This is a genomic window from Streptomyces sp. NPDC020681 (assembly GCF_044334895.1).
Classification (GTDB): domain Bacteria; phylum Actinomycetota; class Actinomycetes; order Streptomycetales; family Streptomycetaceae; genus Streptomyces.
Genome location: NZ_JBIRTX010000005.1, coordinates 1 through 54,674, shown reverse-complemented (window position 1 = coordinate 54,674; position 54,674 = coordinate 1). Strand labels below are relative to the sequence as shown.

Genomic DNA, 54,674 nt, shown 5'->3' with positions numbered 1-54,674 from the left:
GAGGGCGAGGAAGCGGTCGCCGTCATGGACCGGATGAGCAACCGTTACGTCGGCAGCGACTTCCCCGTACGCAGGGCGATCGTGTCACTCATCGAGCCCGAGCACGTGCGCTTCCAGGAACTGCCTTTCCAACACCCGTCGAAGCCCTGAGCCCGCCCGGCGCAGCGCCTCGTGCCGGGCAGTGCCGTGCCGCCGGCCGAGGCGCAGAGGCCGAGACCATCAGGTCAGCGCCGATCGCACGGACGCTAGTCACCAACCGCGACTCGCCTACACGAATATCAGGCGGTCGCTGGCTCTCGCAGCCGCCGGACGCGCAGTACGGCAGTCAGCATGGGGAGGGCGAACTCGCCGTCGGCGGTCTCAGGTCTGCTCGCAAGGAATGCGCGGATCCGGCCGAGCGCGGCCTCACGTTCCTGTTCCGGCATGACCAGGACCCCCGCGCGCGTCGCGATGGTCGCGACGAGAGAGTCGGCGGTGCGGCGCTGCCCGTGCGGGAATTCAGCCTGCTCCGGCGAGCCGAACCGGGCGGCAACGCCAGTCTTTGGAAGGTGCATGTCTGCCGTCTCGGCACGCCAGCTGGTGGGCGTGTCACGCGGGCCGATGGCCGCGCTCCCGCTGACCCGCGCGAGCCCGGCAACCCACTCGACCCGGTCGTCCATGACGTTCCACAGGCCGGCCAGGATGCCGCCGGGTGCGAGGACCCTGGCGATCTCGGGTCCCGCGACGGACATGTCGAACCAGTGCATGGCATTGCCGGCCAGCACGGCATCGACGGACGCGTCCGGCAGCGGTATCGCCTCGGCGCTACCCGGCAGGGCACGGACAGCCGGCAGTGAGCGGCGCAGCTCGGTCAGCATCGACGGGTCGGGCTCGACCGCGATGACTTCGGCACCCAGCGCGATCAGCGTGGCGGTCAGCTTGCCGGTTCCGGCACCGAGGTCGAGCACTCGCGGGCCGGACGCGGGCTCGAGTGCCCAGCGCACCGCGGCCTCCGCGTAGTCCGGACGGTGCTCGGCGTATGAGACCGCCGCTGCGCCGAACGACGAGGCGTGAAGTAGCCGTTCGTCCTGATCCACGCGGACACCTTAACTGTGACCAAACCGCGCTGCTACCCGCCTGCGCCACACATCGTCGCCGCGACGCCGTGTCCTTCAGACCATCGAAGGCCAGCGTTGGGGAAGTTGGAAAAGGCCCAGTGCGCGGGCGCAGAATCCTGCTGAGAGGGCCGGCCGGGGCTACTGTGTAGCCCTGACAAATCGTCACGAAAGGATCAGGCTGTGGCCTCTCGACTCAACCCGTACATCAGCTTCGACGGTGACGCCAAGAAAGCCCTGGAGTTCTACAAGGACGCCCTCGGCGGCACCCTGACGGTCAACACCTTCGGCGATTTCGGCTCCGAGGCCCCGCCCGGGTACGCCGACAAGATCATGCATGGCCAGCTTGAGACCCCGAGCGGCTTTACGCTCATGGGCGCCGACAACCCTCCAGGCATGGAGCGCACGGCCGGCAACAACTTCGCCGTCAGTCTGAGCGGCGACGACGCCGACGAGCTGCGTGGCTACTGGGAGAAGCTGTCCGACGGCGGCAATGTGTCGGTCCCGATGGAAAAGCAGATGTGGGGCGACGTGTTCGGCATGTGTACGGACAAGTTCGGGATCACGTGGATGGTCAACATCACGGAGGCCGGGGCCTGACCTCCCGGCACCCTCCTCAAGGGCCCTCTCCACCCGTGCCGACTACGCGAAGCGCCTCGTGTTGGAGGGGTGGAGAGGGAGGGCCCGGAGGAGCGTCGCCGTGCCGGTTTCGGCTGGCGGAGCGGTCCTTGGGGTCCGCCATGCTGTTGCTCGCGTGATCACTACGCCGTGAGCGGCGAAAGCTCCAGTCGCTCGACGTGGCCAAGCGGCCGAAGTCTCCTCCGCGGCCGCAGTCTCCGCGGCCCCGGTGATCTCTTCTCCCCGGCTGCGTTGAATGCGGCGGCGGGCTGTCGCGGACGGCGACGCGCCTTACTCCTGCCCCGCCTCATGCGTCGCGGATCGGGCCAGCTCAGTGATGAGGTGCTCAACCGCGACAGCGGCGACGGTGCCGCTGTCGGCGACTTCGGGCACGACGTCGCAGGCGGAGCGGCGCAGTTCGAGCCATCCGAGGAAGGCGGCGTACGCAGTGACTGCCTGACGCCGGGCTGTCGCCGGAGGCAGGCCGAGCTCGGTGTAGAGGTCGGTGAGGTAGGCGATCCGCCGTTCCGTGACCCGCCGCAGGACCGGGGCGACGGCGGGGTGATCGGCATGGGCGACGATCGCGGGCTCCAGGCCGTTGATGTTTTCCTGGCCCAGCGCGGTGGTGAACAGGGCTGCCAGCCGCTCCCGCGGATCGGCGATGTCGCTCAACTCCGAGATCAGGGCTGCGGTGTCGTCCTGCTCCCAGATTTCCAGCGCGGCCGTCAGCAGTGCGTCGCGATCCTTGAAGTGCCAGTAAAAACTGCCGCGGGTTGTTCCCAGCTCGCCGGCGAGTGCGTTGACCGATACCGCGGCGACTCCGCCGCGTGCCATTGCGCGCAGCGCCACGGTCGACCAGTCCTGGGGTGTGAGGTGCCTTCTAACCATCTCCGTACAGTACTGTATGGTCATTCCCATACAGGGCTGTACGGAGCGACTGGGGGAGCAGTATGACGCTGACGAAACTTGCCGGTGGGACGGCCGCGGTCGGACTCGCGGCGGTCGGGGCACTGCACGGGATCTGGACCTTCTCGCCCTGGCCACTGGTCAGCCGTGCCGACTTCGCCCGTACGGTCGTTGGGGTCGCAGAAGCAGACTTGCCCACAGCGGAGTTGACGGCCGCAGTCGCGGCGGCGCTCGGGGCAGCGTCCTATGTGGTCGCAGCCCAGGCCGACTTGTTCCCGCAGGTGCGGCCACGTCGGTTGGTGCGCCTGAGCGTATGGGGTGTCTCGGGTGTGCTGCTTCTGCGAGGTGCGGCTGGTCTGGCCACCTCGGCCCTGACCAGCCGACCGACCGATTTCACCCGGTGGGACCTGGCGCTGTATTCCCCGCTGTGTCTGGCGCTCGGCGGGCTGACGGCATACGTCGCTGCCTCCACTCGTGCCCCACGCCACCAAGACCGGCGCCACGTCATCGGGAAACTCGCGGACCGTAAGAATCAAGGACGCTGACAATGACACGATGGATTCCCCGACTTGTGATCGGGCTGACCGCAGTGCACTTTGCGGTCGCGCTGATCGCCTCCAGCACCTTCGGTGATGTGGCCCGCGACGGATTCTGGAACGCCGTCCCTGGAGAACCGCAGCGCGAGTACGAGATGTGGTTCTTCCTCGCGGGGTTCGGTCTCCTCGCCTTGGGCACACTCAGCCAACGCATCGTTCGTGACACCGGCAGGCTCCCGGCACAACTGGGCTGGTATTTGCTGGCTATCGGTGTGCCGCTGCAGATTCTCTACCCCGTCTCCGGTGCACCCGGGCTGATCGTGCTCGGGGTGCTGGCCCTGATCGCGGCCCGGCAGGGCAGTGTGGGGGAGAGCCGTCGGACGTGACTTGGAAGGTGTTCATGGTGGCGTTGGCGTTCACCGCTGCGGGCTGGGTCGTCGCAGCAGCGCTGACGCTTCCCACGGTTTCGCCGCCTACGCATCCGCCTGCCAGCGACGCCCGTGCTGAACGAAGCCGCCGGCGCCCATTCAAATGGCGGCCGATGACTTCGGCAGTCTACCAACTGCCGTCGTACGCACCTGAGTTCAACCCTGTTGAGGGGGTGTGGTCGCTCCTGAAGAGGTTTCCCTGGTCAATCTCACCAAGCACAGCCTCGAACAGCTCACCGCGTTGGTGAAGACCCGGCTCAAACAGATGCAGTACCGACCCGGTCTCATCGACGGCCTCATCACCAAGACCGGGCTCGACCTTCAACCCGCCGTAACCCAGCCATTGAAGTTCTCTAGAGGCCCGTCCCGGACATGATCTCCCTCTGACATCACTGTGCCTGACGACATGAGTGGGCCGCCCAGTCCTCAGGGCCGCGATGAAGGCGGTCGCCGGTAAGCGGGATCACTTCTTGACGCGCGAAGTCCGATAGAGCTCGGCGGTGAGGTCGGCTAGCTCCGGCGGAGACGTGTCCGCGAGTTCGGTGGCGGCCACAGTGCTGTGGTCGGCCCAGACGCAGACCACGTGCGGTGTCCTCGTCACGGTGCCCTTGTACACGTTCTTGAATGTGTACAGGTTCTTCCGGCACATCATCACGGCGCCCTCGAAGCCCTCCAGGTCGAACGTCCTGGGGCCGCCGACCCACTTCGTGTAGCCGAAGCTGAAAGGGAACTGCTCGTTCTTCTCGATCGAGCGGAACATGCGGGCGACCGCTTGGTCGGGGTCGGGAATCCGGCCCTGGAGTCCTCTGAAGACCAGGTAGCGGGCACCTTCCGAGTCAGGGTCGCCCAGCACGTAGTCGGCGCCCGTGCCGGTCGCTTTCTCGACGATCCTGTTGGCGTCATTCGGTTCGATACCGATACCCCAGACCTCCGTCTTGGCCGCATAGCAGTCCGCGTCGGACGGCTGACCCGCGCAGTCCACGATCCCGACATAGGTGTTCCCGTATCTGCGGTGCTCCTTGTACTCGCCAACCAACCGCGGCGGGGCAAGCTTGTACGCCGCGGTGTCGGCTCCCTCGGAGGCCGCCGTACAGCCCGAGCCCGCGAGTACGAGGAGCGCCCCCACGCCCACCGCGATCAGGGCTGTTTGCAGTCGTCTGGTACGCACGGGCTGTGTTCCTCCATCGTCGGTTCAGGCGGTTCGACCACCGTGAGCCGCAGAAGGTTGCCCTGAGGCACCCGGCGTACGTACAAGCGCAGCGACCTGTCTGACGCGGCCGATGGCCGTCAACCACCGGTGACCACACCACGGTCGATCTTTCGACGGCCGCATCACCAAGACCGGGCTTGACCTTCAACCGCCGTAACCCCAGCCATTGAAGATCTCTGGCTCGTGTTGCGAGAAAAATCAACGGGCGCAAAAGATGCCTGCCGTGGAAACCAGGGAACTGCCCGTGATGGTCACGGCTGGCAATAATCCGTTGGCCTGTGGCAGGGATGCCACTCCTTCCGGTCGTGATCTCCGCTTAGCGTTTCACGGGAGCACGCGTCCAAGCGTTCCCAAATACGGAGGAGGTGCCAGGAGACATGCAGATGAAGTGGCGGGCCTTCTCCACCAGTCGGCGGACAACGCGCGGCCGCTAGAAGTCGGCATGCGTGATGACAGCCGGCGTCCCGATACGCGGAGATCTGTATCTCACCTCTCCTCAGAGCCTCTTATAAGCCGTGGCGTTTTCCCGGTGAAGGTGTCGCTAGTGCCACCGGGAGACGAGATGGCAGCCAGTTCGTCTTCAGAGGCGTCCTCGGCACAGGCCGGACATCAAGCACCGAAAGGAAAGCCTTCCATGCACGCACAGATCGTCCTGTTCGATGGTTTCGATCCACTCGATGCCATCGCCCCTTTCGAGGTGCTGTACGCCGGCGGCGTCGCCTCCGACGGCGCGGTGAGCGTGGAGTTGGTATCCGCGGAGGGCCCGCGCGAAGTGGTCAGCGGCACCGGGGGCCTGGCCTTGCGCGCGACAGCCGCCCTCGACCCGGGACGCGCCGGTCTCGTCCTGGTCCCCGGAGCGTCGGGCCGCATCGGCGAACCCGGTGAGGTTCCCGACGCGGACGAGGAAGAGGACGCGGAGGCCGGCGATGGACGGCGGGACGAGTTCATCCCCGTACTGCTCGGCCGCACCTTGGACACCGATCTGCCGAAGCTGTTGCGAGCGGCGATGGAAAATCCGGAGGTGACGGTCAGCACGGTGTGCGGCGGCTCGCTCGTCCTCGCCATGGCCGGCCTGCTGGAGGGCCGCCATGCCACCACCCACCACCTGGGCCTGGACATGCTGGACGCCACCGGCGTGCACGCGGTGAACGCCCGTGTCGTCGACGACGGCGACCTCATCACCGGCAGCAGCGTCACCTCCGGACTCGACCTCGCCCTGTATCTGCTGGAACGTGAGGTGGGCCCCCAGATTGCTCACGCCGTCGAAGAACTCTTCGGCCATGAGCGCCGCGGCACTGTCTGGCGCAATCAGGGCCCGACAGCCGCCGCCTTTTGACCGCCCTCGCCGTGCCCAGCGTCAATCCCTTCCATGCCAACTCGCCAGGAAGAGCAGCACTATGCCCGTTGAAGGTATCTGGGACCTGACCATGTCCACGCCCATCGGCAAGATCAAGGCCGTGGCCACCCTCCGACGGGAGGACGGTGTCCTGACCGGCACCGCCCACGGGTCGGGAGAGGAAGTACCGCTCAGCGACGTTGTCCTCGACGGCGACCGGCTCACGTGGAAGCAGGCCATCACCAAGCCCCTGCGGCTGAACCTGGCCTTTGCCGTGACGATCGACGGCGACACGCTGACGGGAACTTCCAAGGCCGGACGCCTTCCGGCCTCGAAGGTCACCGGCGAGCGCCGCATCGCTGAAGTGGGCGCTGACAACTGACCGTGACGAAACGGCACTCGCCGTCACTCGACCCGGAAACCGCCAGCACCCTCGCCGGCTGTGAATGGATCAAGAAGGGTGGCCGCGCCACCCGTCAAGCGTCGAAGTGGCGGCGAGAGGCCTCGATGTGACCGAGGTACTGGTGGGTCCAGTCGCACAGTCCGTCGATCGTCACCCGCAAGGCCCGGCCCGGCTCAGTGAGGGTGTACTCGACCCGCGGCGGCACGACGGGGTGCACCGTCCGCTCGATCAGACCGTAGCGCTCCAGCATGCGCAGGTTCTGGGTGAGCATCTTGTGACTGATGCCCTCGATCTCGTTCCGCAGCTCGCTGAAACGCAGCGTGCGTTCCCCAAGGGCCTCGATGATCAGGAGCGCCCACTTGTTGGCGACGTCCGAGAAGATCTCCCGTGCCAGAGAGTCCGCGCGCCTCAGGTCCGCAGCCTCGGGCGAGCCGCTGAACTGCTTGGTCACCATTAGGTTCCCCAGTCACCGAAAAGTGCGTTCTTCCATGTCAGCGACCACTCTCCTACGGTTCCTGAGTAACCGCAAGAGACCGAGAACGTCTTGGCTCGGCGGAAGTGAGCCCATGGGCTCTCATGACAAGGAGGCGGGCAGCATGGCCATCACCCTGGTAAACCCCAGTGGACTGCCGGAGATCGATGTCTACCGACAGGTGTCGATCGCGACCGGATCGAAGCTGGTCTTCATCGCCGGGCAGGTCGCCTGGGATGCCGACGGGGTCACGGTCGGCGAAGGTGACCTCGCCGCTCAGGTCGAGCGGTGCTACCTCAACGTCGGCACCGCACTGGCCGCAGCCGGTGGTTCCTTCGACGACGTGGCGAAGCTGATCGTCTACGTCGTCGACTGGACCCCGGACAAGATGCCCCTGTTGCTGGAGGGGCTTGCTCGGGCGGCCGCGAAGCTGGGGGTCACGCCGATGGCGCCGGGCACGCTGATCGGCGTGGCGGCATTGGACGTACCCGACCATCTGGTGGAGATCGAAGCCACCGCGGTCATCGACTGAACATGTCTGCTTCGTCCCGAGGTTGTTCCTGACCTCGAGCCTCGAACGCCTGAGCATTGGTGATGCACGGCCGCATGGTCAGGCGCTGCAGTGGTCAGGCGTTGTACTCGTCGGGGAGACGCATGGCGGGTCCGCCGACCTGCAGGCCGAGTGGGACGGCGCGTCCCTTCGGCTCTTCCCACGCCTCCTGGCGGCCGAGTGCGGTGAGGTCGAGGTAGTGGTAGCCGTTGTGGAACTCTTCGATGCCACGGCCGAACGTGGAGTAGGTGTGGAAGACCTCGTCGCCGACGCGCAGGAATGCGCTGATGCCCGGATAGTCGCCGCGCATGGCCTCCGACCACGGCATTCCGGTCTCGGCGAGCTCGGATTCGGTGCGGTGGAAGATCTGCACCGGTGCGATCCGGTCGTCGACGGTCGCGTGGAAGTCGTAGTTGAAGTCGCTGCCGGTCGAGGAGTACCAGGGGAATGTCCACCCCATCCGCTCGCGGTACGCGGCGAGTTTCGCGTACGGCGCCCGTGTCACCGCGGCCAGCGTCGTGTTGCGCACATGCAGCTGCCTCAGGCCGCCGATCCCGTCGGCCGCGGAGGAGCAGCTGGGGCATCCGGTGGCGCAGGGGTGCTCGGCGCCGGCGGCGTCGATGTCGAAGGTCCACATGAAGTGGTGGATCACCAGTTGCGGCCGTCCCTCGAACAGGTCGAGCAGGCTCACCGTCCCGTTCGGGCCTTCGAAGGTGTACGGCTTGTCGATGCGGACCATCGGCAGCCGCCTCCGGTCGGCGTTGACCCGGTCGCGGGCGCGAGTGAGCTCCTTCTCCTTGGCCAACAGCTCCTTGCGGGCAGCGAGCCACTCCTCGCGCGAAACCACCTCGGGCAGATTCGCCATCGTCGTCATCTTGGTTCTCCCAGCTGCTCTCGTTGTGCCATCAGGCGAAGCGGGGCACGCCTCCAGATTGCGCCGCGCTCGGGCCTGCCGGCCTCACCGCGCCACGCCACGCCACGTCGCGCCGGCGAGCGGTAGCCCCGAACTCCGCCGACGCTGTGTCATCGCAGCCGCCGGCTGGTCTTCTGGTGCTTGTCGGGCTCGGCTGTGCCTTCAGCCTCGCGCAGGCCGGGTGTGGTCTCGATTGCGGCCTCGCTCCATCTGCCGTAGCGGTCGGCGAGGACCGCGGCCGACATCCCGTGGAGCAGGATGCTGAGGCCAATGGTGACCGCGACGACCCTGCCCAGCAGCGTGACCCCGGGCACATGCTCCTCCACCACGAGCATTCCCAGTGCCACGGACGCCAGGCCGCGGGGCCCGAACCAGCCGATGTAGGCCACGGTGGGTGGCCGAAGTCTGCTCAGGGCCAGCGCCATGGCCACCGGCACCATCCGGATCACCGTCAAGCTGAGGACCGCGTAGGTGACGATCCGCCAGTCCAGGTGCTCCAGCGCTGGGCCGAGGAGTACCGCGCCGAAGACCAGGAAACTCAACTGCGCCAACAGACCGCCGAGGTACTCGGCCAGCTCGGCAGGTGGCTCGTGCGCCTCGTCCTGCTGGCCTGACGGGTTTTTCCGCAGCTGGACGGCGAACGCGAAGCCGGCCACCCACGCGGCGATGAACCCGCTTCCCTCCGTGGCATCGGCCAAGGTGAATGCGCCGAAGGCGATGGCCAGGACGAAGACCTGGTGCCATTCGCGTGTGATCCACCCTCTGCGGCGAGACCACTGCAGTGACCGTCCGCCCAACCCTCCGACGGCCAGGCCGATAGCGGTGCTGAGTACCAGTGCCCGCCAGAACACGCCTCCCAGGCCTTCCTCTGACGTGGCCGTGCCGGGCAGGGCCGCGAGGAAGAGGACGAAGAACGGCAGCACCATGCCGTCGTTCAGGCCGCTTTCCACATTGAGTCCCTGGCGGACGACTGGCGGGACGCGAGGGTTGGCGATTGCGGCCTTGCCGAGTGCCGCGTCGGTGGGGGCGAGAATCGCGCCGACCAGAGCGAACTCCCACAGCGTCAGGCCCGGTAGCAAGGGCCATGCCAACAGCCACCCCGCCCCGATGGTCAACACCAGGCCGATGGCCAGCAGGCGAAGCGGAAGGAAGCCGCCGGTGCGCAGGTCCCGTCGGCGTACGGTCATCGCATCGGTGAACAGAACCAGGGTCAGCGCGGCCTCGACCAGCAGCAGCACCGAGCCGGCGTCGTGTTCCATGTCGAGGACGTCGAGCGCCGCCGGTCCGATGAGCACACCCAGGCCGGTGAACACCATGGGCGCCGACACCGGCGTCGTGGAGAGCCGCCGTGAGAACAGCGCATAGCCGGCGGTGACGGTTGCCACCGCGGCAGCGGTCCAGGCACTGCCACCGCTCATGACGCCTCCGTTGTCACGTCGCCGCACACACCCCGCGACGATGGCAGTCGGTGCCCGGCTCAGCGCGTGACATGACTGCCCATCATGATGACGGCTTGTTGAGCGGCCATTGTGGCCCGGCGCCAGGGCCGGGGACGGCATTGACACGGCACCAGTCCGCCGACGCCGAAGCAGTTCTCGTGGTCCACGGGGGGTGGCGGGCAATGTCGGATGTGCTCAGAGCCATCTCAGCTCCCACAGGCGCCAGATCCCGTTGCCCTCGGCCAGGTGGTGACCGCCGATGACAGTGGCGCGGGTTACCACATGGTTCTTCTTCTGCCACAGAGGGACCAGCGGTACATCCCGTGCGACTGTCTGTTGAATTGACCGGAACTCCGCGATGGTCTTCCCGCGGTCGGTGTGTCGCTGTGTGTTCTGGATCGCACCGTCGACCTCAGCCGAGGCGTATCCGTTGTGAAGGGTGTTGCCCGTCCCCACCAACGGCTGCACGAAGTTGTCCGGGTCGGAGAAGTCGGGCATCCATGCTGTGATGAAGGCGTCGAACTCGCCACGTTGGCACCGTTGTTGATAGGTATTCCAGTCAGCTTCCTCGACGAGCTCGACTTGGAACAGGCGGTTCGTCTCCAGTTGCTGCTTCAGTTCTCTTGCCTCCAAGGCGGCGGTGCCGGTCTGATGTCCCAGAGTGACGGGCACTGGAGTGGTGATGCCGGCGGAACGAAGGCGCTGTGCCGCGTACCGGGAATCCATCTCTGGGTACTCATCGAAGAATGCGGTGCCGTGACCGGTGACGCCTTGGGGGATGAGTGAGTACAGCGGCGTCACCGTGTGGCTGAACACCTCGCCTGCCAGTCGTCCGCGGTCGACGAGGGCGGCGACGGCTCGGCGGGCCGCGACGTCTGTCAAGGGATTCCGTGCGGAGCGCAGGTTCATCACGAAATAGCGCGCGTACGCGCTCTCCCCGATGGAGAGGCGCACGTCCGGGTCGCGGGGGTCGATCTGCGCGAGGGCTGCGGACGGCAGTCCGCTGTAGGCGACGTCGATGGTTTTTGCTTTCCAGGCCCTCTCGACGTCCTGTGGCGTCGGGTAGTAGCGGATGTGTACCGGTATGCCTTTCCTCGTCGCGGCCCCCTTGTATCTGGGGTTCGGTTCGAGGTCGATCACCTTCCCCTTTCGGTGGGAGGAGACCACATAAGGGCCAGATCCGACGATGCTGTCGTTCTCTCGGAGCTTGTGGAAGGGAAACTCGGCCGGATCAACGATCGAACCCGCTCCGGTGGCGATCTTGTAAGGCCATGTGGCATCTGCTGTGCCGAGGTGAAACGTCACGAGGGAATCGCTGGCTTGCACTGAGCGCAGATTCGCGAACAGCGGAGCGGGCCCCAGGGGGTGACGTATACGCAGGATGCGATCGAAGGAATGCTGCACCGCTATGGCGGATACCGGATGTCCGTTGGAGAACACCACGTCGTCGCGGAGTTCGCACCGATAAGTTTTGAGTGCAGAGTCAGTGAATCCGCATTTCTTGGCCGCGTCAGGTCTAGGGATGGGCGACCCTGCGTCGAAGGTGAGCAGGCTCTGGTACACGTTGTTGTACACAGCCAAGGATCCGCTGTCGTACGCGCCGGCAGGGTCGAAGTGGGTCAAGCCGTTGGCCGTCCCGATGACGATCGGCTCTTGCGCGTCCTTGGCCGACAGTAATTCGCAACTCCCGATCAGCAGTAACGCGACGGCCCCCGCTGCGATGCCCAGGCGGTTCGGCTTCATGAGTATCGTTCTCCTCTCCTGAGCCATGCACTCGTCGATGTCGTCGGCACTGTCGTTGCCGGACGCGTTCTTCAGGCGGTGGACGGTGCCGTCGGAGCCAGTCAGGTTCTGGTGGCGGAGGCGCCGCCGTACGGAGAGCTCGCCTTGCCGGCCGCGTACGTCAGCATCGGCCTGACCTGGTTCCAGAAGGTGTTCTGGCAGGAGTACGCCGGGTGGAAGCCCGCGCAGGCGCCGCTGCTCGGCCCGATCTCCCAGGTGAAGGAGGGGACTCCGAGCTGGTCGTAGGCCCAGTCGTCGTGGCCGCCGCTGGCGTCGTAGAGGATCTCGCCGGGCTGGCCGTACTGCCACCCGCCGGCCAGCCGCGCCATCTCCTTGCCCATGGCCCGCAGCGCGGCGTCGTTGCCGCTCCCGGTGTCCCCGTCGAAGCCCCAGGGGAACAGCACCATGTTCGCGTAGCTGTGCAGGGTGACGAACATGCCCTGGGTGCCGGCCGCGGCCGCCGCCGAGTCTCCCGTGGCGCGGGTGTCGGGGAACAGCTTGCGGTAGAGGGCCTGGAGCGCCTTGTTCTCGGTCTCGGAGTCCGCGGACCGGCCTTTGTAGACCGGGTCGCACGGTTGGGAGCTGGTGCTCGCGCCGCCCCAGTGGCTGCTGTTGTTGCGGTTCAGGTCGATGCCGCTGCCGGTGCTCGGCCCCTCCGCGCAGGTGGTCGTGGAATGGGTGTGGTTGGCGTTCTTGCGGTGCCACTGCTGGCCCGAGGGGCCGCCCGTGAAGCCCTGCTGGACCATGTCCACGCCGTCGGGATTGCCGATCGGGACCACCCAGATCTCGCGGGTGTCGAGAATCTTGGTAGCCGTCGCGTCGGAGCCGTAGCCGTCGGTCAGGTAGTCGATCCACCGGTAGGCCATCTCACCCGTGGTCAGTTCCCGGGCGTGGACCTGCGCCTGGAGCAGGAAGCGCGGCTTGGTCGAGTTGGGGGTCAGCCGGCAGCTACCGCTCTGCTTCACGGTGAGGCAGATTGCCTTGAGGTCGTAACCGCCCGGCCTGCCGGTGGACTTGCGCCAGGAGTCGCCGATGTCGACGACGGTGGCGAGTGACGCGTGGTCGGCGGCTACTTGGTCGAGGTGGGCGTACTGGGCGTTCACGGTGCGGTAGCCGCCGTTGTACGTCTCCTCGGCGACGGCCTCGGTGAGCGCGGGAGCCTGACCGCTGCGCTTGGGGGCCTGCCCGCCGGCGGGCGTCAGTTTCTGCTCCACGCTCGGGTGCAGGCCGGCGGCCTTGAGTTGCAGGGCCGTCGCCGCGTCGCCGAGCACGAACAGGTCGTCGCCGTCGCGGTCCTCGATGAGATCGAAGCCGGCGAGCCTGCTCTGCGGCAGCTGGGCGGCGCCGGGAATGCGGTAGACGTACGCGCGGTCGTCGGTGACCGCGCTCCGGTCGGCCGGCGCGGCGATGCCGTAACCGGTGCCGGCCGCGATGGCTGCCGCGGTGGCGGCCGTGACGAGCCAGTGGACGAACTTCACTTGCACAGGAACCTCATTCGGCGTGGGGGATGACGGGCGCTCCGGTGGGAGGGGCCGTCCGGCCGGGGTCGCGGACGGACGACCCCTCGCGGGATCAGAGCGTCACGACCGGCCGATGAAGCCGATGTGGAGAAGGCTGTTGGGCGAGCCGGCGCCGAGGCCGGTCAGCTCGCCCTGGGTGGCGTTGCTCTTGAGGGCGGACTGCACCTGAGCGGGGGTGGCGGACGGGTTGGCCGTCAGGTAGAGCGCAGCGGCGCCCGACACGTGCGGGGCGGCCATCGAGGTGCCGTTCATCGTCGCTGAGGCGGTGTTGCTCGTGATGCCCGCCGAGACGATCGCGGAGCCGGGCGCGAAGATGTCGATGCAGGAGCCGATGTTGGAGAAGTCCGACCTGGTGTCGGACCGTGTGGTGGAGCCGACGGTGATCGCCTCGGGCACCTTGGCGGGGATGATGTTGCAGGCGTTGTAGCCGTAGTCGTTGCCGGCTGCGGCGACGTTGACGATGCCCGCGGCGACGGAGTTCTTCACGGCCGTCGCGACGGCCGAACTGCCGGACTTGAAGCTCATGTTGGTGACGGCGGGCTTCACGGCGTTGCGGGTGACCCAGTCGATGCCGGCCGCGATGGCCGTGGCGGTCGTGTTCCCGGCGCAATTGAAGACCTTGACCCCCACCAGCTTGACGCCCTTGGCGACACCGTAGGACGTGCCACCGACCGTGCCGGCCACGTGGGTGCCATGCCCATGACAGTCCGTGTTGTTGCTGTCGACGGTGTTCGTGCCCCAGGACGCGCGTCCGCCGAAGTCGTTGTGCGAGGTGCGGATGCCGGTGTCGATGACGTACGCGGTGACGCCCGCGCCGGTGTTGGGCGCCGTGTAGGCGCTGTCGAGTGGCAGGCTCCGCTGGTCCACGCGGTCCAGACCCCAGGAGGAGACCGCCTCCAGCGAGGCTGTGGTGTCCTGCTCGACATGGGCGACGGCCGGGTCCGCCGCGAGCCGCTTGGCCTGCTTTTCGGTCATCATGACCGAGAAGCCCTTGAGCGCGGAGCTGTAGGTGTGCTTGACCTTGCCGCCGTAGCGCTTCGAGAGCGCGGCCTTCCGGTCCTCGACACCCTTCGCCGTCGTCCCGTCCTTGAGGACGACGAGGTAACTGTCCTTGACGGTGTTGCGCGCTCCGGCTCCCAGGATGCTTCCCTCGGCGGCGTTCGCCGTGCTCGGCACGGCCGCCAGCGCTGTGGCGGCCAGACCGGCGGCGAGCGCCGTCCCGAGTATCTTCCGTGCAGGCAGTGCGGTTCTCTGGTGCATCGATGCTCCTTGTCCATGCAGGCCGTCCGGTGGCCGGGTGGCCTGCCCGTGGGGGTTGACGGCATGGGGAACGCCGCCGCGCGACGGTGAGGGTCGAACTACCGCGGCGGGCCCTGGACAAGGATTGGGCCGCGTTCAACTGCCTGTAAATCGCTGTGCGTTTCCGGTTCCGGACAATGTCCTGTTCAGCGGGGACGGGTGGGATGAAACGGGAGAGACGTCGCAAGTTCCGCGAACCAGCGGTTTCCTGCGCGTCGTCACGGGATCTTGACGATCACCGGATCGCCACCTACAGTCCCCACGCTGACGCCCCCACCGTCGGCGTGGGAGGTACACGTGTTCCTGCTGGAGCCCGTCGGTCTCGGCCGGCTCGAGAACGACGCCTACCTCGCCCTGCTCGACCTGAAGCGGGCCACGGCGGAGGAACTCGCGGGGAGTATCGGCTGCTCCCCGGCCGAATTGCGCCCCGCCGTCCGCCGTCTCCTCGACCACGGGCTCGTCCAGCAGCTCGGCTTCACTCCCGCGCTGTACGCCCTCGTCGCACCCGACGAGGCCCTCCCCGCGCTCATCAGCCGCCGACGCGGCGATCTCGCCCAGATGCAACTGCACATCGAGGAACTGGCCGACCGACTGCGTGCCCGGCCCGCGGGCGAGGGGACGCCGGTCGTCGAGCTGCTGGAGAGCGAGGACGCCGTACTGGCCGCGGTGGCCCGGCTCCAGCTCGAGGCGCGCGAGGAGATCGTCGCGGTCGACGCCCCGCCGTACATCGGCGGCCAGAGCAATCCGAACGACCTCGAACTGCGCCGGCTCGCGGACGGCATCGCCTACCGATTCGTCTACGCCCGCGAGGCGTTGTCGTCGCCCGAGCACATGGCGGCCATGCGCCGCTGCACCGAAGCCGGCGAACAGGCCAGGCTCCTGCCGGATGTCACTCTGAAGATGGTCGTCGTCGACCGGACCACCGCGCTGCTGCCCGTCTCCTACACCGAGCCGGACCCGGGCGTCCGGCTGCTGGTGCATGAGTCGGCACTCGTCGACGTCCTTGTCTGCTGCTTCGAGAGCCTGTGGGCGCGCGCCACGCCCTTCGGCGCGGCCGAGGCGCAGGGCGGCCCGTCCGCCAGGGACCGCGAGCTGCTGTCGCTGATGGCGTCCGGCATGAAGGACCGCACCATCGCCCGGTCCCTCGGCGTGACCGAGCGGACAGTGGGGCGCAGGCTCACCGAGCTGATGGCCGAACTGGGCGTGGAGACACGCTTCCAGGCCGGCGTAGAAGCGGCCCACAGAGGCTGGCTCTGACTCGTTCCGCAGGCCGGGCAGGGGAGACGGTGGCCGAGGCCGCCGGAAAGTGCGGCGATGATCGATGAGTTTCTCCGCGACCCGCAGTCATTCAGTGATAGTTGGTGTTCTGCAGCCGCAAGGTCGGCCGAAGGGGCACCGGCCGAACCTGCTGAGAACCAGTGACGAGACACCAGGAGAAGTCAGATGCGTACCCTGATCAGCACCGCCTTCGTCTCACTCGACGGCGTAGTGGAGGCCCCGGGCGGCGAGCCCGGCTACCGGAACTCCGGGTGGACCTTCAAGGACATGGAGTTCCTCCCGGAGGCGTACGAGATCAAGGGCCGGGAGCAGCAGGAAGCCGCCGCGATGTTGCTGGGCCGGGTGAGCTACGAGGCATTCAGCCCGGTCTGGCCGGGCATGGAAGAGTTCGCCGAGTACAAGGTGATGCCGAAGTATGTCGTCTCCACCACCCTCACCGAGGACGACCTGGTTTCGAACTGGGGCGAGAACACGATTCTGCGCTCGCTCGACGAGGTCGCCGCGCTGAAGAAGACAGAGGGCGGCCCGATCATCGTCCACGGCAGCGCCACGCTCAACCGGAACCTTTCGGACGCCGGCCTGATCGACCGTTACCACCTGCTTGTCTTTCCGCTGCTGCTCGGCGCGGGCAAGCGTCTGTTCAGCGACACGGACAAGGACGCCCAGAAGCTGAAGCTTGTCGAGCACGAGGCATACGCCAACGGCATGCAGAAGAACGTCTTCGACGTCGTCCGCTGAGGAGGAGCTGCGCCGGCGCGGAGGACGACGAGCAACGACCTCGGCCGCGGTCTGAAGGCCCGCATGACAAGCCCTCCCGGTGAGCACCGGGAGGGCTTTGTCCATGAGCGGAGGCGCAAGCTATCCGGAGTGCCGGAACCTGCTCCGGTATTCCGTAGGCGTCGTGTTCAGTTTCCGGCGGAACGCGCGGATGAGAGTGTCGGGCGTATTGAAGCCGCATGCCGACGCGACACGTTCGAGGGTGTCGTCCGTGGATTCGAGCTGGTTCCGTGCCACTTCGACGCGGGCCGATTCGATGTAAGCGGCCGGGGTCATGCCGAGTTCGGTCTTGAAGATACGGGTCAGCTGCCGTTCGCTGATGTGGGCGTGCTCGGCGAGACCGGGGACGGTGAGATGGTCGGCGACATGCTGCGTGATGTGGTGACGGATGTCGTCCATGCGGCGAGTGGTCGAGACGGGTTCGATCGGGACGCTGAACTGGCTCTGCCCGCTGGGGCGCTTCAGGTACATGACGAGCTGCCGGGCGACGCGCAGTGCGACGGCCTCGCCGAAGTCTTCGGCGACGAGAGCGAGTGACAGGTCGAGGCAGGCGGTGATGCCGGCTCCGGTCCACACGTTGTGGTCGCGGATGAAGATGGGGTCCGCGTCGACCTTGACCCCCGGGTGGTCGGCGGCGAGCTGCTGCGCGGTGGACCAGTGGGTGGTGGCGCGCTTGCCGTCGAGCAGCCCGGCCGCTGCCAGGATGTGCGCTCCCACACACACGGACGCAATGCGCTTGGACCTGCCTGCCAGTTCCTTCACCCAGTTGACCACGGTGGGGTCGGTGATGGCGTGGATGCGGCGGTTGTCGTCGAACTCGACGGAGCCGGGAACCATGAGGGTGTCGATGCTGCGCGTGGATGCTTCCTGGAAGGTGATGTCGGGGAGGATGCGCACCCCGGCAGAGGTGGTGACGGGGTCCATGGTTTCGGCGGCCAGAACCACCTGGTAGCCCGCGGCGTTGCCGGTCTCCCGTTGCAGCAGCGCGAACACTTCCGGAGGGCCGGTGACGTCGAGAAGGTCGACGCCGTCGAAAAGGAGCACGACGATGAACCGGTTGAGGCTGCTCAAAGGAGTGTCCGTCTGGTCGGAGGCGGCGGCACGGCACCACACCCGGTGTCCGTATCTGCAAGTTACATGACATTGCCGCCATGCGGGGTGGGTTCGTAGCGTGGTCGGTGCGCCATCACACGGCGGCCCTGAGCTTTTGATACGTAACCCGAGAAGGTGCAGCATGCCTACGACAACCCTGCGGGAACTCAACGGATTTGACCAGACGCCGGCTTCGCTGGCCGGTGCGACGCTGATCCTGATCGACTACCAGAACACCTACACCCGCGGCGTGATGGAACTTCAGGGCTGGCAGCCCGCGCTCGACGCTGCCGCCGAGCTGCTGGCCCGCGCCAGGGAAGCGGGTGCGAAGGTCGTCCACGTCATCAACGACGGCGGTGAGGGCACCCCGTACGACATCCGTGCCGAGATCGGCCAGATCCACCGCAGCGTGGCGCCCGCCGAGGGCGAGCAAGTCGTCGTGAAGACCACGCCCAACGCGTTCCACGAGACGAACCTGGGTGAGCTGGTGGACGGTGCCGGGAACAAGGACGTCATCATCGCCGGGTTCATGACTCACATGTGTGTGCAGTACACGGCGTCCGGCGCGTTCCTTCGCGGCAACCGGCCGACCGTGGTGGCGGATGCGTCGGCTACGCGTCCCCTGCGGGCGGCGGGTGTCGAGGTGCCGGCCGTGCACCTTCACGACGGTGCGCTGGCGACGATCGAGGACCTGTATGGCGTGGTTGTTCCGTCCACTGCGGCGCTGGGCTGATCGGCGATGGAGAACCAGAACACGTCCACGCGCAGAAGGTTTCTCACGCTCGGGGGAGCTGCCGCTGTCGGAGGGGCTGTCGCCTTCGGTGCGACGCGGTTCGGCGGATCGTCCACCGCCGCTGCGGCTGATGCGGACACCTCGGGTACGACGACCTTGCGCTCCCTCAACGGCTTCGCCGAGAAGCCGGCGTCACTCGCCAACGCCACCCTGATCATGGTCGACTACCAGAACACCTACACGCAGGGTGTGATGGAGTTGGAGGGCTGGCAGGCCGCGCTCAACTCTGGCGCCGCGCTGCTCGGGAGTGCCCGGAAGGCAGGCTCGAAGGTGGTTCACATCATCAACGACGGTGGCAAAGGCACCCCTTACGACATCCGTGCCGAGATCGGCCAGATCCATCCGAAGGTTGCGCCGGTCCGGGGTGAGCCCGTGGTCGTCAAGAAGGCCCGCTCGGGTTCGCGATCCCCGTGGCCGCCGTCCGCCTCCACGACCAACGGCCATTGGTCATCGGCGTGGTCGCCATGAAGGTGGTGGGCCTCGGCGGCGTTCTCCTTGCACCACAAGCCGACTGGATCTGGGTCTCGATACTCGGCCTCGCCACGGGCAGCGCGTTCCCGCTGGCCATTACTCTGCTGAGCCTGCGCTCGCCCAGCCCGCTGGTGGCCGCGCAACTGTCGGGCATGGCACAGACCGGCGGCTACCTGCTGGCCGGGACAGGCCCGCTGGCGATCGGCATGCTGCACACCGCCACCAGCGGCTGGAACGCCCCGCTGCTGCTCCTATTGGCCCTGGCCATCCCTGAAACCGCTTTCGGCCTGCTGGCCGCCCGCCCGGGCTTCGTGGGCCACACAGGTACCGGAAGGGTCGCGGTCGGCACGGAGGAGGAGAAGAAGACGCTCGCCTCACCGGTGCGTTGAGCACACGCCCCGGCCTGGCCCGCTTCGGCGGCACCAGGCCGGGGCTCCGCACACACCGTCCTGGGCGTCACCTCTCGGCGCACGGACCGGGCTAGCGCTTGACACGGCCGCGGATGGCGAGGACTGCGAGACCGAGGAGGACGGGTTCGGTGAGGCGGGAGACCATTTCAGTGTAGGTGCCGGCGGTGGTGAGGTCCTGCCCGCTGCTGCGGAAGACCACGGAGTTCACCACCACGCGCAGGCTCTTGTCGAACCGTTCGGTTGTCAGTCGCCGGTGGAGGGGCCCGTCAGGGTTGACGGGGTCGGCGGTCTTCGTGGTGAGCGTGATCTGACTGCCTTTCACCGTTCCCCGGCTGACCGGTTCGGGGTCTTCCGTGGCCAGGCCCCAGAGCATCATGGCCAGCACGGTGCCCGTCATGGCCAGCAGCAGCCAGGCCAGGGCCCGGGACGCGCGCAGCCCGTACCCGGACAAGGCCCAGTAGCCGGCCAGCAGCCACCGCTCGGCCCGCGGTGTCTCCTGATCCGCGCGGCGCATCTCCATCTCGCCGTAGTAGAAGTCCGCCGCGCCCGGCTCGTTCTTGCTGTCCTCGAACGCTTTACGCAGCGACCGGTACACCGCCGTCAACGCGGCCGGCTCCACGGGGTCAGTGCCGTCAGGGACCGGCGCCCAGCCGGGAACGGCTCCCGGCTGGGCAGCGCGCCAGTACTGCTCCTCAGCCAGGGTGCGCCGTTGGGTGAATCGCACCAGCCCCCATCGGCGCCGGTGGACACCCTCTGGTACCTGGGCGAGCGACATGCGTCCTTCCAGGCGAAGTTGATCCAGATGCACGGTCCCGGCGAACCGACATGCGCTCAGATCGAGATCCGTGAGCACCAGGTGGGCAGCATCCACTCCCTGAAGCGACAACATGCGAACCGTCGCGTACGTCTCGCGCAGAGCATCCTCCAGAACCACCTCGCCTGTTGACGCGATGAAGGGGCGGGTGTGGGCCGCGATGCTGAGCGGATACTCGAAGACCGCGTCGGTCAAGTCCACGTCTGCGTACCGCAACCGCAGACCAGCCGTCGCCGCCCAACGCGCGCGTTGACACACCACGCTCCGCGAGGCCGCCTCAATGGTGACCGGCGCGCCAAACGACGCGGCCGACAGATCGAACACCCTCGCACAGGTCAAAGGGCCGACGCGCGATGCCCGCTCAAACACAACGGACCTGAACGATGCTTCGGTGAAGGTCGCGCCGCTGAACCCGGCGTCGTCGGCGAAAGCCACGCCGTCGAACACGGCTGTACCGGCGAAGGCCACACCGTCGAACACGGCGGTACCGGCAAAGGTCGCCTCTCCGAACTGAGCGTTGCGTGTGAACCTTGCCTTGTTGAACCAGGCAGTGGCGGCGAACGTCGCTTCGTCGAACCAGGCTGTGCCGGTGCAGGTCGCGTCGTTGAACCGAGCCTCGCTGGTGAAAGTGGCGCCGCGGAACCAGGCGGTGCTGGTGAAGGTCGCCCTGCCGAACTTGGCGGTGCGGGTGAAGGTCGCACCGCTGAACTGGGCGGTGCTGGTGAAGGTCGCCTTGCTGAACTGCGCGGCGCCGGTGAAGGTCGCCTCCCCGAACAGCGTGGCGCCGATCATGGGGTGCCGGGTGTTCGGGTCCCGCATGGCGTCCAGTAGTTGGACCAGGAGGAGTTCGTCAATTTCGGTGCCGCGGTGATCGAGGTCGCTACCGGGTGAGAGAGACGCGAGATAGGCATCGCGCTGGTCGTCTGCGAGGTGGGCAAGGCACGCGGTGTAAGGGTCGACGCGGCGTCCTCGGCAGCCGACCCGATCCGACGGGTTGGCGCCCTTGCCGCAGTGCGGCCAGCGCGGTGGAGCTGAAGCTGAAGCCATGAACTGAGGGACAACCGAACCCCGTTCGCGGTTGCCCAAAAGGCTGCGCCGCCGTAACCCGGAGAACGTCTCACCGGACCGATGCTGCGCTAGTCGCGGACCAGCGTCGACGCCCGGATGAACGTTCACGACGCCGCAGCCCCCAGCTCAGCAGCGCGCAAGTACCGCCAGCACTTCATGACGGTAGGTCACTGCTTCACGATGCGCCGTACGTTCACGACGCTCCCGCAGTCGCCGGCCAGCTGGCGCGCCCGCTCCCGGGCGAACGCACGGCCCAGTTCCTCGCGGCTTTCGTCCGGGACGTTCTCCCGTGCACCGTTGAGGATGGTGCGCTCCTCCTCGCCGAGATGATGGGTGACGGCTTCCACGAGCCTCTCCAACCGCGCGTCCCAGGCGTCGCCGTCCGTCCCGTCCAACTCCAGCAGGGCGAGCAGCGCCTCGTTGCCCTCGTCGTGTTCCTCCGTGCCGTGTTCGACCTCGTCGTTGTCGATGTCCGGGTAGCGTTTGAGTGCCGGATAGACCTCCAGTTCCTCGGCTGTTCCATGGGCGACGAGGAGGTCGCCGAACTCCGTCAGGGCCTGCGCGCGGTCCTCCTCCACGCTGCGCATACGGCGGATGAGGTCCGCCATCGTCCGGTGGTCACGCAGAATCAGCTCGACCACGTCGTGGGATGGCATCGGCGGCACGTCCTTTCGTTCGTCGCGGCGCGGGGCGCAATCGTCGGCGGTCGACGGGACCGGCGGGATGCACATCACATGCCGGTGAAGTGCTCACTGGCCTGGGGCCTGCGCTCCCGACGGGCCGGCCGGGTACGGAGACGGCACGCGCCCTGTGTGCCCGGTGAAGGGACGGGTACCCGGTCGTTGGCGCAGCACCCCTCGCGGAAGGCAATCTGGCCTGCTGCCTCGTCGCCCACCGCCAACTCAACTCACCGCGTGAGCCGTTGTATGTGCGTTTGCGCATGGTGATGAAGACTGTGGGCATGGAGTTCCTCTGTTACCACCGCGATCGGCCCGGCTCCCTGGTGCTGCGCGACGAACTGCTGGAAGACCACCGGTCCTACATGGACCGGTACGCGAAAGAGATGATCGCCCGCGGCCCGACCCTGACCAGCGACGGCGATACGCCCACCGGCAGCGTGCACATCCTCGACCTGCCGGACCCCGCCGCCGCCCGCGCGTTCGCCTTCGGCGAGCCCGGCTACCAGGCAGGCGTGTACCGCGACGTGCTGCTGCGCCGGTGGCGCAACATGTTGGGGCGCACAATGTGGGACTTCCCCGGTGGCCGGACCGGTGGCAACCGGTACCTGGTGCTCGGCCTTGGCACGGGCCAGGCCGCCGACCTCGCCCTGCCGCCCGATCAGGACGAGTTGATCGCGTACGGGCCGCTGCTGTCTGACGACGGCGTCGCCTGGCTGGGCACGGCGGTGCTGTTGCGTGCGCCGGACCGGGTCACGGCTCGTGCCGTGCTGACCGCGGACCGGTACGCCGACATCGAGGTTCACAACTGGCAGTTCGGCGGGCGGGAGGACTGAGCCGAGGCGTCGCCGGCCTGCCAACTCATGGGGACGGGCGGGCCATCGCCCGCTCAAGGGTCGGCGAGCTGCTGGCCCCGGCAGACGAAACCGGGCAGGGCCACGCCGGGCCGACCGGACCGTGCCCGACGCCGAGGGATCAAGGGCCGCTGACCTGCCAGGAGATGGCCGCCGTGTTCGGCGTGGACGTGGAGTCGGCGCCGGTGGAGGCACTGCGGTCGAAGGCGAAACGCCGGGTGGCCCGCCGCCCGGCTGGCTTGCCGTGCCCGCGGACACATCGTCCTCGCCGTATGCGGCACAACCTTGTTCCATGGGGCGGCTGTTGACGCGATACCGACATGTGGTTCACTAGTATGAGAACGAACTAGTCGGACTTGCAGAGTAGGGAGCGGGGGTGACTATCGATGGCCGCTGTGGAGACCGGGTGGCTGCGTGGGGTGCTGCCACTGGCGCTCGCCGCCGTGCTCGCCGAGGGCGATCAGCACGGGTACGCGCTGGTACAAGAGCTGACCGCCCGCGGATTCGGCGCGATCCGTGGCGGCGCGCTGTATCCGGTGCTCGGCCGACTCGAGACCGAGGGCGTGGTGGAGGCGCGATGGGAGCCCGGTGAGGGCGGGCCGGGCCGCAAGGTCTACCGGCTCACCGACGCGGGGCGAGCCCGGCTGCGTGAAGAGGCCACCAGCTGGAAGCAGTTCTCGGACGCGATGGATCAACTCCTGGCGGACAGTATGAAGGACTTGCCATGACGGATGAGGTCACCCGGTGGCACGCACGGGTTCGACTGGCACTGGCTGCACAATCGGTGGACAGCACCCTCACGGACACGGTGCTGGACGAGGTCGCTCAGCACTGCGCGGACAGCGGTGAGAGCCCCCAGGACGCCTTCGGCACACCGGAGGCGTACGCCGCCACTGTGGTCAGCGAACGCTTCCCACCCGAGGAGCGCCTTCGTCACCAGCGCGGCCAGACACCTGCGGCGACAGTCCGCGCCGCACTCGCCCCGATCGGTGTGGCCGCTCTGGTGGCCGGCGCCTGTCTGTGGGTCGCAAACGGATTCACGCTGGCCCTGACCCCTGCCGGGTCGATCGGCTCAGCGTTCATCGCCATAGCCCTGACGGGCGGCCACCTCGCGCTCACCGCCTCGCGCTTCCGACGGCGCGCCGCGGGGTGGGTGCTCCTGGCCGCCGCAACGGTGCTGGGCGCGACGGCTTTCACTGCCCTCTCCGACAAGCCCTTCGGCCACCTACCCGCCCCGGTCCTGTGCGTACTGGGCCTCGCGCTGCTCTGGTGGGCCACCCGGAACAAACCAACCGCAGATCCTGAAGGAGTCACCATGCAACCTCGGACGGACACTCAGAAAACGGTCGGGCGTGAGCGCTGGCTCCGCCAACTGACCCAGCTGCTCGAAGAGCGCCACGCAGTACCCCGCGCACGCGCCGCGGAGCTCACCCAGGAGGCCGCCGACCACCTCGCCGCCACCGAACGCGCGCCTGAAGATGAGTTCGGGCCTGTAGAGCTGTACGCGCTGCGACTGTCCGAAGAGGAGTCTCCCCGCACACGGTGGTGGCTGCGCAACGACATCCAGAACGCGATACTTGCCGTGATCCTCACCGGCTACCTGGTGAGCAATCTCGCCTCCGGCGGCCCGTTCTGGCAAACCGCACTCGCCGCCGGCGCGCTCGCCGTGGACCTGGCGCTCCTTGCGGCCCACCTGGTACGCAAGCAACGCGCCAGCTCGCCCCAGCGATAGCCGCACTGCCCTCTCCATAGGATCGGTGTCGACGACCACGCCTGACTGGAGTCCTGTCGACCAGCCCGCCGCTGGGACCGGCGGGCGCTTCCCACTGCCAGAGCCCCGCGGTCCAGGACGCCGACGCCTGGCCCCAGCGTGAGAACTCGGCGAGCCGCTGCCGCCCCCTTCTTGCCTCTTCCCTTGAGAGATTCCCCCCATGCCCAGAGCCGATTCCGGTTTCAGCGTCCTGTCCGACGACTTCGCCGCCGACCCCTACCAGTACTTCGCCGGACTGAGGGAACGGGCACCGGTGCACTACGAGCCGGCGATCGACAGCTACTTCCTCTCCCGCTACCAGGACGTGAAGCGGGTGCTGACCGACCATCAGGAGTTCAGCACCGAAACGCTGCAGGTACGCGCCGAGCCGGTGATGCGCGGACCGGTCCTCGCCCAGATGACCGGGGCCGAGCACACCGCCAAACGAAAGATCGTCGTCCGGGGCTTCACCGGGCAGGCACTCCAAGACCAGATACGCGCCGTCCACGCCAACGCCGCCGAACTCATCGCGCCCTTCCTTCCCCGGGGCCGCCTGGACCTCGTCAACGACTTCGGCAAGCCCCTCGCCGTCTATGTGACGCTCGACGTCCTCGGCCTGGACAAGAAGGACTGGCAGCAGGTCGCCGCCTGGCACAGCGGGGTCGCCGAGTTCATCACCAGCATGGTCCTCACCCCGGAACGCCGCCGGCACTGCCTGGACTGCGCCGAGCAGTTGGAGGCCTACCTCGTCCCTCTCATCGAACAGCGGCGCCGCCACCCCGGCGAAGACCTCATATCGAAGCTGTGCACCGCCGAGTTCGACGGCATCGCCATGAGCAACCGCGACGTCACCGCGCTGATCATCAACGTCCTGGCTGCCGCCACCGAGCCCGCCGACAAGACCCTCGCCCTGCTCATCAAGCACCTGATCGACAACCCCGAGCAGATGGCCCAGGTCCGCCAGGACCCGACCCTGCTGCCCGCCGCCATCGCCGAGACCCTGCGCTACACCCCGCCGGTCCAGCTCATTCCCCGCCAGTCGGAGAAGGACGCCGTGTTCGCCGGCACCACCGTCCCGGCAGGCGCCACCGTCTTCTGCATGATCGGCGCGGCAAACCGCGACCCCGACGCCTTCACCGCCGCGGACACCTTCGACATCCACCGTCCGGACCTGGGCACCGCCCGCTCCTTCACCGCCGCCGCCCAGCACCTGGCCTTCGGTACCGGACTCCACCAGTGCGTCGGCGCGGCCTTCGCCCGCGCCGAGATCGAGACCGTCGCCGCGATGCTCATCCCCCTGCTCGACCAGGTCCGCTACAGCCCCGGCTTCCGCTACCGGGAGACCGGCCTGTACACCCGCGGCCCCGCCTCCCTGTCCCTGGACTTCACCCCCGTACACGAAGGCGTCCCGGGCCACGACTGACACCGGCACACCCCCCGTCCCGGCCTCGAGCAGGCCGGCCCGCGATCAACCTTCCCCGGCTCCGGGAGCCGGAGCCGCCCCGACCCGCCACGCCGCGCCGCCAGGAAGAGACCTCAGTGACACCGACCGACATCACCCGAGCCATCAACGACCTGCTGTTCAACCCGGGACTCGGCCTTGCCGAAGCCATCGACCGGCATTTCACCCCGGACTACCGTCAGCGCACCGACGGCGTATGGAGCGACCGTGCCGCATTCGTCCAGCACATGACCCGCCTCCGCTCCCTGGTCCGCAGCGGCCACATCGAGGTCCATGACGAATTCCGCGACGGACTGCGTTACGCCGACCGTCACACCGTCACCCTCACCCAGCACAACGGCCGTACGTCCCGCACCGAGGTGTACCTCTTCGGCCAGTACGCCCCCGACGGGCGCTTCCAACGCGTCGAAGAAACCACCCTCCTGCTCACCGACCACCCCGACGACCAGAACCTGGGACTCATCAACTGACGCCAGAAACCTGCAGAAAGAGCTCCGCAAGCACCGGCCGGCACAGGTGCAACGCTGTTGTTAGGATCCCTAAAGGAGTCCTGGCACCGCGAGGCTCGATGGGTACGTCCGGGCATGACCGTCCGGTGCCGGATTCGGGGAGGGGAGCCGTCATGGGATCTGTCGGGGAGAGACTGAGCAGCGCGCGAGTGCGTGCCTTCGTCGGTCGGGAGGAGGAACTCGGTCGCTTCGCGGAGGCGTTGACCGGTGATCCACAGGCGCCCTTGGTGTTCTACGCGTTCGGGCCGGGTGGCATCGGCAAGTCGACTCTGGTGCGGCGGCTGGCGGACCAGGCCCGTTCGGCAGGTCGGTTGCCTGTCGAACTCGACGGCCGTTTCGTCAGCCGGGACCCCGCCGACTTCGAGCGTGCGGCCGCCCCTTTTCTGGACGTTCCCGGCACGGTTTTGTTCGTCGACTCCTTCGAGCACTGCCAATGGCTCGAGAGCTGGCTGTGGCAGCACTTCCTCCCTCGCGCCGCGGACGGCGCCCTGGCTGTTCTGTCCGGCCGCCTCGCACCGCAGGCGCAGTGGAGCGCCGACCCCGCGTGGGCCGGGGTCCTGCACGTCACCGAACTGAAGCCGTTCGTCGATGAACAAGCCCGGAGTCTGCTGGCCGCGGCGCGGCTCCGGCCCGAGTTGCGAGACCGGGTGCTCCGCTTCGCCGGAGGCAACCCGCTGGCCCTGTCCCTTGCGGCCGCCGCAGGAGCAGGATCGGCAGGCTGGAACAACGAGGAGATCTGGGCTCCCTCGGCCGACGTCCTGCGAACCCTGCTGGCCGGCCTGATCGGAGAGGTACCCACGGCGGCCCACCGCCGAGCCCTGGAGGTGGCGGCACAGGCACACTCCACGTCCGAGGAACTGCTTGCCTCGGTACTGCCCGAGGAAGACGCCCACCTGCTCTTCTCCTGGCTGAGGGACCTGCCCTTCATGGAGTCCACGCACCGAGGGCTCCACCCGCACGACGCCGCACGCGAGACGCTGGCCGCCGACCTGCGCTGGCGAGCACCCCATGCCTTCGTGACGATGCGCCAGCGATTGGCCGAGGAGTACCTGCGCCTACTGCGCGAGGCACCCGAGGAGCGTGTGTGGACCGTCACCGACGAACTCTTCTACCTCTTCAAGGAGATGAAGACCCTGGCGCGCGTGCGCACATGGTCCCGCGAGGACGAGGTGCACGACCGCCCCCTGCAGCCAGGTGACATCGATGTCGTGCTACGCATGGCCGATCAGACCGAAGGCCCCGCCTCCGCGGACCTCGTCCGCTACTGGGCGCAGCGCCAACCGCAGGCATTCAGCGTCTACCGTCTCGTGAGCACAGGCCGGATCGTGGCGTTCACGGCTCGACTCGTCCTGCCGGCCCCACCCGACCCGCAGGACCTGGCCACCGATCCCGTCGTCGCGGCAGCCTGGGAGCACACGGAGGCAACCGCACCCGTGAGCCCCGGCGAGCACATCGGCATAAGCCGCTTCTCGATCTATCCCGAGCGGTATCAAGTCCCCTCGCGCGTCATCGACCTGAGCAGTTCCCGGGCTCAGGCGGAAGCCGCCCGTGCCCGCGGACGCGCATACGGCTTCGCCGTCTACCAGGACGCCGACGCCTGGGCCGTGCGCGTCAAAGGCACCCTCGTGGACACGGGTACGCGACCGCGAGTCGGTGAGCACACCTACGGACTGTTCAGCGTCGACTGGCGCCAGGTGCCCGTCGAGACCTGGCTTCACCGCTTCATATCAGCCACCGATGTGCCGGCCGAGTCCGGGCCTTCGGGCATCTCACGCACCATGTTCGACCAGGCTGTACGTGAAGCTCTGGCGCACTGGCGCGATGCGGGCGCCTTCACCGCCTGTGCCCTGATGCGCGCCCGTCTCGCGGCCGACTTCGACGACCCCGTCAAAGAGTTGCGCGCCCTGCTGCGCCAAGCCGTCGACGATCTCGCCCGCGACCCGCGTGGAGTGCGCGCCCGCGAAGCCCTGACCGCGGGGTACTTCTCCGGTGCACCCACCCAGGAAGCCGCCGCCCGCCGCCTCGGCCTGCCCTACGGCACCTACCGTCGCCACCTCCGCCAGGGCCTGGACCTGCTCTGCGAGGCCCTGTGGCAGTGGGAACTGCACGGCCCCGACGAGAACCACGGGCGCACGGTGCCGACGTACACGTAAAGGCCGGCCCCGACGACGTAGCCATGGGGGACACAGCACGCTCACGCCATGTGCCGGCGTACGTCCGTGGCAGGGCTCCTCGTGGACAGGTGCGGACAGGACTGGACAGTCAACGCCCCTGCTGGGCATGGAAAGTGGACACCGCCCGACACGAGGCTGTGTGCCATGAACCTTGGACGCACGAAGGACCAGGCACCCCCCACTCGACGGCCGGGGGCCGCGCTCGCGGCGCTCGCCGCAGCGCAGTTCACCGTCATGCTCGCCACCTCGATAGTGAACGTGGCGCTGCCGCAGATCCGTGCCGGGGTTGGCCTGTCGGCCGACGGCACCACCTGGGTGGTCAACGCCTACGGCCTGGCGTTCGGTGCGCTGCTCCTGGCCGGGGGGCGGGCGGCCGACCTGCTCGGCCGCCGCCGGGTGCTGATCGCCGGCCTCGCGCTGTTCGCGGGGGCCTCGCTGGCCGCAGGACTGGCCACCTCCGCGGGCGTCCTGATCGCCGCCCGCGCCGTTCAGGGGCTCGGCGCCGCCGCGATCGCCCCAGCCGCACTCGCCCTGGCCATGAACCTGTTCCCGTCCGGCCCTGGACGCGGCAGAGCCCTGGGCGTGTGGGGCGCTGTATCCGGCGCGGGAGGAGCGGGAGGTGTCCTTCTGGGCGGCCTGCTCACCCAGGCGTGGGGCTGGCCCTGGATCTTCCACTCCGTCGCGCTCGGGGCGGTGCTGGTCCTCGTCGCCGTGGCGGTCCTCGTGCCGCAGGCTGCTGTTCGGGAGTCCGGGCGATTCGACCTCCTCGGCACCGCCACCGTCACACTCGCCCTGACCTGCCTGGTCTGGGGCCTGACCACCGCACGCGGCACCGGCTGGACGGACGTACAAGTGCTCGGTGCCCTCGCCGGTGCCGGCACGCTGCTCGCGGCCTTCGCCGTGATCGAGATCCGCCGGCCGAACGCGCTGATACCCCCGCGGCTGATCACCACCGGCCGCGTCGCCGCAGGAAACCTGCTGATGGCCCTTCTGGGGTCCGTGTGGATCGCCCTGTTCTTCTTCCTGCCGCTCTACCAGCAGCAGGTCCTCGGAATGGACCCCTTGGCCACCGGAGCGGGCCAACTCCCGCTCGCCGTGGCCAATATGCTCGGCGCCGCCGTCGCACCTCGCATCTCCCGGCGTATCGGCGGCACCGCAACAGTGACCGCGGCCCTGCTCACCGAGGCCGCCGGACTGCTGTGGCTGTCACGGCTCAGCGCCGACGGGAGCTACCTCGTCGACGTCCTCGGTCCGAGCGTCCTTGTCGGACTCGGCCTGAGCATCGCCTTCGTCCAGCTCACCGCACTTGCCATGGACGGTGTCCCGCCACAGGACGCGGGTCTGGCCGGCGGGCTGGTGAACACCACCCGCCAGGTCGGCGGAGCGATCGGTCTCGCCGCCCTGGCCACCCTGGCCGGCTCCGTCACTGCCCAGGCATCCACGCACCAGCCCCATGTGGAGGCGCTCAGCGCCGGTTTCCGAGCCGCCTTCACGGTCTCGTCCGCGGTTCTGGCCGTCGCCGCACTCCTCGCCCTGCCGCTCACCCGCCGCAGCCGCACGACCCGCGACGTACTCCCGCCCGCCGTGGCCGCTTCCACGACGCCGCGCCAACAGGACCGTGCGGCCCACTGCGCACCCACTACCTGATCCAGCACCCGGCAGCCGATCCAACCCAACCCACCACCACACCACGACCACACCACCACCGATGAGGACATCACATGCACACCATTGACTCCACCGCTCCCGTCGTCGTCAGCCTGAAGACGACCATCGACGCCCCGCTCGCCACCGTCTGGTCGCTGCACACCGACATCGACAACTGGCCGGTCTGGAACGTCGACATCGACCAGGCCGGGCTCAGCGGACCGGCGGCGGTCGGCAACGACTTCACCTGGCGCACCCACGGGATGACCATCACCTCCACCATCCACGAACTCGTCTCCGAACAGCGGATCGTGTGGGGCGGAACCGTCCAGGGCATCGTCGGCATCCACGCATGGACCTTCGAGCAGTCCGGCGACCACGTCGTCGTCCACACCGAGGAGTCCTGGAGCGGTGAACCCGTCGACGCCGCGACCGACGAACTCGGCGCGGCCCTGAAGGCCTCCCTGGAGAGCTGGCTCGACTGCCTCAAGGCCCGCGCCGAGCAGACGACTTGAGATCCCGCACCACAGCACACCACACACCACGCACGACAACGATGACGAAATCCGAGGACCCGAGTATGAGCAGCAAGCCCTATCTGACCGGCCACTACGCCCCCGTCGCCGACGAGATCACCGCCACCGGCCTCACCGTCGAGGGCACCCTGCCCACCGAACTGACCGGCCGCCTGATCCGCAACAGCCACAACCCCAAGCCCGGCGTCACCCCGACCCACTGGTTCAAGGGCAGCGGCATGGTCCACGGGATCCGGCTCCGCGAGGGCCGCGCCGAGTGGTACCGCAACCGCTGGGTGCACACCCCCGCCCTGGACGGCGCCCCGTACATGACCGAGCGCGGCCCGGACATGACCGCCAGCACCGCAGGCACCCACGTCATCGAGCACGCCGGACGACTGCTCGCCCTGTGCGAGGCGAACTTCCCCTTCGAGCTCACACCGGACCTGGAGACGGTCGGCGCCCATGACTTCAACGGCCGCCTGCGCACGGCCATGACCGCACACCCGAAGGAGGACCCGGTGACGGGGGAGCTCCACTTCTTCGGCTCCTCGCCGTTCCCGCCCTACCTCGTGTACTACGTCTCCGACGCCAAGGGCGAGATCGTCCACAGCGCCGAGATCCCGGGCGCGACCGCCTCACTCAAGCACGACTTCGCCATCACCCGCCGCCACGTCGTCTTCATGGAAGGCAACGTCACCTTCGACCCCGCCGAGCACTCCGGCATCCCCTACGGCTGGAGCGACCAGCAGCCCTCCCGCATCGGCGTCATGCCCCGCACAGGCGATGGTGCCCGGCACGTCCGCTGGTTCTCCATCGAACCCGGCAACATGCTGCACGTCGCCAACGCCTACGAGGACGGCCAGGGCCGCATCGTCCTGGAAGGCCCCACCGTGGACCGCGAAGGATTCCAGCTCTCCTGGAACTGGTGGGTCGGCGCGCCCGAGCGGGGAACCGAGCCCAACACCCGCTCCTACACCCGCCGTTGGGTGATCGACATGGCGACCGGCACCGTCGACGAGCAGATCATCGACGACCTCGCCGTGGAGTTCCCGACCCTCAACGAGGACTACCTGGGCGCCGAGCACCGCTACCAGTACGCGGTGTCCTTCCCGGACCAGAAGGGCTTCGGGGGCTACGGCGTCGTCAAGTACGACCGCACCACCGGCGCCCGCCGCATCCACCAGGTCGGCGACGCCCGGCTGCCCAGCGAGGCGGTGTTCGTCCCCGCGGCCGGCGCCACCAACGAGGACGACGGCTACCTGCTCACCGTCATCTCCGACCTCAAGCAGGACGCCTCGCAACTGCTGGTCCTGGACGCCACCGGCCTCGACCGGATCGCCACCGTCCACCTGCCCCGCCGCGTGACCGCCGGAATCCACGGCTCCTGGATCCCCGACAGCGCCCTGGACAACGGCGAGGACTGACCCACACAGTCCCGGAGCGCGGCGGGGGCGGTGACCGTCGGTGGGCGGCTCCAGCTGACGCTCCCGGAGCCGCCCACCACCCCTTCGGGGCGGTGACTGCCGGGTCAGGTCACCGCCCCCGCCGGGGCCCGGCTGCTCCACACCGCCCGCAGCCGCCGCTGTTCCCGAACCCTTCACTCACATCCGTAAGTCACCCTGGAGGATCACCCATGTCCATCGCAGCCCCCCACTCTCCGGTTGTTGCCGGCGCCAGTGCCACCCCGAGTCGTCTCGTGAACGAGGTCGACAACCGCGCGGCCTACGTCAGCTTCGGACTCGCCTACCTGCTGGGACACGGCGCCGCCGCAGTCTCCCAGGGCGACAACCCCTTGCTCGGCCTGCCCGGCTGGCTGCCCACCACACTCCTGGGAATCGGACTGGCAACCGGCATTACCCAGGCCACCGTTGCCGCCCTGCGAGCCCAGCGCGGGGCCACCGAGCCAGACATCCTTTCCGGCAAACTGCTCGGCGCAGCGTGGATCGCCGCCTTCACCGCCCTGTTCCTCGCCATCACCGGCCTGACGTCCGCCCTCGACATGCCAGAGCTCCAGTCCATCCTCTGGCCCACCGGCTCCGGCCTCATCGTCGGCCTGCTCTACCTCGCCGAAGGCGCCGCACGCCGCAACCTGCTGCACTACAGTCTCGGCGTCTGGCTGGCTCTGACCTCAACTGCGGCGCTCTTCCTCGGCACCCCCGGCCTCTACTGGGTCCTTGCCATCGCGGGCGGCGGTGCCTACGCCCTCGCCGCGATCCTCGAACGCCGCCGCCTCATGCAGTACGCAGGGCGTCCCCAGCACTGACTGCCCAGCACTAGGGCCTGTCCGGCGGATCTTGGCCGGACAGGCCCGTGGTCACGAGGCGGGCTCAGCGCTTGAGCGTGAAGGTGAAGTCGCCGGAGAGCTTGCCGCTCAGCCGGACTGCCGAAACGAGCTTCCCCTCCGTGATCAGTCGCTCGACCTCGGCCCGCGAAAGACCGCAACCGTCAGCGATCAGTCGCACCGGCCGGACAGGAATCCGCGCCGCAAAGCGGACCGAGACGTCGATCACCTCGCGGTCCAGGTGATCCGATCCGCCGGTGTCGAGGCGCCAGGCGTTGTCCCAGTCGAGGGCGATGCGATTACGGCGCCGCACGACCGGATCCTGGAGCAGCTCAGCTGCCAGGCCAGGGTCGTTGTCATGCATCCGGTCCAGCAACTCAGGTCGTACGGAGCGCACATTCATCCGCTCGAAGACCGTGAGCTTCGCCGTGTCCCCGCAAGCGGTACAGAGCACGAGGAGCCAGGCGTCGAGGAGCTTGTGGTTTGCGTTGACGCGAAATTTACCGTTTGCCCGGAAGCGCTCCGACGCGCACGCGTGGCAACGGCGGAGAACGGTCGGCAGGCAGGTGGGCATGACCACCCAGCTATTGAGCACAGAAGTACACCTTCAGTGAGAAGTCCGCAGCAAAAAGGAGCGCGGCGCACATGCGCGACGCGCGACACATCAGCTCTCGGGAGGTCTCACAGGGTGTACAACGGCACGTCCTTGCCTAGACGACTTGGCTCGGCAGCACGGTAAGGCAGCACAGCGGCGCTGCTCCACTGGTTTTCGAGCGCCTGGAGGTCAAGGGCGCTGCTGCCGAGGTCGAGGCGTGGCTACGCCGCACCGGACTTCCCGCGTAACCAGAGCCGGCTACCTCACCCCGTCGGGCAGGATGGGCGCCATGACCGAGATCCGAACTCCTCGCCTCCTCCTTCGTCGCTGGCACGACGACGACCTCGTACCTATGGCGGACATCAATGCGGACTCCCAGGTCATGCACTGGATCGACGACGGCTCGGTCCGCGACTTGGACCACACGGCGGAGGCCATCGAGCAGTGGGAGGAAGAATGGGACGAGGAGGGCTTCGGCATCTTCGCCGTCGAACTGCTGGCCTCCGGCGAACTGGCCGGCTTCACGGGCCTGTCCGTGCCCGAGTTCCTGCCTGAGGTACTGCCTGCCGTGGCCATCAGCTGGCGGCTCGGCTCACAGTTCTGGGGCCAGGGGTACGCGTCCGAAGCCGCCCATGCCACGCTGGAGTTCGCACTCCAGGACCGTGGCCTCGACCGCGTCATCAGCATCAACCGTGTCGGTAACGACGCCTCCGAGAACGTCATCCGCAAGCTCGGCATGACACCGGAACGCGAGACGGCGCACCCGGTGTACGGCTATGCGCTGCGCGTTCACGCCATCGATCTCACCGAGTTCCATGGATGAACCCGGCCCCCGGCCGTCCGGTCTCCGGCTCGGAGTTTGGCGGTAGCCGTCGCTTCGCCGCAGGCCGGCTTGCCGGGGACGGCGGCGGGCCGGGCGTTGGCCCGGCCGTCGGCAGGTTCTGAGGGGGTATCTACCTGGGTGTCTACCTGGCCTGCATCGCTGCGAGTCGGGTGGCGGTCTTTTCGCCCGCTCGCTGTTTGATGAGGCCTTCTTTGGCAGCGGCACGAAGCCAGACCTGCGAACCGGTTTCTCCGTCCTTCGTCACGAGCGCGGGCCCGGTTGAGGTTGGTGCAGTGGTTGCAGGACGTCGTCGCCGCCGGTCTCGCCCACGGGAGTTGGCGGCTGCTTGACGGATGGAAGAGTTGGGCGAGCTGGAGGACGTGGCCGTGCCGTCGATCGTCGCGTACGAGGCTGTGCTGGTGGACGACGCCGAAGGGTGTGGTCGGGGTGGGCGGGACCGGGTCGGTGAGCGAGGGTGCCGTGATTCTGCCGGTGCTGGCCCGTATGAGCCGGCGAATCGCCGCCCCTCGGAGTGTGAGTGAACCTTGTAGTCCGCCGCGAACCGGCGCCGTTGCGCGGTGGCTGGCGATGTGGAACAACTGCGGCGGCCCTGGCGCACAGTCTGGGGCTCCATGGACCGCTGGGCCGTCGTCGGCGACCCCGCCAGGCCGACCGGGTCAGCGCTGGAAGCGCCGGTCCACCCGGCGGGCGGTCCACGACAGCGTCAGGTTCACCACCAGGTAGACCAGGGCGATTCCCGTGTAGACGGGGATCGCGTAGGCGCCGCCGAGGAACTCCACGGCTATGCGGCCGTTCCTGAGCAGTTCTGTGTAGCCGATGATGAAACCGAGCGAGGTCTCCTTCAGGAGCACCACCATCTGGCTGATCAGGGCAGGCAGCATCAGCCGTATCGCCTGCGGCAGGACGACGAGCCGCATGGTGGACGCGTGGCTGAGCCCGATCGCTTGCGCCGCCTCGCTCTGGCCGCGGGGCAACGACAGGATTCCCGCTCGGATGATCTCGCCGATGGCCGCGCTGTTGTACAGCGAGATCCCGATGGTGAGCGCCCAGAAGGCCGGGACGTCGACTCCCGCCGCCGGGGCTCCGAGGTAGATGAAGAAGATCAGCAGGAGTGGCGGCAGTCCGCGGAAGACCTCCACCCACGCGCGCACGGGCACCCGCAGCCAGGGCAGGTGCGACAGCCGTCCCATAGCGAGGAGCATGCCCAGCGCCAGCGACATCGCCAGGGCGACGACGGCGACCTGCAAGGTGGCGCCGAGGCCCTCGACCAGAAGCTGTCGCAGGTCGGGGTCGAGCAGGATACTCCAGAGCCTCCCTGACAGTTGGCCGTTCTCCTCCAGCCTGACCAGGACGACGGCGAGAACCGCGGCGATGAGCACCGAGCCGATGGCGGTGCCGATCGCGACCCTGCGCCGGGCCCGGGGGCCCAGGGCGTCGTAGAGGACGGCGGTCATCGTGCGATCGCCACCTTTCGTTCGATCCGGTGGGCGATCAGCCCGGCTGGGAGGGTGATGGCGAGGTAGAGCACCCCGGTGGTGAGCAGGATCGGGATCACTGCGTGACTCTCACTGGTGGCCAGGCGCTCCATCCCGTTGAGCAGTTCGGCGACTCCGAAGGCGCTGGCGATCGCCGAGGCCTTGGTCAGCGCGATGAACACGTTGATCAGCGGAGGGATCACGCTGCGCACGGCCTGCGGCAGGATGACCAGCCGCAGCGATGTTCCGAAGGTCAGGCCGATGGACCGGGCGGCCTCGGCCTGGCCGACCTGTACCGAGTTGATGCCGGAGCGCACGGCCTCGCAGAAGAACGAGGCGTAGTAGACGCTGAGCGCGACCACGGCCGATGTCATGAAGGACAGCCGGATGTCGACCTGCGGCAGCCCGAACACGACGAAGAAGAAGACCACGACGGCCGGCACGTTGCGGACGGTCTCGACGTAGAAGGTTCCCGCGGCTTGCAGGGGCGGTACCGGTGACACACGCATCGCGGCGATGACGGTGCCCAGCGCCAGCGCGAGGGCCGACGAGAGGAATGTGAGGACCAACGTGATCCGGAAGCCGGCCCAGAACACGTCGAGGTTGTCGATTACAGCGGACATAGGTCACCTCCTCGGAGGCGGGAGTGGTGGAGGCAGAAGGCTGTCCCTGGCCGGGCGGCCTGTGGACCGCCCGGCGGTGACGGGTCAGGCGCAGGGCGCGGCCGGGGGCAAATTCTGCTCGACCTTGGCGAACCTGCCGAGGGTGGCGTCCCACGCCTTCTTGTATGAGCCGTCCTTGGAGAAATCGGTGAGCGCCCCGTTGATGAACTCGCAGAACGCGACGTTGCCCTTTTTGATGCCGATGCCCCACGTCTCCGCGCCGTACGACGCGCCCAGCAGTTCCAGGGCGTCGGGGTTCTCGGAGACGTAGCTGGCGCCGATCAGGTCCTGGGTGGCCAGGGCGTCGACCGAGCCGTTCTTCAGGGCCTCGATGCACTTGGAGGAGACGTCGAACTCGACGAGCTTGGCCTTGGGGTAGGTCTGGCGGGTCACCTTGGAGACGGTGCCGCCCAGCGTTGAACAGATCTTCTTGCCGGCCGGGGCCTGCGGGCTCTGGATGCCCTCCGGATTGCCCTTCGTCACCACGAGGTCCTGCTTGATGGACAGGTAAGGGCCGGCGAAGCTGACGACCTGCTTGCGCTGGTCCGTGATGGAGAACGTCGCCACGACCATGTCGACCTTGTCCTGCTTGAGGAACTCCTCTCGGTTGGTGCCCGAGGCCTCGACGAACTCGATCTGGGTCGGCTTGAGGCCGAGTTTCGCGCCGATGTATCTGATCATGTCGGCCTCGAAGCCCTCGAGTTCGCCCTTGAGGTTCTTCTGTGAGAGCTGGGGGTGGTCGAACTTCACGCCGACGCGCAGCTTGTGGACTTTGGCGATGGCGGCCATGGTCGTTCCGTCGGCGAAGGACACCTTCTTCGCGGGTGCGGGCGCGTCGTCGGGATCGGAGGCGTTGCTTCCGCCGCAGGCAGCGGCGAGGAGTGCTATCGCGGCGACCGCGGAGGATGCCTTGAGCGTGCGGGACAGGCGCATGACGGTTCCTATCGTTCTTGGTTGGGCGGTTGAGAATGCGGTCAGCACGCCACCCGTGCTGTGCGGGCCGGAATCGGTCCGGTACCCGATCAGTGCGTGAGGATCTTCGACAGGAAGTCGCGCGCCCTGTCGGTGCGCGGGTTCGAGAAGAACTCTTCCGGGGCGGCTTCCTCGACTATCCGGCCGCCGTCCATGAAAACCACGCGGTGGGCCGCGCGGCGAGCGAAGCCCATCTCGTGGGTCACGACGATCATGGTCATGCCCTCCTGGGCGAGACCGGTCATGACTTCGAGCACCTCATTGATCATCTCGGGGTCGAGCGCCGAGGTCGGCTCGTCGAAGAGCATGACCTTCGGCTCCATGGCGAGCGCCCTGGCGATGGCGACCCGCTGTTGCTGTCCTCCCGAGAGCTGCGCCGGGTACTTGTCGGCCTGGTTGGCGACACCGACCCGGTCGAGCAGTTCGCGGGCCTGCCGCTCGGCGTCCTCCCGGCTGCGGCCACGCACTTTGACCGGGCCGAGGGTGACGTTCTGCAGCACTGTCTTGTGGGCGAAGAGGTTGAAGGACTGGAAGACCATGCCGACTTCGGAGCGCAGCTTCGCGAGCTGTCGTCCCTCGACCGGCAGTGCCCGGCCGTCCAGGGTGATGGTGCCGCCGTCGATGGTCTCCAGGCGGTTGACGGTCCGGCACAGGGTCGACTTACCGGAACCCGAGGGGCCGATGACGACAACGACCTCTCCGCGGTGAACGGTCAGGTTCACCTGCCGCAGCACGTGCAGGTGCCCGAAGTGCTTGTCGACCGCTTCCATGACGACGAGCGGATCGTTGGGAACCGCCCTGGCCGCCCGGGTGTTGACGAGTGGTTGCGTGGGTGCGCTGACGTTCATCGTGGCGACCTTGCCCCGGCCCTCTGTTGCTTCCACTTGATCCTGCCGTTCGAGCTGCGAGGGCCGGGCGTCCCCCGGTCCGGTGTCGTGAGGTGTGGCTGCCATGCCGAGCCCTTTGCGCTGTGGGGCGCCCTGAGTGGTGAAAAGGTGCCCGCTGCTTTCCTTGCCTTAAGCGATTCGCCTGGTGGTACATTCTTACCGTCAGGCGGTACCGCGTTGCCGGGATGTTACGTGCGCCACGTAGGCGTGGCAAGAGGGTCGGGATGACTGGTCCACCACCAGCCAGATGCCGCGGCAGCGTTGTCCAAGAACTGGACAGCCCCGAACGAGAGGATGAGCATGAACGACCTGAGCGCGCACGAGCCCCCTGGTGCGGCCGGATCGGCCGAGAAGACGACGGCTTCGGGCGCGGGACGGGAGAACGGCCCAACGGGCGGCGACGGCGTGCGCAGTGTGCTGCGCGCGCTCGATCTGCTGGGCATGTTCGATGACACGCACCGCTCCCGCAGCGTTCGCGAACTCGTCGACGCCACTGCCCTGCCCAAGTCCACCGTCGTGCGCCTGGTCGCCACCCTGGAACAGCGCGGCCTGCTGTGGACCCGCGGCGACGGCCGACTGACGCCGGGACCCGGCCTGTTGCGCTGGGCGCGGTTGGCCCAGGACGCCTGGCAGTTGCCGACGGAGGCGGTGGAGTGTCTGCGCCAGGTGTCCGAGCGGACGGGCGGCGAATCGGTGCGGATCTACGTCCGCCAGGGCACATTCCGCGTCTGCATCGCTCAGCAGGAGGGCACACAGCAACTGCGCCACGTGGTACACGTCGGCACGGAGATGGCCCTGTGGGCGGGCGCCGCCAGCCATGTCCTGCTCACCGAGGCCGCACCGCAGGAACTGCGGCAGGTGGCCGACGCCGCCCCGCACGGACCCGAGTTCCTTGAGGTCATCACCGAGCGGGCACGCCGGGCGGGAGAGCAGGGCTGGGCGGTCAGCCACGGGGAACGTGAGAAGGGCGTCTCCGCCGCCGCCGCGCCCATCACCGACTCCGCGGGGCACACCGTGGCGGCTGTGGGCCTGGGCGGTCCCACCAGCCGGTTCACCGACGAGCGTCTGGCGGAGTTCATCCCCATTTTGACCGAGGCGGCACAGCGGCTGTCGGCACTGCGATTCATCGGAGGTACCGCGTGAGCAACCCCGATCCCGACCCCGGCCCCGCTCCGGTCACCGACGCCGACCGGCCCGTACGGCTGCTGGCCGGCGCACGCGTACTCGATCTGACCAACGTTCTGGCCGGACCGTTCGCCGCCTACCAACTCGCCCTGCTTGGCGCCGACGTGATCAAGGTGGAGGTGCCGGGCAGAGGAGATCTGGCCCGGCAACTGGGCGCCGACGTGGGGCTGAACGAGAACCTGCTGGGCGCCAGCTTCCTCGCCCAGAACGCCGGAAAGCGCTCACTGACGGTCAACCTCAAGAGCGAGGCCGGGCGACGGGTACTGCTGAGGGCGGCCGCGAACGCCGACATCCTGATCGAGAACTTCCGTCCCGGCGTGCTGGACCGGCTCGGAGTCGGCTGGGAGATCCTGCACGAGGCCAACCCGAGACTGGTCTACTGCGCCGTGTCGGGCTTCGGCCAGGACGGGCCGCTGCGCGACAGACCCGCCTACGACCAGATCATCCAGGGCCTGTCCGGGATGATGAGCGTAACCGGCACCCCCGGCAGCGCACCGCTGCGTGCCGGATATCCGGTCGCCGACACCCTCGGCGGCATGGCCGCGGCCTTCGCCGTCGCCGCCGCCCTGAACCACCGCGACCGCACCGGCGAAGGCGTACGCCTGGACATCTCCATGCTGGAGTCGGCGCTGTCCGCGCTGGGCTGGGTGGTCTCCAACCATCTGGTAACCGGGCAGCATCCGCGGCCCATGGGCAACGAGAACTTCACCGCGGCTCCGTCCGGGACCTTCGCCACGGCCGACGGCATGCTCAACATCGCCGCCAACGAACAGCGGCAGTTCACCACCCTGTGCCGCCTGGTGGGTCGTCCTGAACTGGCCGAGGACCCGCGCTTCGCCGACCGGTCGGACCGCAAGAGGAGCCGGGAGGCGCTCAAGGGCGAGCTGGAGAAGGCGCTGTGCATGCGCGGTGCCGAGGAGTGGGAAGACATCCTGTCCGGCGCGGGCGTTCCGGCGGCCCGGGTGCTCGACGTCGCACAGGCGCTGGCCCAGGACCAGATAACCACCCGCGGCTTCGTCCACACCCTGCCGTTCCCGGACCGCGGCGAGCGGGAACTGAAGGTGCTCGGCAGCCCCGTCCGGGTCAACGGAGCCGCCGCCGGACCGGAGCACCCCCCGCCCCGGCTGGGCGAGCACACCGACCAGTTGCTGGCCGAACTCGGCTTCAGCGCACAGGAGATCACCGAACTGCGTCAGGAGGAGGCGGTATGAACCAGACAACGCGCACCCTCACCGGCGGCGCCGGGGCCGGCACCGCCGGCGGAACTGCCGCCGCCACCGGGACCGACATGGCCGCCGTGCTGACCGCCGCCGAGCTCGAGGACAAGGTGACCGGCTGGTGGCGCACCGGCATCAGCCGAATCACGCCCGGGGAGATCCTGCTGCGCGGCTATCCGGTGGAGCAGATGATCGGCAATGTCTCCTTCACCGACACGATCTGGCTGCTGTTGCGCGGGGAACTGCCCGACGCCGGGCAGAGCGCGCTGCTCGAAGCCGCGCTCGTAGCCAGCGTCGACCACGGCCCGCAGGCCCCCTCGATCGCCGCCGCGCGCATGGCCGCAACCTGCGGCGTCGGGCTGAACAACGCCGTCGCCAACGGGGTCAACATGCTCGGCGACGTTCACGGGGGCGCGGGTCAGCAGTGCATGGAGGTGCTGGCCGAACTGAACGGCGCGGCTTCCGAGGGCATCGACCTGGACCAGGCCGCCTGGGACCTCGTTGGCCGGTACCGGCTCGACAAGGCGCACATCCCCGGCTTCGGCCACCGCTTCCACCCGCGTGACCCCCGCCGTGATCCGCTGCTCGGACTGGTCGAGGAAGCGGTGAAGGAAGGGGTCGTGGGCGGCTGGGCCCTGCGCGCCGGAACCGCGCTGGAACGGGCCCTCGCCGAGGGCCGCAGTCGCCCGGTGCCCATGAACATCGACGGAGCCACCGCGATCATCTACAGCGAACTGGGCTTCCCGCCCCAGCTCGGCCGAGGGCTGTTCGTGATCTCCCGAGGGGTGGGCGTGCTCGCCCATGCGTGGGAGGAGCACCGCGGTGGCGCCCGCATCAAGGGCCCGATCCCCAAGCCCCTTCTCCCCGCCTACAACGGCCCCGCGCCACGCGACCTCCTCCCGCCGGGCACCTCCGGCGCTCAACAGGGCAAGGGGTGAGCCGCCGCCGCGGCCCGTTCGCCCCGTCGACCGACCGCACCCAGTGCTCTCCGTCCGCCGCGCTCGCCCCATTCGTCAGGGGGGCGGCCGACGAGCTGCCCAGCTACGCGCAACTGCGGCGGCGCACCGACGCACCCGCCGAGAGCGCGTGGGGACTGTTCGGGGAACGGGACGAGGTGGGAACGCTCAACCTTGCCGGACCCGAGCAGGCCAGGGCCGCGGCAGCCTGCGTGCATACCGGGCAGACCCTCTGCCTGGACTACCCGCTCACCGCGTTCGACCCGCCGATAGCGCCCACTCGCGGCGCCCTCCGGCACACGATCTTCAGCCGCCACCGCGCCCACCGCGACGACGTCCTCGACGGCTTCTATCCGCAGGCGGCCAGCCAGCTCGACGGCCTGCGCCACCGGCGCCACCAAGAGCACGGCTTCTACAACGGAACCCCGGACGCCGAGATCACCGAGGGCAGTCCGGCGCTAGGCATCCAACGCTGGGCCGAACGCGGCATCGTCACCAGGGGGCTCGTGCTGGATGTGAGCCGGTTCCGCCGTGAGTCGGGGCGGCCTATCGACCACGAGGGCGGAGAACACCTGGACGCGACGGCACTCGAGGACGCGTTGGCCGCCCAGGCCGTGCGGCCCCGGCCAGGCGACGCCCTGCTCCTGCACACCGGCTGGACTCAGTGGTACCTCGGCCTCGACCCGGCGGCCCAGCGGCGGGTGCGCGACAACCGCCGTTTCACCGGCGTGGACCAGGACCACGACGTGCTCGCATGGCTGTGGGACCACCGCTTCGCCGTCATCGCCTCCGACACCTACGCCTTCGAGGCGCTGCCCGCCCGGGACGACTCACCCTTCGGCGGCACGACCGACCACGGCATGATGCACCAGCAGCTCATCGCCATGCTGGGGTTCGCCGTTGGCGAGCTGTGGCGCCTTGGCCCGCTGGCCCGCGCCAGCGCCGACGACGGGCGGTGGACCTGCTTGCTCGTGGCCCAGCCGCTCAACCTCCCGGGAGGAGTGGGCTCTCCGGCCAATGCCACCGCCGTCCGTTGACGGGCGGCCAGCGGTGCCAACCTCTTCGTTTTGCGTCATGCACGCATCAGCGTCCGCCCTGTGGACTGGACAATCGGGTCCCCAAGGTCATCCGTACACTCGGCCCCTGCTCCCGGCCGTCGGCGGGGGATCAGGACACGTTCGAAGGGACCCATACACCGTGAGCTTCACGGACCGATCAGACGCCCCCATCTATGCCGAGCTCATCAAGGAGCTCGGGGACGCACCGGCCGAAGCGCGACGCACGGCAGAGGAGACAAAGCGAGAGCTCGAGCGGACGATGAACTTCAACGGCATGCCGTACGAGTTCAGCTGACGCAGGCGCCCGCCTGCGTGCGTCGATCTTGCAGGCACGATCGTGGTCAGGAGACACTCGAGCCCGCGGGCGGTGTCACCGCCGCCGCACTGTCCGCGTCACGATGCTGACGAGGCCGGCGAGAGCGGATACTCAGGACGGCGGCGCCGACAACCAGGGGCTCGGCAAGCGCCGGGTGGACGCGGGCGAGATGGACGGCAGCCCCGGTAGTCAGCAGTCCTACCGTGAGACCAAGCAGCAGAACCAGCATGCACAATTCTCGGTGGCTGTCGTCGCGGTCGGGAACGGGCGCGTTCGAGTTCGTGGTCATGAGCTGTGAGTTCCTTCTGACTCAGGCGTCCGCAGGCGGGGCTTGCGGCGGTCTGGTGACTTCCTGCTGTGGCTGATCCGCAAGGGCGTTGGTACGCCATGCGGTTGCCACGCCTGTGCCATTTCAGCGGACGGTTACCAGAGCGACCGGACGTAGGTGGGGGGTCTCCAAGCCGGTCCGAAGCCGATGCGGGCGCCGCCGGCTTCGCGCCATGCCTTCCAACGACGCCCCCAGCGCGGCCGATCAGCAGCTCATCGATCACGCGGCCCATCACGACCTCACCGTCACGCGAAGCAGCTGGCAGGGTGGCGGCGTGCCGGACTGCTGCCGGCCAACGTCCCCGGCGGGGGCCTTGGCAGGGCAGAGGCAGTACTTCGTCGCCGCGGCCCGAGAGTTTCGACCTGGTCCTCGCCCTTGCCCGCCTCGCGGGCCGGGGCAAGAGGCAGACGGACCTGGCGCGCACTTCCCTGGAGTACAGCTTCCTGCAGGGCCGCAGTCTGTGGCGCGATCGCGACAGCTACGAGGTCGTCCCGGAGTGCGCCCGGGACCGCCTCGGCGACCCCCACCCCGGCCCGCGCTGCGCCCGGTTCCTCGCGTCCAGTGCCAAGGCCGCGGCGGAGTGGAAGCAAGAGGACGCTTTCCACTCCTTCGAAAGCACCTTCGGCGCCAGGCCGCCAAGGAACGAGTCCCGCACCGCCAACGCGCTCGTCGAAGCCGCAGGATGACGGAAAGGGCCAGGTTGGGGGCCGACGAGGAGATGAAGTGTGCGGCGGATCAAGGTTCAGGTGAGTTCCAGTTCGCCAACGCGCTGGTCGCCGCTCATCTCTCCCGTCAGCCGGAATCCAAGTCCGAGGTAGAAGGCTTCCGGACCGTCCTCGCCAGGATGCCAGCAGACCGTCAGGCGGGTGCCGCCGCGGCGGCGGATCTCGGTGGCCACTGCCTCGACGGCGAAGCGGCCATAGCCGCGGCCCTGTTCCGCAGCTGCGATGTTCAGGCGCCACAGGCCCGAGCGGACGTCGGTGCGGGTGCCGTCGTCGGCGAAGTCGATGTCGAAGAAGGCCATCAGGAAGCCGACGAGCCGGTCGCCGTCGAATATGAGCCGCGGCCAGGCGACGTCTGGCTGCACGTACGCCTCGGCGAGCGACTTGACGACCGGAGCAACCAGATGGTCTTGGTCGGGCCGTACCTTCAGGGCGATCGCGGCGTCGAAGTTGCCAGAGGTGATCTTCTCCAAGCGGGGCGATGTGGTCATGCGGGAAGCCTAAAGATGCAGGCCAGAAGGGCAAACGCTTTTCGGTATCGCGAGCACGCGTGCCTCTGGTACCTGATCGCCTCAGGCGCGGAGAGCGGCGTCGAGGTCCCGAATGAACTCTCCCACGCGCCCGCCTCCGGGAGGTGCGGCGGGCAGACGGCCGAGCACTGCGGTGACCGCCGTTGGTGCGTGATGACGCGCCCATTCAAGGGTCCCCGCAGTGACACGCCGGCCATCTCCGGATGCCAACTCCTCGGCTCGCGCCGCATGCGCTGCCGCGCCGAGAATGTGCTTCACCTGATGAGCGCTTGCCTTGGGATGAAGGTACGCAGCGGCGGCCGCATGACTCGCCGCTCGTGCCGCGTCGACCGCAGCGGGTGAAGCGGCTTCTTGTGCCGCTTTGTACGCCGCCCACGCGCTCTGCCGCAGAGCGCCCGTGCGCCGGCCGCCCTCAGCGAAGGCTTGTGCTGCATCGATGGCGTCGCGAGGGCGCGTGTCGGCAGGAAGACTCTGCTCGAAGATCGACAGCGCCCTGCGCGCACAATCAGCCGCGTAGCCCGTGATCTCACGAAGCTCGTGTTCGCTCAGCTCAATCTTGTCCGACTCAGTTGGCACGGCTCAATCTTGCCGCAGTCGCCAATCGGCGGGAGCCGCTGTCACGCGCTCACCACCGGTCACCGCCAGCCACGGGGGAGCGTGATGGGTTCGCGGCCCTACACACCCCCTTGGTAGCTCGCGGCAGGCAGCTCGCCGCTGGGCAGCCGCGATCCCTCAAGCGCTGGGGCTGTCTGAGGGCTTGAAGAGTCCGCCGACCCACCAGTCATGGGGTTGGCCGTTGACCATGTTGCGGTTGCGGAGGGTTCCTTCGAGGGTGAAGCCGAGTCTCTCGGCGAGTGCGCGGGAGGCCGTGTTCCCAGCCATCGCCCACCACTCGATGCGGTGGGCGTGGAGTTCGGCGAAGCCCCAATCGCACAGCGCCCGCGCGGCCTCGGTGGAATAGCCCTGGCCGCGCTGCTCCTTTGCTGCCCAGTAGCCAAGTTCGTAGACGCCTTGGAAGAGCTTGGTGAGGCAGAAGGAACCGACCAAGGCGCCGTTGTCGGCGCGGAAGGCGCCGAGGATGTAGTCCTGGTCCGTCGCCCAGCCCTGGGGTGCGGTCTCTGTGACGTGCTTTGCGGCGTCCTCGCGCCGGTATGGCGTGGGCGCGGGCGTGTAGTGCTGGATGTCCGCGTCCTGACAGGCCGTGTACACCGCGTCTGCGTCGGCGGGGGCGAAAGGCCTGAGCAGGACGCGGGCGGTTTTGAGAGTCACGGGATCCATGGCGGCAGTATGGCCAGCGCCGGTAAGGAGACCAACGGATTTTTTGCGCCTGACGAGCTCTGCGGCTACCGGGACGGCACCGTCACCGCCGCATCGGTCGTCATCTGGCTCCGCTCGTGATCGGGCCGGACAACCGTTAGGTCAGTTTCTTGTACATGTGGACATCCTCGGCTCCGCCGGGGATCCCCAGAGTTCTGCCCGTCTCGACGTAACCGTGGCGCTGGTAGAACGCAGGGGCCTGGAACGTGAACGACGAGACGCACGCGCGGTCGCAGCCACGGCGGCGTGCCTCCTTCTCCGCGGCCAGGAGGAGCCGGCTGCCCCAACCATCCCCGCGGCTTTCCTCACGGGGCCACGAACGCCTCGGTGGCCTGTGCCGCAGCGGACGACCAGCGTCAGCCCCTACGACACCACGAGTTTCACCTCGGTAACGCTCCTCAGTTTTCCCACGGATCCCTCGACTTGCCGTCGCAGTGGTCCCACGTGCATACCCCGGGCCGGAACTCGGTGCGCGAGGTGTTGTACAGCTCTGCGGCCAGGTCAGCGACCTGCGACTGAGACATGCCAGGGGCACTGCGGCGGATCTGAGGGGAGTCGACGACTGCGGCGGCGGCCACGGTGCTGTAGTCGGCCCAGACGCAGATCGCGACCCGCATCGTCGCCACGGGGCGCGCTCGTGCGTTCACGTCCCATATGCGCGTGAGCTCGGAGTTCTGGCACTCCATCAGAGCACCCTCGAAGCCCTTGGGGTCGAACCTCTCGCGGGAGCCGATCAGCTTGCCCCTGAACGACAGGTCGCCGTCCTTGATCGACTGGAAGAAGTTGTCGAGCGCCTCGTCCGGGTCGTCGATCGTGCCCCAGTAACCCTCGACAAACAGCGTCTTGCGTTGGCTGCGCCCCTGGTCGTCCTTGTACTCGTACCGGTAGTCGGCGTTCGCCATGGCCGGCTCTTCGACGCCGATCTCCTCCGGTTCGCTCGGAGGGCCTTCGGTGACCCCCTGCATGCAGTCGGCATCGGACGGCGCCCCGTCGCACTGCCTGGTGGACATGTCCCTCAGGTATTCCCTGTGCTTCTTGAACGGGCCGACCGAATCGGCCGGGGTCAGCATGTACCCCTTCGTATCCCGGTCTACGGCGTCGGCCGCCAGTACATACACGGCGCCTCCGGTCAGGGCGAGCGCCGCCACGACGCCCGCCACGGCCAGACCCTTCTTCCTCGGACTGCCACCACGCATGACACTTGCCTCCCTGCCGGTTCATACGTTCCGACCATCGCAGGAGACGGAAGGTTGCCCTCCGGCACCCGCAGAACCTGACGACTGGCTGGGCGAGGGTGTCCGGCTGGTGCTTGGTGCCGATCGACAACGGGAGGCTCGGGTGCCCGAGTTCTGGGCAGGGACGGTTGCCGGCAACGCCGAGCCCACTGCTCGGCTGTCGCGGTACGCGGATGTCAGGTGCGGGGCGGTCGGAGCCTGGCCGTGGCCCATTTCGCCTGCGTGGACAGTCGGCTGAGGGCTTTCGCCGACTCTTTGCCGATGGTGTCGAGCAGGAGCCTGGCGTGGGCCATCGTGGCACGCGCGAGTTCCGTCTCGCCTGCCTCGGCCGCGGCGAGTGTCAGCTCCAGATGCTGCTCGGTGATCAGCCGGCCGAGCCCCCGGCGGTGCCACTGGTCAACCGTTCCGTCCTGCGTGGTGCCGTCGGCGCCGACCGCCGCCCGTGCCCGCTCCAGCGCCCGCCCCGCTGCCGCGAGGTCGCCCTTGCAGCGCTCCAGGCGGGCGAGGACATACGCCTCCGAGGCCCGGTCCCGCGCCGTGTCCTGAAGCGAGAGGAGGTTGAACTGGGCACGGGCTGCCTGTGCGTGGTCGCCGAGGCGCTCCAGCGCGCGGCTCAGCTCCCGGAGCCGGTCCTCGTCCGGGCCCGTGTCGTCCAGCATGCGGATGAGTGCGACCCGGGCGTGCTCGAGGCGCCCCTGCCGGTGGGCCAGCTCGATCCAGGTGAACTCGCTCTCCGCGGCCGCGGCCGCAGCTCCATCCCGCCCGTGCCGCTTCGCCTCCTCGGCGCGGGCCCATTCCACGGCTCCGGCACTGTCGGTGACCTGACCAGAAGTGGCCGACCGTAGGAGCGGAACGTCCGCGTCCTGGCCGTGCAGCGCCACCAGCACCGCGGCGAGGCGCCGGTCCTGGAACCATTCGGTCCGCGCGGCATCCTCGAGTTCCAGCAGGAAACGCAGCAGCGGCAAGTCGCCGTCACGACGGTCGTACTGCGCCGCCCGCAGCACCCCTGACCGCAGCACGGGATCCGCGGCCACCTCCTGCCGCGCGCCGGGGTCGCCGGAGCGCATCCTCTCCAGTACCTCCCGTCCCGGGGCGAGGACGACGTCGCGCAAGGCGTGCCGGAAGGAGTTGTCGAGCCGGTAGGCGCAGAGCTCGCTGGAGTTGAGCAGGACGTAGTTGGGGTCGGTGCGCCGGGCGGCCGACTCCGACAACGCGAGGAGTTCGACCAGCGGCCGCTCCGGCAGACCCAGACCGCTGATCAACGCCGCGCGCTGCGCGTCCAGTTCGGGGGCGAACTCCTCCCGCGCCTGGTCGTCCGACGCTCGTACTTCGGCGAGCAGGTCCTCCTCGTCCAGTTCGACGGAGATGTTCTCGCACCACCCGGGCAGCCGGACGAGGATCTCGAGCGCCTCGCCGACACTGTCGGCGAGCAGCACGGCGTCCCCCTCGGAGGACGCGTGGAGCACAGCCGTTCCTCCGCACAGGAAGTACGTACCGCCGGTGTCGTCGCCGGCGATCGGTTCCAGTGACGCACCGGACGCCAGGTGCACCGGCTCGACGTGGTACGCCCGGCTCACATCGAAGTCGAACGGAAACGCGGCCAGTTCGGCCAGATCGGGGCGGGTGCGCAGGAGTTCCAGAACGCGGTCGGTCATGCGTCCGAACTCTAACGAGGCACCTGGAGGAGCATTCGGTGCAGGTGGCGCTTTGAGGTGGCGTGCAGCCAGATTTAGGGGCGGGGTGTCTTCTGGCCGTGGACGATTGTGTATTGGGTTGCGAGCCAGGGGCCCAGGTGGTCGATGAACATGGTGAGTACGGCCGGGTCTGCAGTGGGGATGCGGGCTGTTGCTGCGGCCACGCGCATCTGCTCGGCGTGCTCGGGGTAGTAGTGGCCGAATGCCTCAGCGGATTCGTTGAGGTCGCTGGTCCAGCCGCCCCAGCGGGGCATGACCAACGTGAACCCTGTGCGGACGATGCGGCGGGATACGACACGGCTGAGGGTTTCGCGGTTGCCGTCGGTGACGGCTTCGGCCGCTCGGGTGCGCCAGCGCGGGAGCAGCAGGGCCAGGTCGCCGTTCGTCTCGCGGGCGAGCAAGGACGTCGGGCGGTAGCGGGGGAGTTGTTTGGCGAGGTCGTTGCCCAACAGCGGGGTACACAGGCAGGCGACGAAGAAGCCGCCGTCGTGGCGTTCGATTTCGCTCAGGAGGGTGCGCGCGCTGGACAGGAGGATGCCGACGCCTTCGATCTGGGCAAAGGAGCGGTCGAGCACGGACTCGATCGTGTTGGCGTCCGCTCGGTCGGCCTCGGTGGGCTCATCGCGGAGGGCGAGAAGCAGGTCGAGGTCGGATACGCCGGGGACGGCGGCGCCGCGGGGAATGCTGCCGTAGAGGTAGGCGCTGTGCAGTCGGGTGCTGTCGAACGTCTCGCTGATGTGAACGCGGGCGGCATCGACGACAGGGACGAAGGCTGCCGGCACGCGGCTCAGCGCACCTTCACGGGCGATCGTCCCGTCGTGGTTCAGCCCTCTTCCGTGCATGGGGTCACTGTGCCGGGTGGCTTCAGATGCTGCTTAGTGGTTTTTCGCGGTGGCTACCGTGCCGGGACGTTCCGTCCTGCTTGGCGGATGTCCCGTCTCATCGATTCCTAGTGCCGTTTCTCAACCCAGGTAGGTGACGGAGCGAGGGTTGTGGCGACAGACCGCTTGCGAAGTCCTTCTGCCAGGTGCGCCATTTCCACGGACGTGCCGACCAGGCCGACTCCACTCAGGTCGGCGGCCGTCAGCCGGGCTTCGCCCAGCGACAGGTGGCGTATCTCGCGCAGGGCTCGCAACACGGGGACCAGGCTGGTCTCCTTGGTTGCCAGGCGAAGCCGAGCGGCCCCGTGCTCGGCCAGCAGTGCCTGCCTGATCTCTTCGGGAGCCGGGTCTGCGCCCATCTCGCACCACGCGTTGGGGCAAGCTTGGCACCGTCCTTCGACGCTCCAGCGCAGCTGTCCCCGGTCGATGAACTGGCCGACGTCGCGGACCAGCACGCCACCACACGTCGCGCACGGCGAGGTGATCTTCACTCCCTGGGTGGCGGTGATCATGGGTCTCTCTCCCTGCAATGTCGATCTGCCCAATCCTGCCGCAAGCAGTGCACGCCTGGTCCCTGGGTAGGCCAACCATACGAAGGGCTCGCCCTGTCCCGGGGAAGAACGTAGGGAACCTTGAGCGATCTCATCGAACTGTGGCGTGGATTGCCCTGCCTTGACGGCGGCGGGGCGGTGGTCGACGGCGGCACGGAGAGATCGGGAGGTGGCGGCGGCGATCATCTTCGTGGCCACTTCCGGCTGCTCCTGGCGGCAGCTTCCTCCTTCGCTCCGACCGTGGGGCCCAACTACTCACCGTCGATCGGCGTGCTGACAAAAAATCCCTACCGCGGTGGCCGGAAAGAGCGGAGACTCGCCTCATGGCTGACATGGAGTCGTTCCGGGAAGCGGTCACCGCGTGGGCGGCCGGTGGCCCCGGCGCCCCCGCGCGCGAGCTGGCCGCGCGGCTGAACGTCCGCGCAGTCGTCCTCCTCGAAGGGCCGAGCGACGTCGCAGCGGTCAACGCGCTGGCCGCGAGTCGCGACCGGGACCTGGAGGCCGAAGGAGTCTGCGTCCTGTCGATGGGCGGTGCGATGAGCGTCGCGCGCTTCGCCCACCTCCTCGGGCCACCCGGCCTGGGCCTGCGCCTCACGGGACTGTGCGATGAGAGGGAGTGGCGCTACTACGCCCGCGGCCTGGAGCGGGCCAGTGCGGCACAGCAAGGGTTCTTCGTCTGCGCGGCGGATCTGGAAGACGAGCTCATCCGCGCGCTGGGCGTGACACGGGTGGAGGAGCTCGTCCGGGCGGAGGGCGACCTGCGCCCTCTGCAGACCTTTCTGCGTCAGCCCGCACAGCAGGGCCGCACCTCGCAACAGCAGTTGCGGCGCTTCTTCGGCACGAAAAAGGGGCGCAAGATCCACTACGGCCGTGTCCTCGTCGAGGCCCTCGACCCCGATCGCGTACCCGCCCCACTCGACGGCCTGCTCGCCAGCCTCTGACCGCTGGGCGACGTCAGTCTCGGCAGAAGAACTGCCCCTCAATTGCAACGAGATCCAGCGTCTGAGCAGGCGGCACCGTTGGCTGCAGGGCTCCTGTTTCGATGCGGCCTTCCTTGGGACTGTCGCTATCGTGCTGCCGTGACTGGCTCTGTGCAGCGTCCGCTGCTGTTTCTCGATGTCGACGGACCGCTGATCCCGTTCGGAGCGGCGCCCCAGCAGTATCCGACTTATGTGACAGGCCTGAAACCGCTTGATGCCGATGGGAATCCGCTCCTGAACAGGATCAATCCTGAGCATGGGCCCCGGCTGGCGGCGCTTCCCTGCGAAGTTGTCTGGGCCACGACATGGATGGATGAAGCGAACCAGTGCATTGCCCCTCGCATTGGTCTGCCACCACTGGCAGTGGTGGTCTGGCCGGAGCCGTCCGACATCGATGACCAGGACGAACGCGACGGACTGCACTGGAAGACCCGCACGCTCGTCGAATGGGCGGCGGGGCGCCCGTTCGCCTGGGTCGACGACGAGGTCACCGATACTGACCGGACCTGGGTTGCCGCCCATCATCCCGCAGACGCCCTGCTCCACCGGGTCGATCCCCGCCGTGGCCTGACTGATGCGGACTATGCGGTCCTCGACTCCTGGCTGAGACAGTTGCCGTGACGGGCTGCGGGCATGGCACTCCACTTGCGGTCAACCTGACCGGCGGCAACCGCACAGACGTCACCCGGCTTCTGCGTCTGCTGGACGCCGTCCCATCCGTGCGCGGCCGGCGGTCTGCCATCGCGCCAAGCCGGGCCCGTTGTTCGCCGGCCGCGGCTACGGCCGTCCTCAGCCCTGCCTGTTGTTGTCTGATCAGACACCGGCAAGTCCGGTCGCTGTGGGATGCGGTGCGGAGCGCCCCGTGATGGGATCCGGTGCGTGAGCGACCCTTCCCTGCGTGACCGCATCGAGCAGTACTACGCCACCGTGCCGCTGTTGTTCGCCGAAGCCGAGGAGTTCGGCTCCTTGCGCCTGTTCGTACGAAAGGCAGCAGGCGCCCCGTACTACGGCGGCCCCAACCACGCCCAGCCCACGGGAGGTTCCGCGATCGTCACGACCGCAGACATTGCCCGGGTCCGTGCACGCCAACGAGCACTCGGTGTGCCGGAGGCCTTCGAGTGGCTCGCCGAGGTGTCGCCATACCTACGCGCCCGCATCGAGGCCGCGGGCCTCACGGTGGCGGAACGTCCGCTGATGACGCTCGACCCACAGCACTCGCTGCCCGCGCAGCCCCTGCCCGAAGGCCTCACGATCCGGGCCCTGACAGCCGATGACCCGGCCCTGCCGGCCGCACTCGCCGTCTCCCAACTGGCCTTCGCCGAGGAGGGCACCACGGCGGTGTCGGCAGCCAGAGCAGAACTCGCAGTGGCCGCCGAAAACCTCATGGTGGACGGCACAGTTGCAGCAACACGCCCAACCGTCAGCGCAGGTCACAAAACAGTCGTCGCTGCCTTCGCTCCTGACGGCACGCCGGTCGCCGTGGGGCACTACCACCCGGCAAGCGGCGCAACAGAGATCGGCGGCATCGGCACCCTCGCCACGGCCCGCCGCCAGGGCCTCGGCGCTGCCGTCACAGTGGCCCTGGCTGCCCATGCTCGCGAACACGGCGTGCGCACCATCTTCCTCGCCTACGCAGAGGAGTCCGTCGCCCGCATCTACGCCCGCCTGGGCTTCCGTCCGGCCGGCACCACCTTGCTGATCGCCAACCAGCCGGCGCGTGGTCAGTAGCTCGGCAACGAGGCATCCCGCCGACAACTCATGCCTTCGCCGTACTCGGACAACGGGACGGGCTCGGCCACCCACCCGGCCGTCAGGACCAGACGCGAGGCGCGGTGGACGGTCAGGAAGCCGAAGGGCGGTCGAAGGCGGCCTCGATGTGGCGGACCGTGTGCCGCGGCGGCGGCGGTGGCATGCCGCCGGCCACGGCACCGAGCGCCGTCACGGAGGCTGACTCGAAGCCCCTGGCGTCGAAGGCAGAGAGGGCCGCCTGGCCCGCTGATCCGATGGCCAACGGCGCGCCGGAGGGGCTTCGGGCTGATGTCCGGGAAGTGTCCGCGGCTTGTGTCCGTGGCCGTCGAGAGGCCGAACAGCGCGGACACGAGCGCAAAGCCGAGCACTTCCTGGCCTTCGTCGGCTTCGCCGGCGCCCTCATCTGCTACCGCCGCTACACCAACTGAGACGACCGCTTATTGGTTTGCCGCAGGCCAGCCCGGTCGGATAGGAAGCTTGCATGTTAAGGGGCAGCAAGGTCGGGCTCAGGGCCCGGCACGAGGACGACATTCCGATCCTGCAGGCCGAGCTCTACGACGACGTGGTCAACTACTCTCGGTCCGAAGTCCGACCGTGGCGGCCGATCACGCCCGGCTCGAAGGACTCGCGGTTCGTGGTGGACGACACGGAGCAACAGCACGTCCCGTTCTCCGCGGTGGAGCTGGACGGCGGCACGCTGATCGGCACCGCAACGCTGTGGGACATCGACAACCACAACCGGTCCGCGCACATCGGGCTGGGGCTGCTGCCGTCCTCCCGCGGCAAGGGCTACGGCACCGATGTGGTCGCGGTGCTGTGCCACTACGGTTTCGTTGTGCGCGGCCTGCAGCGGCTGCAGATCGAGACGTTGTCGGACAACGCCGCCATGCTGCGCTCCGCCGAGCGCAACGGCTTCGTCCGCGAGGGCGTGTTGCGCTCCGCGGCCTGGGTGATGGGCGAGTTCCTGGACGACGTTCTGCTCGGGCTCCTCGTCCAGGACTGGAAGCCGGACTCGAAGACCTAGGTTGCCGCCCGACCGTCAAGGGCGAGCCGCGGAGCAGACATGGACGGCCGACGGCCAGGACGGCGACGTTTCCCGCGTGGGCCGTGTGCCCTGTTCGCGGACCGACAAGCGATGCGCCAAGGCCGAGGCCGCCTATCAAGACGGGGAGGCCCTTGCCGGGCCGCCACCGCTGGGTGGTCGAGCGCGCCGTGTCCTGGCTCAATGGCTGCCGCTACCTGCACAGGCGGTACGAGCGCAAAGCCGAGCACTTCCTGGCCCTCGTCGGCATCGCCAGCGTCCTCATCTGCTACCGCCGCTACACCAACTGAGACGACATCTTAGCTTGGCGTTTAACGTTGGTGAGCTTGATGTTCCTTGATCGACTCGGCGCGTTTGACCGTCTTGCCGACGTCGTGACGCGTGGCCCGGTGCTTGT

Annotated in this window: 59 protein-coding genes and 5 pseudogenes (1 of these 64 running past the window's edge); 39 read left to right on the top strand and 25 right to left on the bottom strand. The window is 68.3% G+C overall.

Going from position 1 to position 54,674, the window contains the following annotated elements:
- A protein-coding gene (locus tag ACH4YL_RS13270; protein ID WP_398507405.1) for a PPOX class F420-dependent oxidoreductase crosses the window boundary here: on the top strand, window positions 1-150 show its end. It extends 261 nt beyond the left edge of the window; the window shows 150 of its 411 coding nt (coding positions 262-411); the start codon falls outside the window, past its left edge; its stop codon occupies window positions 148-150.
- 128 nt (window positions 151-278) lie between these two features.
- Here the strand turns inward: ACH4YL_RS13270 and ACH4YL_RS13265 are convergent, their stop codons facing one another.
- Window positions 279-1,076, bottom strand: a complete 798-nt coding sequence (locus ACH4YL_RS13265) for a class I SAM-dependent methyltransferase (RefSeq protein ID WP_398507404.1) — start codon at window positions 1,074-1,076, stop codon at window positions 279-281.
- A gap of 201 nt (window positions 1,077-1,277) precedes the next feature.
- On the opposite strand from ACH4YL_RS13265, the gene ACH4YL_RS13260 reads away from it, so the two are divergent.
- Window positions 1,278-1,694: a VOC family protein gene (locus ACH4YL_RS13260; RefSeq protein WP_398507403.1), complete on the top strand. Its 417-nt coding sequence runs from the start codon at window positions 1,278-1,280 to the stop codon at window positions 1,692-1,694.
- 309 nt (window positions 1,695-2,003) lie between these two features.
- On the opposite strand, the gene ACH4YL_RS13255 is transcribed toward ACH4YL_RS13260, so the two are convergent.
- Window positions 2,004-2,600, bottom strand: a complete 597-nt coding sequence (locus ACH4YL_RS13255; RefSeq protein ID WP_398507402.1) for a TetR/AcrR family transcriptional regulator — start codon at window positions 2,598-2,600, stop codon at window positions 2,004-2,006.
- A gap of 62 nt (window positions 2,601-2,662) precedes the next feature.
- On the opposite strand from ACH4YL_RS13255, the gene ACH4YL_RS13250 reads away from it, so the two are divergent.
- The 3 genes from ACH4YL_RS13250 to ACH4YL_RS13240 all read left to right on the top strand — a co-directional run bounded on the left by ACH4YL_RS13250 (window position 2,663) and on the right by ACH4YL_RS13240 (window position 3,958).
- The gene (locus ACH4YL_RS13250) at window positions 2,663-3,163 is read left to right on the top strand and encodes a DUF3995 domain-containing protein (RefSeq protein WP_398507401.1); all 501 of its coding nucleotides are present in this window, start codon (window positions 2,663-2,665) and stop codon (window positions 3,161-3,163) included.
- A gap of 2 nt (window positions 3,164-3,165) precedes the next feature.
- On the top strand, window positions 3,166-3,540 hold the full coding sequence (locus ACH4YL_RS13245) for a DUF6463 family protein (protein ID WP_398507400.1): 375 nt from the start codon (window positions 3,166-3,168) through the stop codon (window positions 3,538-3,540).
- A gap of 217 nt (window positions 3,541-3,757) precedes the next feature.
- A complete protein-coding gene (locus tag ACH4YL_RS13240) occupies window positions 3,758-3,958 on the top strand; it encodes a hypothetical protein (protein ID WP_398507399.1) in 201 nt (66 codons plus the stop codon).
- Between the two features lie 87 nt (window positions 3,959-4,045).
- Here the strand turns inward: ACH4YL_RS13240 and ACH4YL_RS13235 are convergent, their stop codons facing one another.
- Entirely contained in the window at window positions 4,046-4,750 is a 705-nt protein-coding gene (locus ACH4YL_RS13235; protein ID WP_398507398.1) for a hypothetical protein, read from the bottom strand.
- Window positions 4,751-5,426: 676 nt separating this feature from the next.
- Here ACH4YL_RS13235 and ACH4YL_RS13230 point away from each other — a divergent pair.
- Entirely contained in the window at window positions 5,427-6,128 is a 702-nt protein-coding gene (locus ACH4YL_RS13230) for a DJ-1/PfpI family protein (RefSeq protein ID WP_398507397.1), read from the top strand.
- Window positions 6,129-6,189: 61 nt separating this feature from the next.
- The gene (locus ACH4YL_RS13225) at window positions 6,190-6,510 is read left to right on the top strand and encodes a hypothetical protein (protein WP_398507396.1); all 321 of its coding nucleotides are present in this window, start codon (window positions 6,190-6,192) and stop codon (window positions 6,508-6,510) included.
- 94 nt (window positions 6,511-6,604) lie between these two features.
- Here the strand turns inward: ACH4YL_RS13225 and ACH4YL_RS13220 are convergent, their stop codons facing one another.
- Complete coding sequence (locus ACH4YL_RS13220) at window positions 6,605-6,985, bottom strand: winged helix-turn-helix transcriptional regulator (protein WP_398507395.1); 381 nt, start codon at window positions 6,983-6,985, stop codon at window positions 6,605-6,607.
- Between the two features lie 142 nt (window positions 6,986-7,127).
- On the opposite strand from ACH4YL_RS13220, the gene ACH4YL_RS13215 reads away from it, so the two are divergent.
- Window positions 7,128-7,535: a RidA family protein gene (locus ACH4YL_RS13215; RefSeq protein ID WP_398507394.1), complete on the top strand. Its 408-nt coding sequence runs from the start codon at window positions 7,128-7,130 to the stop codon at window positions 7,533-7,535.
- Window positions 7,536-7,629: 94 nt separating this feature from the next.
- On the opposite strand, the gene ACH4YL_RS13210 is transcribed toward ACH4YL_RS13215, so the two are convergent.
- The 5 genes from ACH4YL_RS13210 to ACH4YL_RS13190 all read right to left on the bottom strand — a co-directional run bounded on the left by ACH4YL_RS13210 (window position 7,630) and on the right by ACH4YL_RS13190 (window position 14,467).
- On the bottom strand, window positions 7,630-8,427 hold the full coding sequence (locus ACH4YL_RS13210) for a DUF899 domain-containing protein (protein ID WP_398507393.1): 798 nt from the start codon (window positions 8,425-8,427) through the stop codon (window positions 7,630-7,632).
- A gap of 149 nt (window positions 8,428-8,576) precedes the next feature.
- On the bottom strand, window positions 8,577-9,884 hold the full coding sequence (locus ACH4YL_RS13205; RefSeq protein WP_398507392.1) for a cation:proton antiporter: 1,308 nt from the start codon (window positions 9,882-9,884) through the stop codon (window positions 8,577-8,579).
- A gap of 216 nt (window positions 9,885-10,100) precedes the next feature.
- Window positions 10,101-11,648 (bottom strand): ABC transporter substrate-binding protein, encoded by a 1,548-nt coding sequence (locus ACH4YL_RS13200; RefSeq protein ID WP_398507391.1) that lies wholly within the window; start codon window positions 11,646-11,648, stop codon window positions 10,101-10,103.
- 101 nt (window positions 11,649-11,749) lie between these two features.
- Complete coding sequence (locus ACH4YL_RS13195; protein WP_398507390.1) at window positions 11,750-13,171, bottom strand: M14 family zinc carboxypeptidase; 1,422 nt, start codon at window positions 13,169-13,171, stop codon at window positions 11,750-11,752.
- A 96-nt stretch (window positions 13,172-13,267) separates the two neighbouring features.
- A complete protein-coding gene (locus ACH4YL_RS13190) occupies window positions 13,268-14,467 on the bottom strand; it encodes a S8 family peptidase (RefSeq protein ID WP_398507389.1) in 1,200 nt (399 codons plus the stop codon).
- Window positions 14,468-14,803: 336 nt separating this feature from the next.
- Here ACH4YL_RS13190 and ACH4YL_RS13185 point away from each other — a divergent pair, with 336 nt between their 5' ends.
- Window positions 14,804-15,763, top strand: coding sequence for a helix-turn-helix domain-containing protein (locus ACH4YL_RS13185; protein ID WP_398507388.1), 960 nt, complete (start codon window positions 14,804-14,806; stop codon window positions 15,761-15,763).
- Between the two features lie 186 nt (window positions 15,764-15,949).
- Window positions 15,950-16,522 carry a dihydrofolate reductase family protein gene (locus tag ACH4YL_RS13180; RefSeq protein ID WP_398507387.1) on the top strand — a complete coding sequence of 191 codons (573 nt, stop codon included), beginning with the start codon at window positions 15,950-15,952 and terminating at the stop codon, window positions 16,520-16,522.
- Between the two features lie 120 nt (window positions 16,523-16,642).
- Here ACH4YL_RS13180 and ACH4YL_RS13175 read toward each other — a convergent pair whose 3' ends face one another.
- On the bottom strand, window positions 16,643-17,632 hold the full coding sequence (locus ACH4YL_RS13175) for a GlxA family transcriptional regulator (RefSeq protein WP_398507386.1): 990 nt from the start codon (window positions 17,630-17,632) through the stop codon (window positions 16,643-16,645).
- A gap of 163 nt (window positions 17,633-17,795) precedes the next feature.
- On the opposite strand from ACH4YL_RS13175, the gene ACH4YL_RS13170 reads away from it, so the two are divergent.
- The 3 genes and pseudogenes from ACH4YL_RS13170 (at window position 17,796) to ACH4YL_RS13160 (ending at window position 19,306) form a co-directional block, all read left to right on the top strand.
- A complete protein-coding gene (locus ACH4YL_RS13170) occupies window positions 17,796-18,386 on the top strand; it encodes an isochorismatase family protein (protein WP_398507385.1) in 591 nt (196 codons plus the stop codon).
- 156 nt (window positions 18,387-18,542) lie between these two features.
- Window positions 18,543-18,836: pseudogene (locus tag ACH4YL_RS13165) on the top strand (cysteine hydrolase); the annotation flags it as partial.
- A 65-nt stretch (window positions 18,837-18,901) separates the two neighbouring features.
- Entirely contained in the window at window positions 18,902-19,306 is a 405-nt protein-coding gene (locus tag ACH4YL_RS13160; RefSeq protein ID WP_398507384.1) for a hypothetical protein, read from the top strand.
- A gap of 91 nt (window positions 19,307-19,397) precedes the next feature.
- Here the strand turns inward: ACH4YL_RS13160 and ACH4YL_RS13155 are convergent, their stop codons facing one another.
- Complete coding sequence (locus ACH4YL_RS13155) at window positions 19,398-21,188, bottom strand: pentapeptide repeat-containing protein (protein WP_398507383.1); 1,791 nt, start codon at window positions 21,186-21,188, stop codon at window positions 19,398-19,400.
- A gap of 188 nt (window positions 21,189-21,376) precedes the next feature.
- Window positions 21,377-21,865, bottom strand: a complete 489-nt coding sequence (locus tag ACH4YL_RS13150; RefSeq protein ID WP_398507382.1) for a hemerythrin domain-containing protein — start codon at window positions 21,863-21,865, stop codon at window positions 21,377-21,379.
- 305 nt (window positions 21,866-22,170) lie between these two features.
- On the opposite strand from ACH4YL_RS13150, the gene ACH4YL_RS13145 reads away from it, so the two are divergent.
- The 11 genes and pseudogenes from ACH4YL_RS13145 to ACH4YL_RS13095 all read left to right on the top strand — a co-directional run bounded on the left by ACH4YL_RS13145 (window position 22,171) and on the right by ACH4YL_RS13095 (window position 33,063).
- Window positions 22,171-22,722 carry a YciI family protein gene (locus ACH4YL_RS13145; RefSeq protein WP_398507381.1) on the top strand — a complete coding sequence of 184 codons (552 nt, stop codon included), beginning with the start codon at window positions 22,171-22,173 and terminating at the stop codon, window positions 22,720-22,722.
- Window positions 22,723-22,766: 44 nt separating this feature from the next.
- Window positions 22,767-23,048: pseudogene (locus ACH4YL_RS13140) on the top strand (hypothetical protein); the annotation flags it as partial.
- A 78-nt stretch (window positions 23,049-23,126) separates the two neighbouring features.
- Window positions 23,127-23,468, top strand: a complete 342-nt coding sequence (locus tag ACH4YL_RS13135; protein WP_398507380.1) for a PadR family transcriptional regulator — start codon at window positions 23,127-23,129, stop codon at window positions 23,466-23,468.
- Window positions 23,465-24,472 (top strand): hypothetical protein, encoded by a 1,008-nt coding sequence (locus tag ACH4YL_RS13130; protein ID WP_398507379.1) that lies wholly within the window; start codon window positions 23,465-23,467, stop codon window positions 24,470-24,472. Before ACH4YL_RS13135 ends, ACH4YL_RS13130 begins: the two co-directional genes overlap by 4 nt.
- 199 nt (window positions 24,473-24,671) lie before the next feature.
- Window positions 24,672-25,913 (top strand): cytochrome P450, cyclodipeptide synthase-associated, encoded by a 1,242-nt coding sequence (locus ACH4YL_RS13125; protein ID WP_398507378.1) that lies wholly within the window; start codon window positions 24,672-24,674, stop codon window positions 25,911-25,913.
- A 116-nt stretch (window positions 25,914-26,029) separates the two neighbouring features.
- Window positions 26,030-26,422, top strand: a complete 393-nt coding sequence (locus ACH4YL_RS13120) for a nuclear transport factor 2 family protein (RefSeq protein ID WP_398507377.1) — start codon at window positions 26,030-26,032, stop codon at window positions 26,420-26,422.
- A 152-nt stretch (window positions 26,423-26,574) separates the two neighbouring features.
- Entirely contained in the window at window positions 26,575-28,614 is a 2,040-nt protein-coding gene (locus tag ACH4YL_RS13115) for an ATP-binding protein (protein WP_398507376.1), read from the top strand.
- A gap of 165 nt (window positions 28,615-28,779) precedes the next feature.
- On the top strand, window positions 28,780-30,282 hold the full coding sequence (locus tag ACH4YL_RS13110) for an MFS transporter (RefSeq protein WP_398507375.1): 1,503 nt from the start codon (window positions 28,780-28,782) through the stop codon (window positions 30,280-30,282).
- A gap of 74 nt (window positions 30,283-30,356) precedes the next feature.
- The gene (locus tag ACH4YL_RS13105; RefSeq protein WP_398507374.1) at window positions 30,357-30,797 is read left to right on the top strand and encodes an SRPBCC family protein; all 441 of its coding nucleotides are present in this window, start codon (window positions 30,357-30,359) and stop codon (window positions 30,795-30,797) included.
- 65 nt (window positions 30,798-30,862) lie between these two features.
- Entirely contained in the window at window positions 30,863-32,224 is a 1,362-nt protein-coding gene (locus tag ACH4YL_RS13100; protein WP_398507373.1) for a carotenoid oxygenase family protein, read from the top strand.
- A 209-nt stretch (window positions 32,225-32,433) separates the two neighbouring features.
- A complete protein-coding gene (locus tag ACH4YL_RS13095) occupies window positions 32,434-33,063 on the top strand; it encodes an ABC transporter permease (RefSeq protein ID WP_398507372.1) in 630 nt (209 codons plus the stop codon).
- A 64-nt stretch (window positions 33,064-33,127) separates the two neighbouring features.
- On the opposite strand, the gene ACH4YL_RS13090 is transcribed toward ACH4YL_RS13095, so the two are convergent.
- Window positions 33,128-33,676 carry a DUF1062 domain-containing protein gene (locus tag ACH4YL_RS13090; RefSeq protein WP_398507371.1) on the bottom strand — a complete coding sequence of 183 codons (549 nt, stop codon included), beginning with the start codon at window positions 33,674-33,676 and terminating at the stop codon, window positions 33,128-33,130.
- Window positions 33,677-33,965: 289 nt separating this feature from the next.
- Here ACH4YL_RS13090 and ACH4YL_RS13085 point away from each other — a divergent pair, with 289 nt between their 5' ends.
- Window positions 33,966-34,499, top strand: coding sequence for a GNAT family N-acetyltransferase (locus tag ACH4YL_RS13085; protein ID WP_398507370.1), 534 nt, complete (start codon window positions 33,966-33,968; stop codon window positions 34,497-34,499).
- Between the two features lie 677 nt (window positions 34,500-35,176).
- Here the strand turns inward: ACH4YL_RS13085 and ACH4YL_RS13080 are convergent.
- The 4 genes from ACH4YL_RS13080 to ACH4YL_RS13065 all read right to left on the bottom strand — a co-directional run bounded on the left by ACH4YL_RS13080 (window position 35,177) and on the right by ACH4YL_RS13065 (window position 38,399).
- A complete protein-coding gene (locus tag ACH4YL_RS13080) occupies window positions 35,177-35,974 on the bottom strand; it encodes an amino acid ABC transporter permease (RefSeq protein WP_398507369.1) in 798 nt (265 codons plus the stop codon).
- On the bottom strand, window positions 35,971-36,618 hold the full coding sequence (locus tag ACH4YL_RS13075) for an amino acid ABC transporter permease (RefSeq protein ID WP_398507368.1): 648 nt from the start codon (window positions 36,616-36,618) through the stop codon (window positions 35,971-35,973). The genes ACH4YL_RS13080 and ACH4YL_RS13075 overlap by 4 nt, the downstream gene beginning before the upstream one ends.
- Before the next feature lie 84 nt (window positions 36,619-36,702).
- The gene (locus ACH4YL_RS13070) at window positions 36,703-37,590 is read right to left on the bottom strand and encodes a glutamate ABC transporter substrate-binding protein (RefSeq protein WP_398507367.1); all 888 of its coding nucleotides are present in this window, start codon (window positions 37,588-37,590) and stop codon (window positions 36,703-36,705) included.
- 89 nt (window positions 37,591-37,679) lie between these two features.
- A complete protein-coding gene (locus tag ACH4YL_RS13065) occupies window positions 37,680-38,399 on the bottom strand; it encodes an amino acid ABC transporter ATP-binding protein (protein ID WP_398507866.1) in 720 nt (239 codons plus the stop codon).
- Between the two features lie 417 nt (window positions 38,400-38,816).
- Here ACH4YL_RS13065 and ACH4YL_RS13060 point away from each other — a divergent pair, with 417 nt between their 5' ends.
- The 6 genes from ACH4YL_RS13060 (at window position 38,817) to ACH4YL_RS13035 (ending at window position 44,262) form a co-directional block, all read left to right on the top strand.
- Window positions 38,817-39,659 (top strand): IclR family transcriptional regulator, encoded by an 843-nt coding sequence (locus tag ACH4YL_RS13060; protein ID WP_398507366.1) that lies wholly within the window; start codon window positions 38,817-38,819, stop codon window positions 39,657-39,659.
- Window positions 39,656-40,912, top strand: a complete 1,257-nt coding sequence (locus tag ACH4YL_RS13055; protein WP_398507365.1) for a CaiB/BaiF CoA transferase family protein — start codon at window positions 39,656-39,658, stop codon at window positions 40,910-40,912. The genes ACH4YL_RS13060 and ACH4YL_RS13055 overlap by 4 nt, the downstream gene beginning before the upstream one ends.
- Complete coding sequence (locus ACH4YL_RS13050) at window positions 40,909-41,856, top strand: citryl-CoA lyase (protein ID WP_398507364.1); 948 nt, start codon at window positions 40,909-40,911, stop codon at window positions 41,854-41,856. The genes ACH4YL_RS13055 and ACH4YL_RS13050 overlap by 4 nt, the downstream gene beginning before the upstream one ends.
- Window positions 41,853-42,911, top strand: a complete 1,059-nt coding sequence (locus ACH4YL_RS13045) for a cyclase family protein (RefSeq protein ID WP_398507363.1) — start codon at window positions 41,853-41,855, stop codon at window positions 42,909-42,911. Before ACH4YL_RS13050 ends, ACH4YL_RS13045 begins: the two co-directional genes overlap by 4 nt.
- Before the next feature lie 160 nt (window positions 42,912-43,071).
- Window positions 43,072-43,227 (top strand): hypothetical protein, encoded by a 156-nt coding sequence (locus ACH4YL_RS13040; RefSeq protein ID WP_398507362.1) that lies wholly within the window; start codon window positions 43,072-43,074, stop codon window positions 43,225-43,227.
- Window positions 43,228-43,842: 615 nt separating this feature from the next.
- Window positions 43,843-44,262, top strand: a complete 420-nt coding sequence (locus ACH4YL_RS13035) for a hypothetical protein (protein ID WP_398507361.1) — start codon at window positions 43,843-43,845, stop codon at window positions 44,260-44,262.
- A 56-nt stretch (window positions 44,263-44,318) separates the two neighbouring features.
- Here ACH4YL_RS13035 and ACH4YL_RS13030 read toward each other — a convergent pair whose 3' ends face one another.
- From ACH4YL_RS13030 to ACH4YL_RS12995, 8 genes are all read right to left on the bottom strand, one after another.
- Entirely contained in the window at window positions 44,319-44,789 is a 471-nt protein-coding gene (locus ACH4YL_RS13030) for a GNAT family N-acetyltransferase (protein ID WP_398507360.1), read from the bottom strand.
- 81 nt (window positions 44,790-44,870) lie between these two features.
- On the bottom strand, window positions 44,871-45,404 hold the full coding sequence (locus tag ACH4YL_RS13025; RefSeq protein WP_398507359.1) for a putative immunity protein: 534 nt from the start codon (window positions 45,402-45,404) through the stop codon (window positions 44,871-44,873).
- Between the two features lie 156 nt (window positions 45,405-45,560).
- Entirely contained in the window at window positions 45,561-46,106 is a 546-nt protein-coding gene (locus tag ACH4YL_RS13020; protein ID WP_398507358.1) for a GNAT family N-acetyltransferase, read from the bottom strand.
- 136 nt (window positions 46,107-46,242) lie between these two features.
- Complete coding sequence (locus tag ACH4YL_RS13015; protein ID WP_398507865.1) at window positions 46,243-46,488, bottom strand: GNAT family N-acetyltransferase; 246 nt, start codon at window positions 46,486-46,488, stop codon at window positions 46,243-46,245.
- A 55-nt stretch (window positions 46,489-46,543) separates the two neighbouring features.
- Window positions 46,544-47,341: a hypothetical protein gene (locus tag ACH4YL_RS13010; protein WP_398507357.1), complete on the bottom strand. Its 798-nt coding sequence runs from the start codon at window positions 47,339-47,341 to the stop codon at window positions 46,544-46,546.
- 215 nt (window positions 47,342-47,556) lie between these two features.
- Window positions 47,557-49,035, bottom strand: coding sequence for a hypothetical protein (locus ACH4YL_RS13005; protein ID WP_398507356.1), 1,479 nt, complete (start codon window positions 49,033-49,035; stop codon window positions 47,557-47,559).
- Between the two features lie 74 nt (window positions 49,036-49,109).
- The gene (locus ACH4YL_RS13000; protein ID WP_398507355.1) at window positions 49,110-49,916 is read right to left on the bottom strand and encodes a nucleotidyltransferase; all 807 of its coding nucleotides are present in this window, start codon (window positions 49,914-49,916) and stop codon (window positions 49,110-49,112) included.
- Between the two features lie 107 nt (window positions 49,917-50,023).
- On the bottom strand, window positions 50,024-50,467 hold the full coding sequence (locus ACH4YL_RS12995) for a hypothetical protein (RefSeq protein WP_398507354.1): 444 nt from the start codon (window positions 50,465-50,467) through the stop codon (window positions 50,024-50,026).
- Between the two features lie 164 nt (window positions 50,468-50,631).
- Between ACH4YL_RS12995 and ACH4YL_RS12990 the strand changes: the two are divergent.
- The 8 genes and pseudogenes from ACH4YL_RS12990 to ACH4YL_RS12955 form a co-directional block, all read left to right on the top strand.
- A pseudogene (locus tag ACH4YL_RS12990) lies at window positions 50,632-50,771 on the top strand (transposase); the annotation flags it as partial.
- Window positions 50,772-50,829: 58 nt separating this feature from the next.
- The gene (locus ACH4YL_RS12985; protein ID WP_398507353.1) at window positions 50,830-51,447 is read left to right on the top strand and encodes a TOPRIM nucleotidyl transferase/hydrolase domain-containing protein; all 618 of its coding nucleotides are present in this window, start codon (window positions 50,830-50,832) and stop codon (window positions 51,445-51,447) included.
- Between the two features lie 138 nt (window positions 51,448-51,585).
- Window positions 51,586-52,107 carry an HAD domain-containing protein gene (locus ACH4YL_RS12980; protein WP_398507352.1) on the top strand — a complete coding sequence of 174 codons (522 nt, stop codon included), beginning with the start codon at window positions 51,586-51,588 and terminating at the stop codon, window positions 52,105-52,107.
- Window positions 52,108-52,115: 8 nt separating this feature from the next.
- Window positions 52,116-52,267 (top strand): annotated as a pseudogene (locus ACH4YL_RS12975) (IS5/IS1182 family transposase); the annotation flags it as partial.
- Window positions 52,268-52,365: 98 nt separating this feature from the next.
- A complete protein-coding gene (locus ACH4YL_RS12970; protein WP_398507351.1) occupies window positions 52,366-53,214 on the top strand; it encodes a GNAT family N-acetyltransferase in 849 nt (282 codons plus the stop codon).
- A gap of 104 nt (window positions 53,215-53,318) precedes the next feature.
- Window positions 53,319-53,663, top strand: coding sequence for a hypothetical protein (locus ACH4YL_RS12965; protein ID WP_398507350.1), 345 nt, complete (start codon window positions 53,319-53,321; stop codon window positions 53,661-53,663).
- A gap of 53 nt (window positions 53,664-53,716) precedes the next feature.
- Window positions 53,717-54,259 carry a GNAT family N-acetyltransferase gene (locus ACH4YL_RS12960; RefSeq protein ID WP_398507349.1) on the top strand — a complete coding sequence of 181 codons (543 nt, stop codon included), beginning with the start codon at window positions 53,717-53,719 and terminating at the stop codon, window positions 54,257-54,259.
- 158 nt (window positions 54,260-54,417) lie between these two features.
- Window positions 54,418-54,567: pseudogene (locus ACH4YL_RS12955) on the top strand (transposase); the annotation flags it as partial.
- Window positions 54,568-54,674: the final 107 nt, after the last annotated feature.

Excerpts from the sequence above, each read along its gene's own strand:
- ACH4YL_RS13255 (WP_398507402.1), bottom strand. The coding sequence starts at position 2,600 with ATGGTTAGAAGGCACCTCACACCCCAGGACTGGTCGACCGTGGCGCTG.
- ACH4YL_RS13250 (WP_398507401.1), top strand. The coding sequence starts at position 2,663 with ATGACGCTGACGAAACTTGCCGGTGGGACGGCCGCGGTCGGACTCGCG.
- ACH4YL_RS13245 (WP_398507400.1), top strand. The coding sequence starts at position 3,166 with ATGACACGATGGATTCCCCGACTTGTGATCGGGCTGACCGCAGTGCAC.
- ACH4YL_RS13230 (WP_398507397.1), top strand. The coding sequence starts at position 5,427 with ATGCACGCACAGATCGTCCTGTTCGATGGTTTCGATCCACTCGATGCC.
- ACH4YL_RS13225 (WP_398507396.1), top strand. The coding sequence starts at position 6,190 with ATGCCCGTTGAAGGTATCTGGGACCTGACCATGTCCACGCCCATCGGC.
- ACH4YL_RS13220 (WP_398507395.1), bottom strand. The coding sequence starts at position 6,985 with ATGGTGACCAAGCAGTTCAGCGGCTCGCCCGAGGCTGCGGACCTGAGG.
- ACH4YL_RS13215 (WP_398507394.1), top strand. The coding sequence starts at position 7,128 with ATGGCCATCACCCTGGTAAACCCCAGTGGACTGCCGGAGATCGATGTC.
- ACH4YL_RS13210 (WP_398507393.1), bottom strand. The coding sequence starts at position 8,427 with ATGACGACGATGGCGAATCTGCCCGAGGTGGTTTCGCGCGAGGAGTGG.
- ACH4YL_RS13205 (WP_398507392.1), bottom strand. The coding sequence starts at position 9,884 with ATGAGCGGTGGCAGTGCCTGGACCGCTGCCGCGGTGGCAACCGTCACC.
- ACH4YL_RS13200 (WP_398507391.1), bottom strand. The coding sequence starts at position 11,648 with ATGAAGCCGAACCGCCTGGGCATCGCAGCGGGGGCCGTCGCGTTACTG.
- ACH4YL_RS13190 (WP_398507389.1), bottom strand. The coding sequence starts at position 14,467 with ATGCACCAGAGAACCGCACTGCCTGCACGGAAGATACTCGGGACGGCG.
- ACH4YL_RS13180 (WP_398507387.1), top strand. The coding sequence starts at position 15,950 with ATGCGTACCCTGATCAGCACCGCCTTCGTCTCACTCGACGGCGTAGTG.
- ACH4YL_RS13170 (WP_398507385.1), top strand. The coding sequence starts at position 17,796 with ATGCCTACGACAACCCTGCGGGAACTCAACGGATTTGACCAGACGCCG.
- ACH4YL_RS13155 (WP_398507383.1), bottom strand. The coding sequence starts at position 21,188 with ATGGCTTCAGCTTCAGCTCCACCGCGCTGGCCGCACTGCGGCAAGGGC.
- ACH4YL_RS13150 (WP_398507382.1), bottom strand. The coding sequence starts at position 21,865 with ATGCCATCCCACGACGTGGTCGAGCTGATTCTGCGTGACCACCGGACG.
- ACH4YL_RS13145 (WP_398507381.1), top strand. The coding sequence starts at position 22,171 with ATGGAGTTCCTCTGTTACCACCGCGATCGGCCCGGCTCCCTGGTGCTG.
- ACH4YL_RS13135 (WP_398507380.1), top strand. The coding sequence starts at position 23,127 with ATGGCCGCTGTGGAGACCGGGTGGCTGCGTGGGGTGCTGCCACTGGCG.
- ACH4YL_RS13130 (WP_398507379.1), top strand. The coding sequence starts at position 23,465 with ATGACGGATGAGGTCACCCGGTGGCACGCACGGGTTCGACTGGCACTG.
- ACH4YL_RS13125 (WP_398507378.1), top strand. The coding sequence starts at position 24,672 with ATGCCCAGAGCCGATTCCGGTTTCAGCGTCCTGTCCGACGACTTCGCC.
- ACH4YL_RS13115 (WP_398507376.1), top strand. The coding sequence starts at position 26,575 with ATGGGATCTGTCGGGGAGAGACTGAGCAGCGCGCGAGTGCGTGCCTTC.
- ACH4YL_RS13110 (WP_398507375.1), top strand. The coding sequence starts at position 28,780 with ATGAACCTTGGACGCACGAAGGACCAGGCACCCCCCACTCGACGGCCG.
- ACH4YL_RS13105 (WP_398507374.1), top strand. The coding sequence starts at position 30,357 with ATGCACACCATTGACTCCACCGCTCCCGTCGTCGTCAGCCTGAAGACG.
- ACH4YL_RS13100 (WP_398507373.1), top strand. The coding sequence starts at position 30,863 with ATGAGCAGCAAGCCCTATCTGACCGGCCACTACGCCCCCGTCGCCGAC.
- ACH4YL_RS13095 (WP_398507372.1), top strand. The coding sequence starts at position 32,434 with ATGTCCATCGCAGCCCCCCACTCTCCGGTTGTTGCCGGCGCCAGTGCC.
- ACH4YL_RS13085 (WP_398507370.1), top strand. The coding sequence starts at position 33,966 with ATGACCGAGATCCGAACTCCTCGCCTCCTCCTTCGTCGCTGGCACGAC.
- ACH4YL_RS13080 (WP_398507369.1), bottom strand. The coding sequence starts at position 35,974 with ATGACCGCCGTCCTCTACGACGCCCTGGGCCCCCGGGCCCGGCGCAGG.
- ACH4YL_RS13075 (WP_398507368.1), bottom strand. The coding sequence starts at position 36,618 with ATGTCCGCTGTAATCGACAACCTCGACGTGTTCTGGGCCGGCTTCCGG.
- ACH4YL_RS13070 (WP_398507367.1), bottom strand. The coding sequence starts at position 37,590 with ATGCGCCTGTCCCGCACGCTCAAGGCATCCTCCGCGGTCGCCGCGATA.
- ACH4YL_RS13065 (WP_398507866.1), bottom strand. The coding sequence starts at position 38,399 with ATGGAAGCGGTCGACAAGCACTTCGGGCACCTGCACGTGCTGCGGCAG.
- ACH4YL_RS13060 (WP_398507366.1), top strand. The coding sequence starts at position 38,817 with ATGAACGACCTGAGCGCGCACGAGCCCCCTGGTGCGGCCGGATCGGCC.
- ACH4YL_RS13050 (WP_398507364.1), top strand. The coding sequence starts at position 40,909 with ATGAACCAGACAACGCGCACCCTCACCGGCGGCGCCGGGGCCGGCACC.
- ACH4YL_RS13030 (WP_398507360.1), bottom strand. The coding sequence starts at position 44,789 with ATGACCACATCGCCCCGCTTGGAGAAGATCACCTCTGGCAACTTCGAC.
- ACH4YL_RS13020 (WP_398507358.1), bottom strand. The coding sequence starts at position 46,106 with ATGGATCCCGTGACTCTCAAAACCGCCCGCGTCCTGCTCAGGCCTTTC.
- ACH4YL_RS13010 (WP_398507357.1), bottom strand. The coding sequence starts at position 47,341 with ATGCGTGGTGGCAGTCCGAGGAAGAAGGGTCTGGCCGTGGCGGGCGTC.
- ACH4YL_RS13005 (WP_398507356.1), bottom strand. The coding sequence starts at position 49,035 with ATGACCGACCGCGTTCTGGAACTCCTGCGCACCCGCCCCGATCTGGCC.
- ACH4YL_RS13000 (WP_398507355.1), bottom strand. The coding sequence starts at position 49,916 with ATGCACGGAAGAGGGCTGAACCACGACGGGACGATCGCCCGTGAAGGT.
- ACH4YL_RS12995 (WP_398507354.1), bottom strand. The coding sequence starts at position 50,467 with ATGATCACCGCCACCCAGGGAGTGAAGATCACCTCGCCGTGCGCGACG.
- ACH4YL_RS12985 (WP_398507353.1), top strand. The coding sequence starts at position 50,830 with ATGGCTGACATGGAGTCGTTCCGGGAAGCGGTCACCGCGTGGGCGGCC.
- ACH4YL_RS12960 (WP_398507349.1), top strand. The coding sequence starts at position 53,717 with ATGTTAAGGGGCAGCAAGGTCGGGCTCAGGGCCCGGCACGAGGACGAC.